This is a genomic window from Cupriavidus sp. UGS-1 (assembly GCF_021213615.1).
Classification (GTDB): Bacteria; Pseudomonadota; Gammaproteobacteria; order Burkholderiales; family Burkholderiaceae; genus Cupriavidus.
The window spans coordinates 1-55,622 of sequence record NZ_JAJQJF010000016.1 but is presented as its reverse complement, the minus strand read 5'-3'; the positions used below and the strand labels follow the sequence as shown (position 1 = coordinate 55,622).

Here is a 55,622-nt window from a genome sequence, read left to right as displayed (position 1 = left end):
TGCGCATCGTCAAGCTGATGTACTTCGACGTGCCGGCCGGCGAGGAAACGCTGGAGGCCTCGGGCGGCCTGCGTTCGCTGCTGAGCCTGAACGGCCTGGTCATCGTCGTGCTGGGCATCTTCCCGGCCGCGCTGATGAACCTGTGCTACCAGGTCGTGCGCACCACGCTGGGCGCCTGAGCGCCCGGCCGACACGCGCACCACGCACACCACAATGAGCGCATCCGCGGGCGGCTGGTTTGTCATCCTGCTGGCATTGGCCTGTGCCAATCTGCCGTTCGTCAACCAGCGCCTGTTCGCGGTCATTCCGCTCGGCAAGCCGCGCAAGCCGTTCTGGATGCGGCTCGCCGAGCTGATCGTCTACTATCTGTTGGTCGGCGCGGTCGGCTTCGCGGTCGAGGCCGGCCTGGGCAACCGCTTCGCCCAGGGCTGGCAGTTCTACGCGATCACCGCCTGCCTGATGCTGGTGTTCGCCTTCCCCGGCTACACCTGGCAGTACCTGGTCAAACATCGCGCGAGCTGACGCCGAATCCGGCATGACCTTCGGCGGCCTCGCCATCCCGGAGGGTTCATGTCGTCATCCCGATCCCAAGGCGCCAACGCCGCCTCCCTGGTTTCGCCCGAAGCGCTCGACGCGGGCGGCGACGACCATCTGAAGGAAGTCCCCCTGGCGTCCGCGACGCTGCACCGGGGCAAGTTTCTGACGCTGAAGCAGGACATCGTGCGGCTGCCCGACGGCAAGCAGGCCGGCCGCGAATATGTCGAGCATCCGGGCGCGGTGATGATGATCCCGCTGTTCGACGACGGCACCGTGCTGGTGGAGCGCCAGTTCCGCTATGCGGTGCGCGAGGTCATGCTGGAATTCCCGGCCGGCAAGCTCGATCCGCAGGAAGGGGCGCAGCGCTGCGGCGAGCGCGAGCTGCGCGAGGAGACCGGCTACAGCGCCGCGCGCTGGGACTATCTGACCCGCATCCACCCGGTGATCTCGTACTCGACCGAGTTCATCGACCTGTTCCTGGCGCGCGACCTGACCGCCGGCGAGGCGGCGCTCGACGACGGCGAATTCCTGGAAACGCTGATCGTGCCGGCGGGGCAGGTGATCGACTGGGTCCGCCAGGGCCGCATCACCGACGTCAAGACCATCATCGGGGCGTTCTGGCTGGAAAAGGTGCTGTCGGGTACATGGCAGCCGGGGGAGCAGACGGTGCCGGGTTGATCCCGGCCCGCTGCTTGTGCGAGCGCTGCTGCCCTCTCCCCCAGGCCCTCTCCCGCAAGCGGGAGCGGGGAGCGAACCGCCTGGTGGCGGTGTGCCAAGGGTGTTCTCCCTCTCCCGCTTGCGGGGGAGGGCCGGGGAAAGGGCCGGGGAAAGGGCCGGGGAGAGGGCAACCCACCTTTAAATTCGGCGAGACGCTACCATCTTCCCCAGACGCCAGCCCCAGGCTGGCCGCGGTCAGGAAAAAATTAGAACGACCGTTCACAAATTTGCGATTCACGGCTAATATTTGCTTTGACGGGCTGGAAACATCATGAAGGTGCTCGACCTGCGCTGCGCGCATGACCATCGGTTCGAAGGCTGGTTTGCTTCGGAGGACGATGCGCAGTCGCAGATTTCGCGCGATCTCGTTCAGTGTCCTGTCTGCGGCGACCACGCGGTGACGCGGCTGCCGAGCGCCCCGCGCCTGAATCTGTCCCGCGCGGCCGAGCGCCAGCCGGCTGCTCAGGCGCCGGCGCGGCAGGCACAGGCGGTCCCGCAGGCGGCGCAGGCTCTGCAATCGCTGTATCTGCAGGCGGTCAGGCAGGTGCTGGCGCAGACCGAGGACGTGGGGCCGCGCTTTGCCGAGGAGGCCAGGCGCATGCATTACGACGAGGCACCGGAACGCGGCATCCGCGGGACGGCGTCGCCGGAGGAAGTGCAGGCGCTCGCCGAAGAGGGCATCGAAACGTTTCCGCTCGTGGTGCCGGATGCGCTGAAGCAGACGGCTCACTGAATCGCGTCCCGTGCCCGCCTTCGCGCCGGTGCGAGGGTGCGTTGGCCAGAACAATTTGCCGGCCGCAGCCGGCATCACTGGAGACGGGCATGGATCTCAATTACACGGCGGCCGACAACGCCTTCCGCGAGGAAGTGCGCAGCTGGCTGGAAGCCAACCTGCCGGCGGACATTCGCGCCAAGATTCTGAATCACCGCCGGCCCAACCGCGACGATCTGGTGCGCTGGCACAAGATCCTGGCGGGCAAGGGCTGGTCGGCGCCGCACTGGCCGGTCGAGTACGGCGGCACCGGCTGGAACGCGACCCAGCGCCATATCTGGGATGAGGAAAATGCCCGCGTCGGCGCGCCCGGCGTGCTGCCCTTCGGCGTCGCGATGGTCGCGCCGGTGATCATGAAGTACGGCAACGAGCAGCAGAAGTCGTACTACCTGCCGCGCATCCTGGACTGCACCGACTGGTGGTGCCAGGGCTATTCGGAGCCGGGCTCGGGCTCGGACCTGGCCTCGCTGAAGACCCGCGCCGAACTGACTCCGGACGGCAAGCACTACATCGTCAACGGCCAGAAGACCTGGACCACGCTCGGCCAGCATGCCGACATGATCTTCTGCCTGGTCCGCACCGACCCCGAAGCCAAGAAGCAGGAGGGCATCTCGTTCCTGCTGATCGACATGAAGACGCCGGGCATCACCGTGCGTCCGATCATCATGCTCGACGAGGACCACGAGGTGAACGAGGTCTTCTTCGACAACGTCCAGGTGCCGGTCGAGAACCGCGTCGGCGAGGAGAACAAGGGCTGGACCTACGCCAAGTACCTGCTCGGCCATGAGCGCACCGGCATTGCCCGCGTCGGCAATTCCAAGCGCGAGCTCGGCTTCCTGAAGCGCGTCGCGCGCCAGCAGCAGAAGAACGGCAAGCCGCTGCTGGAGGATCCGGTGTTCGGCGCCAAGGTCGCCGCGCTGGAGATCGAGCTGATGGCGCTGGAAATCACCGTGCTGCGCGTGGTGTCGAGCGAGAGCGCCGGCAAGGGCCCCGGCCCCGAGGCCTCGCTGCTGAAGATCAAGGGCACCGAGATCCAGCAGATGCTGACCGAGCTGATGGTCGAAGCCGTCGGCCCGTACGCGCAGCCGTTCGACCGCGACTACCTGGAGTGCGAGACCGAGCATGCGGTGACCGGCTACGACGATGCCGCGCCGCTGGCCGCGTACTACTTCAACTTCCGCAAGACCTCGATCTACGGCGGATCCAACGAAATCCAGAAGAACATCATCAGCCAGATGATCCTGGGGCTGTGAGGAGACAGGAACCATGAACTTCAATCTCAGCGACGAGCAGAAGCAACTGGCTGATGCGGTACGCCGCTTCATCGACAAGAGCTACGACTTCGAGTCCCGCAAGAAGGCCTACAAGAGCGAGACCGGCTACAGCGAGGCGGCCTGGAACGCGCTGGTCGAACTCGGCCTGACCGCGCTGCCGGTGCCCGAGGCGCAGGGCGGCTTCAACGGGTCGGCCATCGACATGATGGTGGTGATGCAGGAGCTGGGCCGCGGCCTGGTGGTCGAGCCCTATCTGGCGACGGTGACCGCCGCCTACGCGCTGAAGCAGGCCGGCGGCCAGGACGCGGTGCTCGAACAGGTTGCCGGCGGCGAAATCAAGCTGGCCACCGCGTTCAACGAGCGCGAGGCACGCTACACGCTGAACGACGTGCGCGTGACCGCCAAGGGCGGCAAGCTGAACGGCACCAAGGTCGTGGCGATCCACGGCGGCCAGGCCGACAAGCTGGTGGTGTCGGCGCGCAGCGGCGGCGGCAACGCCGACCAGGACGGTATCTCGCTGTTCCTGGTCGATGCCAAGGCGCCGGGCGTCACCATCCGCGACTACCGCACGATCGACAACCTGCACGCGGCCGATATCACGTTCCAGGACGCCTCTGGCGAACTGCTGGGCACCGAGGGCCAGGCCTGGGCGCTGCTCGAGCAGGTCGCCGACTACGCCGCGGTGCTGCTGTGCGCCGAGGCCGTGGGCGTGATGGACACGCTGACAGCCGCCACCATCGAGTACGCCAAGACGCGCCAGCAGTTCGGCGTGCCGATCGCGCGCTTCCAGGCGCTGCAGCACCGCATGGTCGAGATGTTCATCCATGCGGAGCAGTCGCGCTCGATCACGCTGCTGGCCGCGGCCCGCTTCGACGAGGCCAGCCCCGAGGAGCGCCGCCGCTACGTGTCCGCCGCCAAGGCGCGGGTCGGACAGGCGGCGCGCACGGTCGGCCAGGAAGCGGTGCAGATCCACGGCGGCATGGGCGTGACCGACGAACTGCCGGCCGCGCACATGTTCAAGCGGCTGACGCTGATCAACACGACCTTTGGCGACGTCGACCACCATCTTGGCCGCTTCGCCAGCCTGCCGGAATTCCAGCAGGCGGCATGATGGCCAGCCGCTGAGGCAAGCAAGGCCGCGCTCGGGCTGAACGTCCGGCGCGGCTTTTTGCATTCCGGGTTTCTCCCCTCTCCCGCGTGCGGGAGAGGGGAGGGGGAGAGGGCAGCGGCGGTCGCTATGTACGTGGCGACTGAAACCACCCCTCTCCCCGACCCTCTCCCCTGAGGGGAGAGGGGGAACACACTCGCTACATTGTCGATACCGACAACCACGGAGACCCCATGTCCGACACCATGTACTTCGAAGACTTCGTCGTCGGCAGCCGGCGCGAGCTCGGCTCGCGGCTGATCACCGAGGACGAGATCGTCAGCTTTGCCACGCAATACGATCCGCAGCCGTTCCACGTCGACAAGGAGGCGGCGAAGAAGAGCATCTACGGCGGCCTGATCTCGAGCGGCTGGATGACCTGCGCGGTGATGATGCGCATGCTGGTCGACAACATGACATCGAAATCCGCCAGCATGGGCTCGCCTGGGGTCGACGAGATCCGCTGGCTCAAGCCGGTCTATGCCGGCGACACGCTGACCGTGTTTGTCGCGGTGCTGGACAAGCGGCCGTCGCAGTCCAAGCCCGATCGCGGCGTCGTGCACACGCAGTGGGAGGCGGTCAACCAGCGCGGCGAGCTGGTCTGCACCGTCAAGGGCATGGGCATGTATGGCCGCCGGCCGGCCTGACATTGGACAAGGAGAGAAGATGCGCACCATCGCTTCGCTGGAAGAACTCGAGGGCCTGCAGGGGCAGGAGGTCGCCGTCAGCGACTGGACCGAGATCACGCAGCACCAGGTCAATCTGTTCGCCGAGGCGACCGGCGACCATCAATGGATCCACGTCGATCCCGAACGCGCGCGGCGCGAATCGCCGTTCGGCGCGCCGGTCGCGCACGGCTTCCTGACGCTGTCGCTGCTGCCCGCGCTGATGCAGAGTGCGATGCAGATGCCGGGCGTCAAGATCGGCGTCAACTACGGCCTGAACCGCGTGCGCTTCACCGCGCCGGTGCCGGTCGGCAGCCGGCTGCGCGCGCGCATCAAGCTGCTGAAGGTCGAGCGCATCGCGCCGCCGCCCAATGCACCGGACCTGGTCGGCGCGCAGTCGACCTGGGAGGTCACGATCGAGCGCGAGGGCAGCGACCGTCCGGTCTGCGTCGCCGAATCGATCAGCCGGCGCTATTCCTGACGCCCCGGCGCGGTGCGCCGCACCGCTTTGCGTCATCGCACCATCGTGATGCAAGGCGCCGGCGCACCGCCACGGTGCCGTCATCTCGATGCAGTTCCCCACGCGGCCACAGGCCGCGTTCTTTTTTGGTGGCACGCTAGTTGCAGAAGTCCCTGCCGGGGTGCGTTCTTCCTCGAACACCAATACGAGCTAGGGAGCTGCAATGAAACGACGTGAGATATTGAAGCTGTCGGCGGTGGCCGCCGCGGCGATGATCGGTACCAGCCCGCTGGCGATCGCGCAATCGAAAGAGCCGATCAAGGTGGGCGTGCTGCATTCGCTGTCGGGCACGATGGCGATCTCGGAGACGTCGCTGAAGGACGTCGCGCTGATGGCCATCGACGAGATCAACAAGAGCGGCGGCGTGCTGGGCCGCAAGCTGGTGCCGGTAGTCGTCGATCCCGCGTCGAACTGGCCGCTGTTCGCCGAGAAGGCGCGCCAGCTGATCAGCAACGACAAGGTTGCGGTGACCTTCGGCTGCTGGACCTCGGTGTCGCGCAAGTCGGTGCTGCCGGTCTACGAGGAACTGAACGCGCTGCTGTTCTATCCGGTGCAGTACGAGGGCGAGGAGATGTCGAAGAACGTCTTCTACACCGGCGCGGCGCCGAACCAGCAGGCCATTCCCGCGGTCGAGTACCTGATGAGCAAGGAGGGCGGCGGCGCGAAGCGCTTCTTCCTGCTGGGCACCGACTACGTGTATCCGCGCACCACCAACAAGATCCTGCGCGCATTCCTGAAGAGCAAGGGCGTGGCCGACAAGGATATCGAGGAGGTCTACACGCCGTTCGGCCACAGCGATTACCAGACCATCGTCGCCAACATCAAGAAGTTCTCGCAGGGCGGCCGCACCGCGGTGATCTCGACGATCAACGGCGACTCCAATGTGCCGTTCTACAAGGAGCTGGGCAACGCGGGCCTGAAGGCCAAGGACGTGCCGGTGGTCGCGTTCTCGGTCGGCGAGGAAGAACTGCGCGGCATCGATACCAAGCCGCTGGTCGGCCATCTGGCCGCATGGAACTACTTCATGTCGGTCAAGAACCCGGAGAACGACGCGTTCAAGAAGCAATGGGCGTCCTGGGTCCAGGCCAACAAGCTGCCGGGCGGCGACAAGCGCGTGACCAACGATCCGATGGAAGCGACCTACGTCGGCATCCATATGTGGGCGCAGGCGGTCAAGAAGGCCGGCACCACCGATCCGAACAAGGTCCGCGCCGCGATGATCGGCCAGACCTTCAAGGCGCCGAGCGGCTTCACGCTGACGATGGGCGAGAACCACCATCTGTACAAGCCGGTGATGATCGGCGAGGTCAAGGGCGATGGCCAGTTCTCGGTCGTCTGGAAGACGCCGAAGCCGCTGCGCGCGCAGCCGTGGAGCCCGTTCATCGCGGGCAACGAGGGCAAGCCGGACAAGGTGATGTGAGGCTTCGTGCGGGAGAGGGTGGCAAACCACCCCCTCTCCCCGACCCTCTCCCCCTGAGGGGGAGAGGGAGAACACCGTCGGTACTCTGATTCCGCTGGACGGAGAGGGAGAAGACCGTCGGTTCTCTCGCAGGTTTTCTTCTCTCCCGCTTGCGGGAGAGGGGCGGGGGAGAGGTAGCGGCGCTCGCTATCCCACTGCCATCCGCTTCAAGCCCACTCCATCATCCAGGACACTACCCATTTCCATGTCCCGACCCATGCTGCTCCGCGCCTCCTGGTGGCGCGCCACGCTTGCCGTGCTGCTGGTGCTGCCGCTGCTGCTGGCCGCCCCTGCGCTGTGGGCCGCCACCGCGCTGACCCAGGCCGACCTGCAGCCGCTGGCCGAAGACGACTTCGACGCCAAGCGCGCCGCCATCGCCGCGCTGGCCAAGGCCGATCCGAAGCAGGCTGGCCCGATCCTGCGGGCACTGCAGGACGACACGCTGCAGTTCGCGCCGGGCATCGGCATGGTGCGCGTTCACGGCGAGCGTGCGATCGACGCGATCACCGGCAAGCCGGTCGAGGTCGATGCCGGCGCGCTGCAATCGCTGACCCTGAACAACAGCCTGCGCGCGCAGGTCGACGGCGCGGCCGGCAGCCTGCTGCTGGCGTCGCCGGACGCCACGGTGCGCGCGCAGGCGATCGCGGCGCTGCTGGAGCGCCCCGAGGACGCGCCGCGCGAGGCCGTCGCCGCCGCACGCCAGTCGGAAGCCGACACCGCGCTGCGCGGCAGGCTCGACGTGATCTGGGCCAATACCGTGCTCGCCGACGGCAGCCGCGACCAGCGGCTGGAGGCGATTCGCATCCTAGGCCGCGACAGCGACCCGGCCACGCGCCAGCGGCTGCAGCCGCTGGTTGAGCGCGACGACAGCGGCCAGTACCGCGAGCCCGACGCGCAACTGCGTGCCGCCGCGCAGCAGGCCCTCGACAATCTGCGCGCCAGTGAACGCCAGGCCGAGCTGATCGGCAACCTGTTCGCGGGCCTGAGCCTGGGCAGCGTGCTGCTGCTGGCCGCGCTGGGCCTGGCCATCACCTATGGCCTGATCGGCGTGATCAACATGGCCCATGGCGAATTCCTGATGATCGGCGCCTATGCGACCTGGCTGGTGCAGTCGCTGTTCCGCACCTATCTGCCCGATGCGTTCGACTGGTATCTGCCGGCGGCCTTGCCCGCGGCCTTCCTCGCCGCCGCCGCGGTCGGCTTCGTGCTGGAGCGGCTGGTGCTGCGCCATCTGTACGGCCGTCCGCTGGAAACGCTGCTGGCGACCTTCGGCATCAGCCTGCTGCTGATGCAGGCGGTGCGGATGCTGTTCGGCGCGCAGAACGTCGAGGTGGCGAACCCCAGCTGGATGAGCGGCGGCGTGCAGTGGATGCCGGGACTGGTGATTCCGTACAACCGCATCGTCATCGTCGTGTTCGCGCTGGCCGTGGTGGCGATCGCCTGGGCCGTGCTCAATCGCACCCGGCTCGGGCTGTTCGTGCGCGCCACCACGCAGAACCGCACGATGGCAGCCTGCGTCGGCGTACGGACCTGGAAGGTCGACAGCTATGCGTTTGCCTTCGGCGCGGGCATCGCCGGGCTCGGCGGCTGCGCGTTGTCGCAGATCGGCAATGTCGGCCCGGACCTGGGGCAGGCCTACATCATCGATTCCTTCATGGTGGTCGTCCTCGGCGGCGTCGGGCAGCTGGCCGGCACCATCGTCGGCGCCTTCGGCCTGGGGATCATCAACAAGTTCATCGAGCCGTTCTACGGCGCGGTGCTGGCCAAGATCATCGTCCTGGTGCTGATCGTGCTGTTCATCCAGAAGCGGCCGCAGGGACTGTTCGCGCTCAAGGGGCGCAGCGCGGAGGCATGATGCAAAGCTCGATCGATCCTTCAACGCGCGCCTTCACGCTGGCGGTGCCCCCGCGCCAGCCGCTGTTCTCCACGCGCGGCTGGCTGGCGCTGGCGCTGGTCGCGCTGCTCGCCGCCGTGGCGGTGCCGGTGTGCGCACTGGTGCTGCCCGACACGCATCCGCTGCATCTGTCGGCCTATGCGCTGACGCTGATCGGCAAGATCATGTGCTTCGCGCTGGCGGCGATCGCGCTCGATCTGGTGTGGGGCTACTGCGGCATCCTGAGCCTGGGCCACGGGCTGTTCTTCGCGCTCGGCGGCTATGCGATGGGCATGTACCTGATGCGCGCGATCGGCCGCGACGGTGTCTATCGCAGCGAGCTGCCCGACTTCATGGTGTTCCTCGACTGGAAGGAGCTGCCGTGGTTCTGGCACGGCACCGAGCATCTGGGCTACGCGCTGCTGCTGGTGGTGCTGGTGCCCGGCGTGCTGGCCTGGCTGTTCGGCTTCTTCGCGTTCCGCTCGCGCATCAAGGGCGTCTACCTGTCGATCATCACGCAGGCGATGACCTATGCCGCGATGCTGCTGTTCTTCCGCAACGAGACAGGCTTCGGCGGCAACAACGGCTTCACCGACTTCAAGCGCATCGCCGGCTTCGCGATCGCCGCACCCGAGACGCGCACCGTGCTGTTCGTACTGACCGCGTTCGCGCTGCTGGGCGGGCTGATCGCCTGCCGCTATATCGTGACCTCGAAGCTTGGCCGCGTGGTCACCGCGGTGCGCGATGCCGAGACGCGCGTGATGTTCTCCGGCTACAACCCGCTCGGCTACAAGCTGTTCGTCTGGACCTTCTCGGCGGTGCTGTGCGGCATCGCGGGCGCGCTGTATGTGCCGCAGGTCGGCATCATCAATCCGGGCGAGATGTCGCCGGCGAACTCGATCGAGATGGCGGTCTGGGTCGCGGTCGGCGGACGCGGCACGCTGATCGGTCCGGTGATCGGCGCGTTCCTCGTCAATGGCGCCAAGACGCTGTTCACCGCGCATTTCGCCGAGTACTGGCTGTTCCTGCTCGGCGCGATGTTCGTGCTGGTGACGCTGTATCTGCCAAACGGCGTCGTGGGGCTGCTGGTTCGCCTGCGGCGGGGTGGCGCGGCGGGTGCAACGGCGGCACCCAAGCCTGCGCCCGTGGCGGTGCCTGCCGGCAGCGGAGGAAAGGCATGAACGCCGCAATGAAAGAACGCCACGACGCGGCGCAGGCCGAAAGCGGCGACGCCACCGGCCTGGGCCGCGTGCTCGAGCGCGGCGCCATCGACGTCTCGCACGGCCCGATCCTGTATCTGGAGGACGTCACCGTGCAGTTCGACGGCTTCCGCGCTTTGAACCGGCTGACGCTGTCGATCGACCACGGCGAACTGCGCTGCGTGATCGGCCCCAATGGCGCGGGCAAGACCACGATGATGGATGTGATCACCGGCAAGACCGGGCCACGCAATGCCTCGGTCAGCGGCCGCGTGTTCCTTGGCCAGAGCATCGACCTGATGCGGCTGAACGAGCCGACCATCGCGCAGACCGGCATCGGCCGCAAGTTCCAGAAGCCGACCGTGTTCGAGCAGCACGCGGTGTGGGAGAACCTGGAGCTGGCGATGAAGGCCGACAAGCACTGGTGGTCGTCGCTGCGCGCACGGCTCGACGCCGATGGCCGCCGCCGCATCGAGCAGACGCTGGCGCTGACGGGCCTGGAGGACGAGGCCTACCGGCCGGCGGGGCTGTTGTCGCACGGCCAGAAGCAGCGTCTCGAGATCGGCATGCTGCTGATGCAGCGGCCGCAGCTGTTGTTGCTCGACGAGCCGGTGGCCGGCATGACCGACGAGGAAACGATGCAGCTGGCCAAGCTGCTCAATGGCCTGCGGGGCAGCTGCTCGATGATGGTGGTCGAGCACGACATGGAATTCGTTGCCGCGCTGGCGGGCGAGGCCGGCAAGGTCACGGTGCTGGCGGAGGGCAGCGTGCTGGCCGAGGGCACGCTGGACGCGGTCAAGCGCGACGAGCGCGTGATCGAATCGTATTTGGGGCGCTGAACGGCGGCGCTGAACGGCGGCGCGGAATGGAAGCGCAGAAAGGAAAACCGATGCTGCAAGTCAGCGGATTGAACCAGTACTACGGCGGCAGCCATATCCTGCGCGACGTCAGCTTCGACGTGCCGGAGGGCCGGCTGACCACGCTGCTCGGCCGCAACGGCGTGGGCAAGAGCACGCTGCTGAAATGCCTGATGGGCGTGGTGCCGACCCGCAGCGGCACCATCCGCTGGCACGGCCGGACGCTGGACAAGGCGCCGCCCTACGAGCGCGTCGCCGCGGGCCTGGCCTATGTGCCGCAGGGCCGCGAGATCTTTCCGCGGCTGACCGTCGAAGAGAACCTGCTGATCGGCGCCGCCAGCCGCGGCAAGCCGGCCGGCGTGCCCGACCGCATCTACCAGCTGTTTCCGGTGCTGCGCACGATGCAGCAGCGCCGCGGCGGCGACCTGTCGGGCGGACAGCAACAGCAGCTGGCGATCGGCCGCGCGCTGATGAGCGAGCCGAAGCTGCTGATCCTCGACGAGCCGACCGAAGGCATCCAGCCGTCGATCATCCAGGACATCGGCCGCGCGTTGCGGCTGCTGGTCGACGAGTTCGGCATGACGGTGCTGCTGGTCGAGCAGTACTACGAGTTCGCGCGCTATCTGGCCGATCACTACGTGGTGATGAGCCGCGGGGAGGTGGTGGCCAGCGGCGAGGGCGGGCGAATGGAAGAGCAGGGCGTGCGGGAAATGATCGCGGTCTAGGCCGTGGCTCATCTTCGCCTTCGCTCGATCGATCGATGCGCCATCCCGATTTTCCCGCCGACGATCCGGCTACGACGCTGGCCTTGCCGCCCGCGTGGCACGCCCAGCTGCGGCTGCGCTTTGCCGTCCGCGGCGAGCGCACCGCGCTGGTCGAGCGGCGGCATGCCGGGCCCCTGATGGTGCAGAAGCCGCTGTATCCGGAGGGCGGCATCTGCCATGCGGTGGTGCTGCATCCGCCGGCCGGCATTGCGGGCGGCGACGTGCTGGATATCGATATCGGCATCGAGGCCGGCGCGCACGCGGTGCTGGCTACGCCGGGCGCGACCAAGTGGTACAAGTCGCTCGGCCGCGACGCCAGCCAGCGCGTGCGCATTGCGGTCGCGGCCGGCGCGAAGCTGGACTGGCTGCCGCAGGAGAACATCGTGTTCGACGATGCGCGCGCGCGGCTCGCGACCACGGTGGAGGTCGCCCCGGGCGCCAGCGCGATCGGCTGGGACGCGCTGGTGCTCGGCCGGCAGGCGTCCGGCGAGCAATGGCGGCGCGGCACCGCGTGGATGGACACGCGCATCGGACAGGGCGTCCGCACGCTGTGGCGCGAGCATGCCCGCCTCGATGCCGATTCGCCGCTGCGCCAGGCGCGCGTGGGGCTCGACGGCCTGCCGGTGCTCGGCACGCTGTGGGCCGTCGGCGCGGGCGCGACGCAGGAACTGGCCGAGCAACTTGCCGAGCGCCTGCCGTATCGGCCCGATCTGCGTGCCGGCGTGACGTGCCTGGCCGACCCCGAGCAGCCGATGCTGCTGCTGCGCGTGCTGGGCGCGCACATCGAGCCGGTGCGCGAGCTGATGGTGGCGGCGTGGAGCGCGTTGCGGATGCCGATCCATGGGGTAGCGGCGAGGCCGTTGCGGCTGTGGGCGACGTAACGGGTCGAACTGACAAGTCGATCCAGCAGGTCGATCCAGCAGGTCGATCCACCAGGTCGATCTGACAGGTCGACGTAACGACAGAACGTTGAGGACTGGCGATGGAACTGACGCCAAGAGAGAAGGACAAGCTGCTGATCTTCACCGCCGCGCTGCTGGCCGAGCGCCGCCGCGCGCGTGGGCTGAAGCTGAACTATCCGGAGGCGGTCGCGCTGATCACCGCCGCGATCATGGAGGGCGCGCGCGACGGGCGCACCGTCGCCGAGCTGATGCATGCCGGCACCACGGTGCTGTCGCGCGAGGACGTGATGGACGGCGTCGCCGAGATGATCCCGGAGATCCAGGTCGAGGCGACCTTTCCGGACGGGACCAAGCTGGTCACCGTGCACCAGCCGATCGTCTGACCTGCGTCACCCGCATCGCCAGCATCGCCGCCGCTGACTGAATTTCCGTTTTCTACCGAGGACCAACATGGCCGGTTTCATTCGTTCCGTTTCCTTCCAACAAGCCATGCCGCGTGGCCGGGCGGGTGTCGCCGCTCATCTCGCCGCTGCGGCCGCACTGCTCGCCAGCGGGCCGGCACTGGCGCATCCGGGCCACGATGTCGCCAGCGTCGGCGCCAGTCTCGCCTCCGGCCTGCTGCATCCGCTGACCGGAGCCGACCATCTGCTGGCGATGGTGGCGGTGGGCGTCTGGAGCGCGCTGGCGGTGCGTGGCGCAGGCGCGGGTGGCGGAGCGGGTGGCGGCGTGCTGCGGTTGCCGCTGGCCTTCGTCGCGCTGATGCTGGTCGGCGCCGCGCTCGGCCTCGCCGGTGTTGCCCTGCCCGCGGTCGAGCCGATGATCGCCGCCTCGCTGCTGGTGATCGGCCTGCTGGTCGCGCTGCGCGCGCGGCTGCCCGCCGGCGTGGCGATGGCGCTGGTCGGCGGCTTCGCACTGTTCCATGGCCATGCGCACGGTGCCGAACTGCCCGCGAGTGCCGGCGCGCTGCCTGCGGTGCTGGCCTATGTCGGCGGCTTCGCGCTGGCGACGATGGCGCTGCATCTGGCCGGCATCGCCGCCGGCTCGGTACTGCGCCGGCATGCGCCGTGGCTGGCGCGCGCGCTTGGGGCCGGCGTCGCGCTGTATGGCGTCGGGCTGATGGTGGCCTGATGGTGGCCCGATGGTGGCCCGATGGTGGCTCGAATCCGCCCCGACCAACGACAGGAGACCCGATGATCCCCGGTGAACTGATGCCCGCCGACGGCGAGATCGAACTGAACGCGGGCCGCGCGACGATACGGCTGGCGGTCGCCAATACCGGCGACCGGCCGATCCAGGTCGGCTCGCATTTCCACTTCCACGAGACCAACGCCGCGCTGGAGTTCGACCGCGATGCCGCGCGCGGCTTCCGGCTCAATATCGCCGCCGGTACCGCGGTGCGCTTCGAGCCCGGGCAGTCGCGCACCGTCGAGCTGGTCGCCCTCGATGGCGACCGCATCGTCTACGGCTTCAACGGCAAGATCATGGGAGCGCTGTGATGGCGTTGACGATCGGAAGGCAGGCTTATGCCGAGATGTTCGGGCCGACCACCGGCGACCGCGTGCGGCTGGCCGATACCGCGCTGGTCATCGAGGTCGAGAAGGATTTCACGATCTACGGCGAGGAGGTCAAGTTCGGCGGCGGCAAGGTGATCCGCGACGGCATGGGGCAGAGCCAGCGGCTGGCGCGCGACTGCGTCGACACCGTGATCACCAATGCGCTGATCGTCGACCATTGGGGCATCGTCAAGGCCGATATCGGCATCAAGGACGGCCGCATCGCCGGCATCGGCAAGGCCGGCAATCCCGATATCCAGCCGGGCGTGACGATCGTCATCGGTCCGGGCACCGAGGTGATCGCGGGCGAGGGGATGATCGTCACCGCGGGCGGCATCGACACCCATATCCACTTCATCTGCCCGCAGCAGATCGAGGAGGCGCTGATGAGCGGCGTCACGACGATGATCGGCGGCGGCACCGGTCCGGCTACCGGCACCTATGCGACCACGGTGACGCCGGGCCCCTGGCACATGGAGCGGATGCTGCAGGCGGTGGACGCCTATCCGATGAATATCGGCCTGCTCGGCAAGGGCAACGCCAGCCTGCCGCAGCCGATCGTCGAGCAGGTCGAGGCCGGCGCGATCGGGCTGAAGCTGCACGAGGACTGGGGCACCACGCCGGCCGCGATCGATACCTGCCTGTCGGTGGCCGACGCCACCGACGTGCAGGTCGCGATCCATACCGACACGCTGAACGAGGGCGGCTTCGTCGAGGCGACCATCGCCGCGTTCAAGGGCCGCACCATCCATACCTATCACACCGAAGGCGCCGGCGGCGGGCACGCGCCGGACATCATCAAGGTCTGCGGCGAGGCCAACGTGCTGCCGTCGTCGACCAATCCGACGCGGCCCTACACGATCAATACGATCGACGAGCATCTGGACATGCTGATGGTCTGCCATCACCTCGATCCGTCGATCGCCGAGGACATCGCCTTTGCCGAGAGCCGGATTCGCCGCGAGACCATCGCGGCCGAGGATATCCTGCACGACCTCGGCGCGTTCTCGATGATCTCCAGCGATTCGCAGGCGATGGGGCGCGTCGGCGAGGTGATCCTGCGCACCTGGCAGACCGCGCACAAGATGGCGATGCAGCGCGGCAAGCTGCCCGGCGATCCGCACGATGCGCGCGGCGGGCACGACAACTTCCGCGTCAAGCGCTATGTCGCCAAGTACACGATCAATCCGGCACTGACGCATGGCGTCGCGCACGAGGTTGGCTCGATCGAGGTCGGCAAGTGGGCGGACCTGGTGCTGTGGAAGCCGGCGTTCTTCGGCGTCAAGCCGAGCCTGATCCTGAAGGGCGGCATGATCGCCGCCGCGGCGATGGGCGATCCCAACGCGTCGATCCCGACGCCGCAGCCGGTGCACTATCGGCCGATGTTCGCCAGCGCCGGCGGTGCGCTGCACCGGTCGTCGCTGACCTTCGTGTCGCAGGCCGCGCTGGCTGCGGATGTGGGCGGGCGTTATGGGCTGCAGAAGACGCTGTCGGCGGTGCGCGGCACACGCACGGTCAGCAAGCGCGACATGATCCACAACGACTGGCAGCCGACGGTCACCGTCGATCCCGAGACCTACCAGGTCGTCGCCGACGGCCAGCTGCTGACCTGCGAGCCGGCGACCTCGCTGCCGATGGCGCAGCGCTATTTCCTGTTCTGACCATGCACAAGATCGACAAGCATCTTCCCGCGCCGCACGGCATCGCGCCGGTGCTGGTGCGCCGCGCGCCGAAGCTGGTGCTGCCGTTCGGCGATCGCAGCAAGAGCCGGCTGCGCGCGGTGCTGGACAACGGCGAGGAAGCGGCGATCTTCCTGCCGCGCGGCACGGTGCTGCGCGGCGGCGACCTGCTGGTGACCGCCGACGGCACGTTCGTCGAGGTGCAGGCGGCAGCGGAATCGGTGCTGCAAGTACGGTCCGGCGATCCGCACGCACTGATGCGCGCGGCCTACCACCTCGGCAACCGCCACACACCGGTGGAGATCGGCCGCGACTATCTGCGGCTGGAATACGACCCGGTGCTGGCCGACATGCTGGTCCGCCTCGGCGTGAACGTCGAACGCGCCGAGCTGCCATTCGAACCCGAAGCCGGCGCCTATGGCGGCGGCCACAAGCACGGCCACGACGCGACCTTCGCCGAAGACTACGCGGCGGCGCAGGCGGTGTTTCATGAGCATCATGGGCACTCGCATTCGCACTCGCTCTCGCACCCGCACTCGCACTCGCACTCGCACTCGCACTCGCACTCGCACTCGCATCCGCATCCGCATCCGCATGATCATGATCATTCGCATGGGGATCAAGGACACCATGTCGGCTGCGATCACCCGCGCTGAGCCGCTCGCGCTGCCATGACCCAACTCCCGCAACTGCTGTCGCTGCTGCATCTGGCCTCGCCGGCGCTGCCGATTGGCGGGTTCAGCTATTCGCAAGGGCTGGAGGCGGCGATCGAATGCGGCATCGTGCTAGATGCCGACAGTGCGCGGCAGTGGATTCGCGACAATCTGCTGCACGTGCAGGCGCATGCCGAAGGTCCGTTGTGGCTGCTGCTGCATCGTGCATGGCGTGCCGATGACCGCGATGGCGCGCGGCACTGGAACGATTGGTTCCATCAAAGCCGGGAAACCGCCGAGTTGCGGCTCGAAACCGAGCAGATGGGATGGTCGCTGGCGCGGCTGGTCGGGCAGATGGAATGGGGCGAGCCGGCGTTGCGCGAAGCGCTGGCGGCGATGTCGCCGGTGTGCCTGCCAACGGCGTTCGCGGCGGCCTGCGTCGCGCTGCAGGTCGACGAGCGCGACGGGCTGGCGGCCTATTGCTTCAACTGGGCCGAGAACCAGATCGCCGCGGCGATCAAGGCGGTGCCGCTGGGGCAGGTCGCCGGCCAGCAGATCCTGCGCGCCATGCATGGCTGCGTGCTCGACGCGGTGGCCGAGGCGGCGCGCCGCGCCGATGCCGAACCGCCCGCGCTGTCGACGCTGTCGCCGATGCTCGGCCTGCTGTCGGCGCGCCACGAAACGCAGTATTCCCGGCTGTTCCGCTCCTGAGCGCAGCCGCATATCGAATCGGAACCGACATCATGACCCGTACCAAGACACTTCCTCCGCTGCGCGTCGGCGTCGGCGGCCCGGTCGGCTCCGGCAAGACCACCTTGCTGGAGATGCTGTGCAAGGCCATGCGCGAGCGCTACGACCTGGTGGCGATCACCAACGACATCTACACCAAGGAGGACCAGCGACTGCTGACGATCTCCGGAGCACTGCCGGCCGAGCGCATCATGGGCGTGGAAACCGGCGGCTGCCCGCATACCGCGATCCGCGAGGACGCATCGATCAACCTGGAGGCGGTCGACCGCATGCTGGCGCGCTTTCCCGATGCGGACGTGGTGTTCATCGAATCCGGTGGCGACAATCTGGCGGCGACATTCAGCCCCGAGCTGTCCGATCTGACGATCTACGTGATCGATGTCGCCGGCGGCGAGAAGATTCCGCGCAAGGGCGGACCGGGCATTACCAAGTCGGATCTGCTGGTGATCAACAAGACCGACCTCGCGCCGTACGTCGGCGCCAATCTTGACGTGATGGAAAGCGACGCGCGCAAGATGCGCGGGGAACGGCCTTTCGTGATGGGGAGCGTCAAGTCGGGGCAGGGTCTTGACGCGGTGATCCGCTTTATCGAGCGGCAGGGCATGCTGGCGATGTAGCGCGGCGGCGGATGCCGTCAGGCGGCATTTTGTCCGGCGGCGCGCTTGCGGGCGAGCGCACGTGCCACCGAGGCAACGAGATCCTGGTCGTCATTATCGAGCCTTGCCATATAACGCCGCGCATTGCGTTGCGCGGTAGTTTCTTCCGCACCGAACGGCGTGCGTAATTCCTCGACGGTCAATACCGAGTTGTCGCCATCAAACTTCAACATTTCGCCGGGAGGAACGCCGAGGGTATCGGCCAGCGTGCAGATGTTGATCAGCGCCACGTTGCGCAGCCCGCGCTCGATGCCGCTGAGGTAGGAGCGCGCCATTCCGCTTTCGAGCGCGAGTTTTTCCTGCGACCAGCCCCTTTGTTTGCGCAGGGCCGTCAGTCTTTGGCCAAATAGCTTGAGAGGATCGCCGATCATGGTAAGGGGGAGAGAGGAATTTGAAGGAAGTTAAGGGATTCGCCTGATCGACTCGACATCCTAGAGTCCGTCGCACAATCGGTGTCAGACAACATAACCTTCGATATAAACACTATAGATTGCGTAAAGTGTTGAAAATCTGCGCCGGCATCGGGAAATCAAAAGCGCGTAACGCTTTTTTCTCATGTTCGGAGGTGAATGTCATACAGGTATTCACCTGAATCGATCTCTCAATAATCTAAAGAACAGCGCGTTTTAGTTAAGGAATGGGGCGACGGCGATCCGCCGACGGATCCGCTGGCGCGAGCCGCGCCCCGCACACAAGCGCTCGTCCAATGAAAAAACCCCCAGCGTTCGCTGGGGGTTTTCGGTGCCGGAGGGCGGCTTTCGGCTCAGCGGCGGGCGTATTGCGTCGCGCCGAACAGGATCTCGCGTTCCTTGTCGGTATGCAGCGGCTTGCGTTCGCGTGCCAGTACTTCGACGCCGCGCTTGACCGCCGGGCGTTCGGCGATCGTATTGAACCAGCGCTTCAGGTGCGGATAGTCGTCCAGTTCGATGCCCTGGTTCTGCCAGCTGCGCAGCCACGGGAAGGTCGCGATATCGGCGATCGTATATTCGTCGCCAGCCAGCCAGGGGCGATTCGACAACTGCTTGTCGATCACGCCATAGAGGCGGCGCGCTTCATTGGTATAGCGGTTGATCGCATATTCGATTTTCTCTGGCGCATAGATGCGGAAATGATGCGCCTGGCCCAGCATCGGTCCCACGCCGCCCATCTGGAACATCAGCCATTGCAGCGTTTCGTATTTGCCGCGCACGTCCTCGGGCAGAAACTTGCCGGTCTTGCCGGCCAGATACACCAGGATCGCGCCCGACTCGAACAGGGAGATCGGTTTGCCGTCCGGCCCTTCGCTGTCGACGATCGCCGGGATCTTGTTATTCGGGCTGATCTTCAGAAATTCCTCGCCGAACTGGTCGCCGGCTCCGATATTGATGGGGTGCACCTGGTAGGGCAGGCCGCACTCTTCCAGCATGATATGAACCTTGTGGCCATTGGGCGTGGCCCAGCTGTAGACATCGATCATCGAGGAAGCTCCTGGACGGGAGAAGGGCGCCGCAGACTCGGCAGCGCAGCGCCGGTTGAATGGACCGACGCATTTAATCACAGAAGAAAAAAACGCGCAGACAGGCTGCGCGTGGATGGCTTGCTGCCGGCGCAGCCGCCCTGGAGTCGTGCGGCCGGATGGCCGCGGGGTGTTTTTTATCGTGACGACGGCATCAGCCGCCGCGCGTGACCGGCATCTGGATCTCGTCCGGATTCAGGCTCATGTGCTTGGCCAGTTCCAGCTTGGCGATCGCGTTGCGGTGCACCTCGTCCGGACCGTCGGCCAGACGCAGCGTGCGCTGGTGCGCCCACCACGAGGCCAGCGGGAAGTCTTCCGACACGCCGGCGGCGCCGTGCACCTGGATCGCCCAATCGATGACCTTCAGCGCGACATTGGGCGCGACGACCTTGATCATCGCGATCTCGGCCTTGGCGACCTTGTTGCCGACCGTGTCCATCATGTACGCGGCCTTCAGCGTCAGCAGGCGCGCCATCTCGATCTCGCAGCGGGCCTCGGCGATGCGCTCCTGCGTGACGCCATGGCGGGCGATCTGTTTGCCGAACGCGACCCGCTCCAGGCTGCGCTTGCACATCAGTTCCAGCGCGCGCTCGGCCACGCCGATGCTGCGCATGCAGTGGTGGATGCGGCCCGGGCCGAGGCGGCCCTGCGCGATCTCGAAGCCGCGGCCCTCGCCCAGCAGGATATTGTCCGCCGGCACGCGCACGTTCTTGAGCTCGATCTCCATGTGGCCGTGCGGCGCGTCGTCATAACCGAACACCGGCAGATGGCGCTTGACGGTGATGCCCGGCGTGTCGGCCGGCACCACGATCATCGACTGCTGCTCGTGGCGGCCCGCATCGGGATTGGTCTTGCCCATCACGATATAGACCTTGCAGCGCGGGTCGCCGGCGCCCGACGACCACCACTTGGTGCCGTTGATCACGTAGTGGTCGCCATCGCGCTCGATGCTGCAGCGGATATTGGTCGCGTCGGAGGACGCCACGTCCGGTTCCGTCATCAGGAAGGCGGAGCGGATCTCGCCGCGCAGCAGCGGCTCCAGCCACTTGTCCTTCAGTTCCTCGGACGCGTAGCGCTCCAGCGTCTCCATGTTGCCGGTGTCGGGCGCCGCGCAGTTGAATACCTCGGGCGACCAGGGCACGCGGCCCATGATCTCGCACAGCGTCGCGTATTCGAGGTTCGACAGTCCTTCGGGCGCGCGCTTCGAACGCGGCAGGAACAGGTTCCACAGGCCGGCCTCGCGCGCCAGCGGCTTCAGTTCCTCGATCAGCTGGCTTGGCACCCAGGCGTTGCCGGCCTTGCGGTTGGCCTGGATCTCGGCGTGGAAGCGCTTCTCGTTCGGATAGATGTGCTGGTCGAAGAAGGCCAGCAACCTGGCGCGCATTTCCTTGACCTTGGGCGAGTATTCGAAATCCATGGTGTCTCCTCACAACCCCTGCGATTTGGCCCCGCCGGGGCTGCCGGGGCCGCGTGAGGGCGGACCGGACAGACGGCGGGCGGGCGCGATATACGCCGACTGAGGCCACTCTATCCGAATCCATGGAATATGAAAAATGAATTTTCTGGATTCGATGGTATCAATCTGCTGCATTCCATGACACAATCGCCGCCATGCAGCTCTCCCGCATCGACCTGAACCTGTTCGTCGTGTTTGACGCCATCTATACCGAAGGCAGCATCACGGCGGCCGCCCGGCAGCTGAACCTGACGCAGCCGGCGGTCAGCCATGCGCTCGGCCGATTGCGCACGCTGTTCGACGACCCGCTGTTCGAGCGGCGCGGGCAGGGCATGGCGCCGACCCCGCTGGCCCGCTCGCTGGCCGGGGAGGTACGCACCGCGCTGCAGTCGTTCGCGCGGACGCTGCAGGACACGCCGCATTTCGATCCGGCCGCGACGGTGCGGCGTTTCACCATCGGCATGCGCGACGCGCTGGAATCGACGCTGCTGCCGCCGCTGATGTCGCGCGTCGCCGCGGTGGCGCCGCACGTCGACATCGCCGCGGTCCGCTTCGACCGCCGCGAGATGGAATCGGAGTTGCTGGCCGGCACGCTCGATGCCGCGATCGATATCCTGCTGCCGGTCTCGCCGGCGATCCACCACGCGCAGTTCATGGCCGACCCGATGGTGGTGCTGGCCCGGCGCGACCATCCCTTGGTGAAGAAGGAATTGACGCTGGAGCGCTATCTGGCCGCCGAGCACGTGCACGTGTCGTCGCGGCGGCGCGGGGCGGGGCTGGAGGACCAGGCGCTGCACCGGATGGGCATGACGCGGCGGGTGCGGCTGCGCTGCCAGCACTACGCGGCCGCGTGCCGCATCGTCAGTTGCACCGACCTGCTGGCGACGCTGCCGCTGCGCTATGCGCGCATCGCCAACGAGGCGTATGGCAACCGCCTGCTGACGCTGCCGTTCAAGGTGCCGTCATTGGAGCTGCACTTGTATTGGCATGCTGGCGGCGAGAATGACGGCGCGAATCGGTGGTTGCGGGAGCAGTTGGGGGCGGTGATCGGAGAGTTGGGCACGGGTATGGCGGACGTCGCGAGCTGACGAGCGTCCGCCGTTGCCGCCGGGCGGCGGCCATCTGGCGCAAGGCGGCAAGAAGCGGTTCACCCGGCCTGCTATGCGTCATCCGTGGACGTCGTCGTGCCTGTCGTGGCGGTTGTCGCCGATGTAGCGGATGTGCCGGTCGTAGCGGGTGCCTCGGTTGTGGCCGGTGCCTCGGTCGTAGCCGGTGCCTCGGTTGTAGCCGGTGCCTCGGTCGTAGCCCGAGCCTCGGTCGTAGCCCGAGCCTCGGTCGTAGTCGGAGCCACCGGTGTAGCCTGTATCGCGGCTGTGCGCGTCGTGGTTGACGTATTGGCGCCAGGCGCCGCGGGTCTCGTGCTTCTTTGGTTCGAGATTGACTGTGCCCGGTTCCTGACGATTCCGTTGGGGATGGGGCCGCCGTCCAGGCTATGCGGCATGGAGACGAGCGGGCTTCGCGTCGCCATCAGCGCGGTATGCGTCTTCATGAATTTCGCGTTCAACTCTTCGAGTTCCCCAGTCAGCTGCAATCGCTCTTCCTGCAGGGCCGCAAGTTGCACCCTCAGCTTCTCCGTTTCCGAGCGCAATCCATCGCGTTCGGTATCCGCCTGCTGCCGTGCGCTCCGTTCAGCCTCCAAGGTTTGTTGGAACTCTTGCAGCTGGGATTGAAGCGCCTCGACGGTCGGGCCGATCGGCGGCACCTCATCGGGCGGCGGCGGAACATCGAGCGGGCGCGCCGGCACTTCCTGCGGCGGCTGGCCGGCAATCTCGTTTGCTGCTGGATCGTTGAGCCCACGCTGGAACGCCCAATGGTCCAGGCGTTCCACCATGTTGGCCTTGACTCTCAATTCGGGTGCCCGGTGAGCCAACAGGACTTTCAGCGGAGCCACTTCGTTGGCGTTAACCTGCGCCGCGGCCATGGCGCGAGTCAGGTGCCGGGTCGCGTTTGGCCGGTGCGTCAGCCGTTTTGCGGTGATGTGGGTGCACGCGGCGAGATGGTGTCCCAGGCGCCTGTCATGTCCCCGGCCGATCCAGTCTCTGTCGCCCAGATCGGCCGGCATGCAGGCGAGCCCATGGCCACGGAAGTTTTCCCCGACACACACCTTGATCTGCACGCCCCGGAACAGGCGACCGAGCAGCGGAAGGCTGGCCAGCGCGTTGAGAAGGGCCTGACCCAGCGTGGTCTTCCGTTCCTTGAGCTTGCTGGCGATTTCAGGGACAGGGCTGTTGGCGTGCAGATAAACGAAGGTCGGCTGCAATTCCTGCTGACCGCCTTTTCGCTTCAGCGGGATCCGCATCCGCACGTCCGCCTTCATCACGGGTTCAAGACCGGTCATGGCGTGCCACTTCGCACCGGCGGTGAACTCTTTCCAGGTGGCGCTGATATGGCACTCAAGGCTTTTCCCATCCTTGGCCAGCGTGACATTCATTCCCAGCTGCGCAGCGTCGTGCAGGCGGATGTCGCCGCCCGTGGTGCCCAGGTTCAGCGTCGCTTTCATCGCGTCTTCGGTTGCCTCCCAGAACGCTGGGCTGGCAATCAGGCCCGCTGCTTCATAAAACGCCAGATCGCGAACCTCGACGTCTGAATGATTCTCGAAGGCGCGGGGCAGGGCTTCCGCGATGCCCGTCAGAATGACTGCGCCCTCGCGGTCATTGCTATTGCCCACCATCTCCGCCAGCGGCAGGGGGGTTCCATTGACCGACAGCTTGATTCGCTTTTCCTGGAGCAGCAACCGTTCGGCGTTCTCGATAAAGGCGGGAAGCTGTTCGGCGGTCAGCTCCGGGAAATGCAGTTGCGATTCGAACAAGGGTTTGGCGGCATAGGACTGCTGGGTCGGCATCGAAGTCAGGTAGGAGACGGGCATGGTAATTCCCTCGGGCAGGATGGATTCGACGTCCATGGCCGGCATGGCATCCAGGGCGCGCGGACGGTTCGTACGTCGAGGACGGGGCGCTGTCGCGACGAACATTCGCTGTCGACCCCGCGCCACAACCAACGACGCGTCACATGCTGCTACCGAATTGGTATCTCAACTGTCGATGGTTTACGGCCGTTTCCGATTTGCGACTTATTCGTATCGAATTGGCAGCGAAGTCAGGCGGCGATGTTGCGCAGCGTGGCGTCGAGGCGCGTCAGCGTGGCGCCGCAGGGCGCGGCGATCTTCATCGTCAGAAGGGGGTCGGCGCGGGTGCGGCCGAGATTGATGGCAACCACCGGCTTGCCGGCCTGCGCGGCGGCGACGCAGAAGCGGTATCCGGAAAAGACCATCAGCGAGGAGCCGACGACCAGCAGCGCATCGGCGCGCTGCAATGCCTCGTGGACCGCGGCCACGCGATCGCGCGGCACCGAGTCGCCGAAGAACACCACATCGGGTTTGATGACGCCGGCGCAGCGGCGGCAGTGCGGCACCGTGAAGCCGTGCAGATCGTCGGGCTCGAGATGCGCGTCGCCGTCGGCCGACGGCACGGCGGACAGGCCGGCGATGGCGGGGTTCGCCGCTTCGAGTTCGCGCTGGATTTCGGCGCGCGGATGCCGTTCGCCGCAAGCCAGGCAGACCACCGAGGCGAGGCTGCCGTGCAGCTCGATCACGCCGGTGCTGCCGGCGGCCTGATGCAGGCCGTCGACATTCTGCGTGACCAGTGCCTCGACATGCCCGGCCTGCTGCAGCCGGGCGAGCGCGCGATGCGCGTCGTTGGGCAAGGCGCGCGACATGATCGGCCAGCCCACCATGCTGCGCGCCCAATAGCGCTGCCGGCGCGCGTGCGATTCGAGGAACTCGCGGTGCTGGATCGGCGTGCTCGCACGCCAGTTGCCATCGGCGTCGCGGTAGCCGGGGATGCCCGAGTCGGTGCTGATGCCGGCGCCGGTCAGCACCAGCAGCCTCGGGTGGCGGCGCACGAAGTCGATCAGCGCCTCGGCATCGCCATGCGGCGGACCGTCGGTTGCGATCGAGGAGGCAATCGAGGAGGCAATCGAGGAGGCAATCGGGGCGGCTGCGCCCGGCATCTGGGCGGTCACGACGAGGATGCCTGCTCGGGATGCCGCACCAGCCAGTCCTTCAGCTCCTGCCGGTAGCGCTCCATTTCCTCGTAGTAGAAATCGAAGATGCACGGGCTGCAGCCGCTGCCGCAGCAGGCGTCGTCGTCGGGCCGGTTGGGCGGCAGCGGGCGGGGATCGTCGTGGGCGTCGTGGGGAGTGGGGGCGGACACAGCGAACGGGCGAAAACCTATAGCAACGGCCAGTATACGCTTGACGCCCCGACGCTGCCCGTGACGCCACGGGCCCGCAGGCCTGTGACAGCCGTCAGTCGAGCTTGATGCCGGCCTGCTTGACCACCGCGGCCCAGCGGGTCTTCTCGGTGGCGAAGAACCGATTCGTCTCGGCGGGCGTCATTGTCACCACCTCGGCGCCCTGGCCGGCCAGCTGCGCGCGCACTTCGGGCGAGCGGATGATGCGCACGAGCTCGGCGTTCAGGCGCGTCACGGCGGCGTCCGGCATCCTGGCCGGCGCCATCACGCCCTGCCACGTGCCCGATTCGAAGTTGGCCACGCCCTGTTCGGCGATCGTCGGCAGGTTGCCGACCAGCGGCATGCGCGTGCGCTTGGACACCGCGATCGCCTTCAGCTTGCCGCTCTGCACATGCGGCAGCGTGGCCAGCATGCCGTTCATCAGCACCTGCGCGGTGCCGCCGACCGTATCGGCAATCGCCTGCGCGCCGCCCTTGTACGGCACGTATTGCCATTTGGCGCCGGTGGCCTGCTGCACGGCCACGCCGGCCAGATGCGGGGCGCTGCCGATCGCCGTGACGGCGAAATTCAGCTCGCCGCGCTTGGACATCTCGACCAGATCCTTCAGCGTATTGGCCTGCACGGACGGGTTGACCACCAGCATGTGCGGCGAGTAGGCCAGCATGCTGACGCCCTTCAGGTCCTTGGCCGGGTCGAAGGTCAGCTTGGTGTAGACGGACGGGCTGATCGCCAGCGCGCCGACGTCGCACAGCAGCAGCGTGTGGTTGTCGCCGCCGGACTGCGCCACGAAGGCGGCGCCGACGTTGCCGTTGGCGCCCGGACGGTTGTCGACGACCACCGGCTGGCCCAGCGCCTCGCCCAGCTGCTTGCTGATCAGGCGGGCGATGATGTCCGACGACCCGCCGGCGGGATAGGGCACCACCAGCCGGATCGGCCGGTTCGGCCAGGTATCGGCTGCCAGGGCAGGCGCCACCAGCGTGGTAGAGGCAGCGGCGAGGGCGGCGGTGGAGGCGAGCTTGAGGAAGCGGCGGCGTGTTTGCATGATGTCTCCGGAACGAGTTATTTGTCAGTCGTCATACAACAATGGTCGCCATCATAAAAGCCGGAATGCACGCCGTCCAGCGGGAAAGCGGCGAAATTTTGCTGGGTTCAGGGAAATCCCGGGGGTCCAGTAGCCCCGTCTGTTATATGTCGTCAGACAATATGGCGCCCGCGCCAGCTTTGCTCCGCACAACAAAAAAGGCCGGCACGGCTTGTCGCCGCGCCGACCCTTGTCAGGCCAGCCTTGGTCGCCGGTGCCGGGCTCAGGCGATCCGCTGCTTCGCCTTCTGCGCGTACTGCCAGCCCATCTCGGCCATCGGCCGGGCCCGTTTGCCGGCGTCGACCGCCTGCGCGGACGAAGCGGTGCCGTCGACCACGCGCTTGGCGATCCCCTGCAGGATGCCGGCGATGCGGAACATGCTGAAGGCCAGGTAGAAGTTCCAGTCGCCGGTGATCTGGCGCCCGGTGCGCTGCTCGTACATGCGGCGGTAGGTCGCCTCGTCCGGAATGCCGAGCGCGGCGTAGTCGAGCCCGGCGATGCCGCGGAACTGGCCCGGCGCGATATGCCAGCTCATGCAGTGGTAGCCGAAGTCGGCCATCGGATGGCCCAGCGTCGACAGTTCCCAGTCCAGCACCGCGAGCACGCGAGGCTCGGTGGGGTGGAACATCAGGTTGTCGAGCCGGTAGTCGCCGTGGACGATGCTGGTCAGGTCCTGGTCTTCCTCGGGGATATGGTGCGGCAGCCAGTCCATCAGCGCGTCCATCGCGTCGATCTTCTCGGTCTCGGACAGCTTGTACTGCTTGGTCCAGCGCTCGATCTGGCGCGCGAAATAGTTGCCGGGCTTGCCGTAGTCGCCCAGGCCGATGGCCTGGTAGTCGACGGTATGCATCGCGGCGATGACGCGGTTCATCTCGTCGTAGATCGCGGCGCGTTCGCTGGTGCTCATGCCCGGCAGCGACTGGTCCCACAGCACGCGGCCGTTGACGTATTCCATGATGTAGAAGGCGCGGCCGATCACGGCCTCGTCCTCGCACAGCGCGTACATGCGCGCGACCGGCACGTCGGTATTCGCCAGCGCCGCCATCACGCGGTACTCGCGCTCGATTGCGTGCGCCGACGGCAGCAGCTTCGACTTCGGGCCCGGCTTGGCGCGCATCACGTAGGTGCGGCCCGGGGTGATCAGCTTGAAGGTCGGATTGGACTGGCCGCCCTTGAACTGCTCGACGGTCAGCGGGCCGGCGAAATCCTCGACATGGCCGCGCAGCCAGGCCTCGAGCGCGGCGGTATCGAAGCGCTGCTGGTCGGCGACCGGGCGCGTGCCCTCGAACTGGGAAAGATTGCTGCTCATGCTGTCTCCGGTATCTTTTTTATCGGGATCGGTGCGGCTTCAACGATAGGTCGGCTTGCGCTTCTCCAGGAAGGCGCTGATGCCTTCGCCGCCGTCGGGGTGATGCAGCGCGGCGACGAAGTTCTCGCGCTCCTGCGCCAGATGCGCGTTCAGCGACAGCGTGCCGGCCTGGTTGATCAGGCCCTTGATGCGGCCCATCGCGTGCGAGGACTGCGCCGCCAGCGACTGGCCCAGGCGCAGCGCTTCGCCGAGCGCCTCGCCCGGCTCGGTCACGCGATTGACCAGGCCGAACTGCGCGAGCCGCTGCGCGTCGACGGTCTTGCCCTCGATCAGCAGCTCGGAGGCCAGCTGGCGCGGCAGCGCGCGCGCCAGCTCGTAGGAGCCACCGCCGTCCGGCGTCAGGCCGACCTTGACGTAGGCCATCACGAACTTGGCATTGCTGGCCGCCACCACGAAATCGCAGGCCAGCACCAGCGAGAAGCCCGCGCCCGCGGCCGCGCCCTCGACGGCCGCGATGATCGGCTTCGGAAACGCGTGCAGGCTTTCGATCCAGGCGTGCAGCATCGTGATGCTGTCGGCCTGCACCTGCGGCGGCTGCGCGCGGTTGCCCAGCAGCCGGTTCAGGTTGCCGCCGGCGCAGAACATGCCGTCGGCGCCGGTCAGCACCACCGAACGGATGCTGCTGTCCTGCTCGGCCGCCTGCAGGGCTTCTTTCGTCGCGTGGTAAATCTCCGGGCCGAGCGCATTGCGCATTTCCGGATTCGAGATGGTCAGCACCAGCGTCGCATCGACGCGTTCGGACAGCAGTTGGGCAGGCATGGCGGCTCGGCTCGGTGGCGTGGTGGATGGAAGAAAGTCCGGGGAGGGCGGCCGGAAGCGTCAGGCTTCCTCGGTCAGCAGCGACAGGCCCAGACTGGCACGGCGCCACAGCCACGGGCTCGGACGGTAGCGCATGTCGCCGGTCAGCCGCTCCATATTGCGCAGCACCTCGAGCACCAGCTGCGGGCCGATCGCATCGCCCAGCGCCAGCGGGCCCTTCGGATAGCCGAGGCCCAGGTTGACGGCGAGGTCGATGTCCGACGGCGTCGCGATGCGCTGCTGCGCGATATCGGAGGCGATATTGACGATGCACGAGACGATGCGCTGGGCGATGAAGCCGGCCGAGTCGCGGATCACCGTGACCGGCACGCCGTCGCTGGCGAACAGGCCGTGCGCGGCGTCGCGCATCGCCGTGCTGGTGGCGGGCGTCGTCATCAGCGTGCGGCGCTTGGTGGCCTCGAACGGCAGCAGCGTGTCGATGGCGACCACGCGGCTCGCGTCCAGCCCCTGCTGCAACGCGCAGGTGGTGGCGTCCAGACCCAGCGGCGTGACCACGATCAGCGCATCGGCCGACGGGGCGTTGCCGCCCTCGGGCGTGACGCCCATCGCGGTCAGCAGCTTGACCACCATCGCATGGCCGCGCTCGCTGTCGCGGCTGACCCAGACGCTGACCGGCCGGGCGCTCGGCACCGGTGCGGTGGCGGGGACCTGCTTCTGGCCATCGGCGTAGCGGTAGAAGCCCGCGCCGGTCTTGCGGCCCAGCAGCCCGCCGACCTGGCGGATCGCCGTGATCGGCGACGGGCGGTAGCGCGGCTCCTGGTAGAACTGGTTGTAGATCGACTCCATCACCGGGTGCGACACGTCGAGACCGGTCAGGTCCATCAGTTCGAACGGGCCCATGCGGAAGCCCGCCTGCTCGCGCATGATCGCGTCGATGTCGGCGAACTCGGCCACGCCTTCCTGCGCGGCCTTCAGCCCCTCGATGTTCATGCCGCGGCCGGCATGGTTGACGATGAAGCCCGGCATGTCCTTGCAGCGCACCGGCGTATGGCCCATGCGGCGCGACAGCGCCATCAGCGCATCGCCGACCGCCGGATCGCCCGACAGGCCGTCGATCACCTCGACCACCTTCATCAGCGGCACCGGGTTGAAGAAGTGATAGCCGACGACGCGGCCCGGATGCCTGGCGCCGACCGCGATCGCGGTGATCGACAGCGACGACGTGTTCGACGCGATCACCGCGTTCTCACGGACGATCGCTTCGAGCTTGGCAACCAGATCGCGCTTCACGTCGAGCCGCTCGACGATGGCCTCGAGCACCATGTCGCAATCGGCCATCTCCTCGAGCGCACCACACGGCTGCACGCGCGCCAGCGTGGCGGCGGCATCGTCGCTGCTGATCTTGCCCTTGTCGGCCAGCTTGGCCAGCGTGTCCTGCAGATACTGCCGGGCGGCCGCCACGGCCTGGGGATTGGTGTCGAACAGGCGGACGGTCAGGCCGGCCTGCGCCGCGATCTGGGCAATACCCCGGCCCATTGCGCCGGTGCCTACGATGCCGAGGGTGTCGATAGTCAAAGTGCTCATCGTGCTTCCAAAAAGTTGTGGTTAAATTAGCACGCTCGTGCGGTTTTTGCACTCGTTGCGTGAGCACTGCCGCGCAGGCGCGTGCGCTGATCGGCCAGACAAGCCGGGGCACGGCCACCGATCCCGTCCGGGAGAACGCAGCACAACAAAGGAGACATACCGATGCTGAAGCTCTGCGGCTTTGCCGCCAGCAACTACTACAACAAGGTCAAGCTGGCGCTGCTGGAAAAGAATGTGCCGTTCGAGGAGGTGCTGGCCTGGATCGGCGAGACGGACCTGAACGCCTCGCCGCTGGGCAAGGTGCCGTACATCGTCGCCGATGGCGGCACGCTGTGCGAATCGGAGGTGATCGCCGAATACCTGGAGGCCGCGTATCCGCAGACCCCGCTGCTGCCGGCCGATCCGCTGGCCGCCGGCAAGGTGCGCGAGCTGGTCACCTACATGGAACTGTATCTGGAACTGACCGTGCGGGAACTCTATCCCGAGGCGTTTTTCGGCGGCAAGGTCAGCGACGGGGTCAAGGAGCGCCAGCAGAAGCTGCTGACCCGCTACATTCCCGCCTTCGCCAAACTGGCGAAGTTCTCACCGTATGTGGCCGGCGACAGCTTCACGCTGGCGGACTGCGCCGCGGTGGTCCATCTGCCGCTGGTGTCGGCGTGCACCAAGATCATTTACGGCACGGACATGCTGGCCGACCTGCCGGTCAAGGACTATCTGAAGCGGATGAGCGAGCGGCCGACGGTGCAGAAGGTCAATGCGGACCGCAAGGCCAATACCGAGTTGATGCTGAGCCGGAACAAGTAAGGCGGCAGGGCGCTTCGAAACCACCCCCTCTGCCCAACCCTCTCCCCCTGACGGGGAGAAGGGGAACACCTCCGGCCGGCGAGTGCTTGCGCTGCTCGTCGTCACCGTACCGGTTTTCTCCGCTCTCCCGCTTGCGGGAGAGGGGCGGGGGAGAGGGTAACGGGCGGCCGCCTCGCGCCGCCCGCGCGCGCTATCTCACAGCTTGCGCAACCTCTCCAGCGCAAGCGCCAGCGTCTCTTCCCGCTTGGCGAAACAGAATCGCACCACGCCCGATTCGCGTGGCTGCGAATAGAACGCCGACACCGGAATCGCCGCGACGCCGATCTCGCGTGTCAGCCACATCGCGAAGTCCGCCTCGCTCATCTCCGAGATCGCCGAATAGTCGACGCACTGGAAATACGTGCCGTCCGACGGCAGCAGCTTGAAGCGCGTATCGGCCAGCCCCGCGCGGAAGTAATCGCGCTTGGCCTGGTAGAAGGCGGGCAATTCGAGATAGGGCGCGGGGTCCGCCATGTAGTCGGCCAGGCCGTGCTGCACCGGCGTATTGACGGTGAACACATTGAACTGGTGGACCTTGCGGAATTCGGCCATCAACGCGGCTGGCGCGGCGACATAGCCGACCTTCCAGCCGGTCACATGGTAGGTCTTGCCGAAGCTCGACACGACGAAGCTGCGCCGCGCCAGTTCCGGATGCCGCGCCACCGATTGATGCGACTGGCCGTCGTAGACCATGTGCTCGTAGACCTCGTCCGACAGCAGCAGGATATCGGTGCCTGCCAGCAGCTCCGCCAGCTGGCGCATGTCTTCCTCGCGCCAGATCGTGCCGGTCGGGTTGTGCGGCGTGTTGATCAGGATCATGCGCGTGCGCGGCGTGATCGCGGCCGCGAGGCGGTCGAACGGAATGCGGAAGTGCGGCGCGTCGAGCGTGACCGGCACCGGCTTGCCGCCGGCCAGTTCGATCGCCGGCAGATAGCTGTCGTAGCACGGCTCCAGCACGATCACTTCGTCGCCCGGATGGACCGCGCACAGGATCGCGGTCAGCAGCGCCTGTGTCGCGCCGGCGGTCACCGTGATTTCGCTGTCGGCGTCGTAGGCGCGGCCATAGAGCTTGCCGATCTTGTCCGCGATGGCCTGGCGCAGCTTCGGCACGCCCGCCATCGGCGGGTACTGGTTCAGGCCCGCCTGCATCGCGCGCGTGACCGCGTCGACGATCTTCGGGTCGCAGTCGAAGTCCGGAAAGCCCTGGCCCAGATTGACCGCATTCTTCTCGGCGGCGAGCGCCGACATCACGGTGAAGATGGTGGTGCCCACGTTGGGCAGGCGGGACGGGGGAGGGCTGAGCGGGGCGTCGGCGGACATGGCGTCAAGGATCAATCGTCAATCGGTTGCAGGTGTAAAGCCGGGGGCGATTCTAGCGCGGCCGCGCGGCCAGCCACGGCGCGAAGGCCTGCGGCGTCAGCACCGCGACGCCGCTGCTGCGGCGCAGCCGGCCCGCGAGCTTGAGCACCGCCTTGTCCTTCGACACCAGGCAATCGGCGCCGGCGAAGTGCGCCAGCTCGATGAATTTCTGATCGTCGCCGTCGCGGCAGCGCGGCAGCCGGATCGCCTCGGCCTGCGCCGGGCAGGGCGGTGCGACCGCGGTGGTCAGCCGGTCCACGGTGGCCAGCGCCTCGTCGATATCGACCTCGAAGCGGGCGAACTGCGGGTAGGCCAGCACGCGGCGCAATTCCTCGCGGCAATCGGCGCGGATCAGCGGCGCGATCGCGCCATCCTGCAGCGCGCTGCGGATCGGCTCGGCATGCCGATCGCGGAAGACCAGCAGGTCGATCCAGACGTTGGAGTCCAGTACCACGCGGGGGGCGGAAACGGCGGGCGGCGGCGATGCGCCATCGGCAAAGGATTCGGTGCCGGAAGCGGTGTCCGGCCCGGTAGAAGGGTTGAGCATTCGTTACAATCTGGACTTTGTTTCTGCCGCATTCTGCCATGTTGATCGTTCTGTCGCCCGCCAAGTCGCTGGACTACGAGACGCCGCCGCGCGTCCGGCCCCCGCTCAATGCCAGCCACCTGCCGCGGCTGATCCCGCGTTCGGCGCAGCTGATCGAACGTCTGCGCGCGCTGGCGCCGCAGGAAATCGGCACGCTGATGGACATCTCGGACAAGCTGGCGGTGCTGAACGCGACCCGCTATGCCGACTGGTCGCCCAAATTCACCGCGCGCAACAGCAAGCCCGCGGCGCTGGCCTTCAATGGCGATGTGTACGAGGGACTCGACGCGCCGAGCCTGTCGGACGACGACCTCGCCTTCGCGCAACGCCATCTGCGCATCCTGTCGGGCCTGTACGGCGTGCTGCGGCCGCTGGACTGGATGCAGCCGTATCGCCTCGAGATGGGCACGCGGCTGGCCAACGACGCGGGCAAGGATCTGTATGCGTTCTGGGGCGACGACGTAACGCAGCTGCTGAACAAGGATCTTGCCGCGCTGAAGGGCGAGGGCGCGCCGACGCTGGTCAATCTCGCTTCCGAGGAATACTTCAAGGTCGTCCGGCCCAAGGTGCTGGACGCGCGCGTGATCACGCCGGTGTTCGAGGACTGGAAGGGCGGCCGCTACAAGATCATCTCGTTCCACGCCAAGCGCGCGCGCGGCACGATGGCGCGCTTCGCGGTGACCCGGCGCATCACCGATGCGGCCGGCCTGAAGAAATTCGCGGAGGACGGCTACGCCTACGACGCGAAGGCGTCCGACGCGACGCGCTGGGTGTTCCGCCGCCGGCTGGAAGACTGACGACGCGTGCGCCCGGTGCGTCGGGGCGATGGTCCGATGGTCCGATGGGCTACGCACGGTGCCGGCCAAAAAACGAATTCGTCTTGCGAGGCTCAGACATGAAGACCGCAGCGCTGCATATCTCCAGCCGGTTCGATTCCGGCGCGATCGAAGTCGAGGCGCTGGATCGCGCCGACGATATCCGGCTGCGCATCCGCGCCGATTCGCATGCCGACTTCCGCCAGTGGTTCCATTTCGGGCTGCATGGCGCGGCCGGCCAGGCCTGCCGGCTGCAGTTCCTGAATGCCGGCGATTGCACCTATCCGGACGGCTGGCGCGACTACCGCGCGGTGGCCTCGTATGACCGCGTGCACTGGTTCCGCGTGCCGACGCGCTTCGACGGCCAGGTGATGACGGTGGAATTCACGCCGGCCCACGACAGCGTCTGGCTGGCCTATTTCGAGCCGTATGCCGAGGAGCGCCATCTGGCGCTGCTGGGCACCTGCCAGCGTTCGCCGCGCGCGCGGCTGACGCATCTGGGCAGCACGGTGCAGGGCCGCGACATGACCGTGGTGACGATCGGCGCGCCGCCCGAGGGTGCCAGTGACGGTGGCAATGACGGCCGCAAGACGATCTGGATGATCGCGCGCCAGCATCCGGGCGAAACCATGGCCGAATGGTTCGTCGAGGGCGTGCTGCAGCGGCTGACCGGCACCGGCATCTGGGCGGGCGACGGCGTCGCCGAGCGGCTGCTGCAGAAGGCCGTGTTCCATATCGTGCCGAACATGAACCCGGATGGCTCGGCGCTCGGCAATCTGCGCACCAACGCGGCCGGCGCCAACCTGAATCGCGAATGGATGGCGCCGAGCCTCGAATCCAGCCCCGAGGTCTATCACGTGCGCCGCGCGATCGAATCGACCGGCTGCGACCTGTTCTTCGACATCCACGGCGACGAGGGGCTGCCCTACAACTTCATCGCCGGCAGCGAGATGCTGCCGAGCTTCACCGAGTCACAGCGCGTCGCGCAGGCGCGTTTCGTCGAGGCGTTCAAGCGCGCCACGCCGGACTTCCAGGACGTGCATGGCTATGCCGCGAGCAAGTACAACGCCGATGCGCTGAAGCTGGCCTCGAAGTACATCGGCCACGCGTTCGGCTGCCTGTCGCTGACGCTGGAGATGCCGTTCAAGGACAATGCCGACCTGCCGCAGCCCGAGGTCGGCTGGAACGGCGCCCGCAGCGCGCTGCTGGGCGCGGCGATGCTGCAGGCGATCCTGGCGCAGCTGGACTGAGCGACGCCGCCGCGCAAGGCGGCGGTGATGCCGCCGCGATGCGGCGCGGCAGGGTCAGCGCGACGGCTTGCTGGTCTTTTTCGTCGACTTGCTGGAAGAGGTCGACTTCGCCGCGGCCTTCTTGGTGCTGGCCGACGACCTGACCGACGTGGCCTTGCCCGAACGGCTGGACCTGGTTGCCTTGGCCTTGCGGCCCTTGTTGGCCGTGGCATTGCGCGGTGCCACGCTGACGGCCGGCCTGGCGGCCGGTTCGACGATGATGTCGCCGTCGTCGTCCAGCAGTTCGTAGGCCAGCATCATGCCGTCGTCATAGCCGCAGCGGACCTTGACCGGGTCCCAGCGCGATTGGCCCGATTGCCCGTGGCGGCGATGCGCGGCGGCGGAGAAGGTCACCACCGAGGTGACCGGCACGGCCTGCTTGCCGCGCGAGAAGCGGCCTTCCCAGCTTTCGACCGAGGCCTGGCCCGAGGCCAGCGCGCCGGTCGGAATGCGCAGCGCGTCGTAGGTCGCCGAGCGCGGCACCACCCAGCTCGCGTGCGCGGCGCAGTCGGCCACGTCGGCGCTGGCGTTCTCGCTGCGCATCAGCTGCTGGCGCATCTGCGCACGGTATTCGGCCAGGCTGACGCGGCCGGTGGGCGGCAGCGTCACGGTCTTGGTCGGGGAGTTGTCGTTGTCCGGCGGTGGTACCGCCTGCTTGTCGGAGTACGAGGTCGCGCCGCGCGGTGCGGGCGCGGCGGCCTGCGGTGCGGGGCCCGCGGCAGGGGCCTGGGCCTGCTGGCCCGCGGTGGTGCCCGGCTCGTCGGGGGCGGTGGCGCAGGCGGCCAGCATCAGGGCGGCGGTTGCGGCGGCAAGCGCGCGCAGCCGCATGGAAATTCGTCGGATCACGGGATCTGCTTGCTTCGGGGGCGAAGTGGTTGGCAAAAGACTGCCATGATAGAGGAAACCCTTTGCACAAAGTTCCTCGGCGCCGCCAACCTAGGGTCAGTCCCGACCTGCGGCAGGGCCCGATCCGGGGCCCTGGGGAGCCACCGGATCGGGCCGGACCGATACCGGCCCGGTGCCTGACGTTCAGCGCATCGTGCCGGCCGAGCGCGCGAAGCGGTCGAGCTCGGCGAGCAGCGCGTTCAGATCGCGCTTGAGCTTGTCGAAGCCCGCATTGCGGGTCAGCGCCACCTCGTCCATATACAGCTTGCGATTGATCTCGAGCTGCAGGCTGTGACGGCCTGCCTGCGGCTGGCCGACCACGCGGACGATCTCCACGCCCTTGTACGGGTGGTTGCGCCAGACGTCGTAGCCCATGTCCTTCAGCACGCCTTCGACCAGGTCGGTGAAACGCTTGTCGCAGGTGGTGCCGTCGCGGTCGCCGACGACGAAGTCCGGATGCTGCAGGCCAGGATGCTCGGTCGCGTACTGCGCCGCTTCGCTGGGCATCGAATGGCAGTTGATGTGCCACGCGCTGCCGTGCTCGGCGATCGCCCGGTCGGCCAGCTTCTGCAGCTGCGCGTAGTAGGGCAGGTAGTAGCGCTCGATGCGCGCCTGCACCTCGGCCACGCTCAGCGGGCGATCGTAGATCGCCTCGCCGGTGTCGAGCACGCGCCAGACCAGGCCCTTGCCGAGCCGGGTCTTGGGCGTTTCCTGCATCGGGCCGGGCCACGGGGCGTCGAGCAGGGCCTGGTCGATCTCCTCGATGCCGCGGTTGGCATCGAGGTAGCTGCGCGGAAAGCCCGCGCACAGCAGCGCAATGCCCTGCTTCGGCGCGTCGGCGTACAGCTCGTCGACGAAGGTGTCCTCGGCCTGGCGCAGCAGGTTCAGCGGCAGCCCGGCGGCGTAGCGGAAGTCCGCCGGGTAATTGGTGGCGCTATGCGGTGAATCGAGAAAGAGCGGGCTGCTCTCGCCTTCCGGCAACTGCAGGAAGTAAGGGCGCTCCGCGCTCTTTCGGTCTGCTTCGGTCATGATGCTTGCGGCTTGGTCTTGCGGCTTAGTCCATCGAGATCTTGGCGGCGGCGGCGATGCGCTTGTTCTTGGCCACTTCGTTCTTGATCTGCGTGGCGAACTGCGCCGGCGTGTCGCCGACCGGGGTCGCGCCCAGCTTCTCGAACTTCTCCTTGACCTCGGGCATCGCCAGCACCTTGACGGTGGCGTCGTGCAGTCTGGTCTGGATGTCGGCCGGCAGCTTGGCCGGCGCGATCAGGCCGAACCACGACGAATCGTTGACTTCGGCCAGGCCCAGCTCGGCGAAGGTCGGCACGTTCGGCAGCGCGGCGACGCGCTTGGGCGCGGCCACGGCCAGCGCGCGCAGCTTGCCGCCCTGGATGAACGGCAGCGACGACGGCAGGTTGTCGAACAGGATCTGCACCTGGTTGGCCAGCGTGTCGTTCAGCGCAGGGCCCACGCCCTTGTACGGCACATGCAGCAGCTCGGTCTTGCTGCTCAGCTTGAACAGCTCGCCCATCATGTGCGACACGCTGCCGTTGCCGGCCGAGCCGTAGGCCAGCTTGTTCGGCTGCGACTGCGCCAGCGCGATGAAGGCCTTCATGTCGTTGGCCTTGACCGACGGGTGGACGCTCATCACGTTCGGCACCGAGGCCAGGTTGGTGATGGTGGTGAAGTCCTTGGTCGCGTCGTACTGCAGGCGCGGGTAGATCGCCGGGTTGATGCCGTGGGTCGAGGCGGTGGCGATGCCGATCGTGTAGCCGTCCGGCGTCGCCTTGGCCAGGTAGCTGGTGCCGATGCTGCCGCCGGCGCCGCCGCGGTTGTCGACCACCACGGCTTGGCCCAGTTGCTGGCCCAGCTTGTCGGCGACGATGCGGGCGACGATGTCGGTGGTGCCGCCGGCCGGGAAGGGCACGACCAGCGTGATCGGCTTGGTCGGGTACGAACCCTGCGCGGCAGCCTGGAACGACAGGCCGGCGGCCAGGGCGGCCGAGCCGGCAGCGATGAGGCGGAGCATGTTACGGCGTTGCATGAATGATCCTGAAATGGGAGTCCAACACGGGATGGGGGAGAAAGGGCGCCGGCAGCGCGGGCCCGTCTTTGCTGTGCTAGAAAGCCTCGTTGAGCTTTGCTTGCGATTCTGCGCAAATCTGCAAGAACCGTGCAAACGAATTAAAATCGCACGGTCATTCCATTTGGTCGTGAAGTCTGGGAGATCGAGGAAGTCGCATGCGGCGCCTATGCCCGTCGTTGACCGGGCTGCAGGCCTTCGAGGCCGCCGCCCGTCATCTCAGTTTTACGCTGGCCGCCCGCGAGCTCCATGTCACGCAGGGCGCGGTCAGCAAGCAGGTCCGCCAGCTCGAGTCGTCGCTCGGCGTGGACCTGTTCGAACGCGTCCGTCAGCGGCTGCTGCTGACCGATGCCGGCCGGCGCTATCTGGAGCGGATCCGGCCCAGCCTGCAGGAGATCGAGGCCGCCACCGTCGAGCTGGTGGCCAGTCAGGGCCGCGGCGGCACGCTGCACATCGCCAGCATGCCGACGCTCGGCGCCAAGTGGCTGATTCCGCGGCTGCCGCAGTTTTTCGAGCGGCATCCCGAGGTCACGCTCGAATTCGTGCCGCACGCGCAGGGCTATGACTTCTCGCAGCCGGACCTCGACGCGGCGATCCGCTTCGGCGACGGCGTCTGGCCGGGCAGCCTGGCGGACTACATGACCGGCCGCGAGGTGCTGCCGGTATGCCGGCCGGGTTTGCTTGCCAACGAGCCCAACGGCGTGGCCGCGTCGCCGCAGGCGCTGCTGAACTATCCGCTGCTGCACCATACGACGGTGCCCGAGGCATGGTCCGACTGGCTGGGCGAGCTCGGCGTGACGACGCGCGAGGCCTGGAGCGGTCCGCGCTTCGACCAGTTCTCGCTGCTGACGCAGGCCGCGCTGTCGGGCCTGGGCATCGCGCTGATCCCGCGCTGCCTGATCGAGCAGGAACTGGCCAGCGGCGCGCTGGTGGTCGCGCATCCGGCGCGGGTGCTCAGCAAGAAGGGCTATTACCTGTGCTATCCGGAGCAGAAGCAGCATCTGCCGGCGCTGCAGACATTCCGGCAGTGGCTGATGGAAGGGGTCGACGTGGTGGTGTGAGGTGTCGCCTGTCGTCGTCCCCGCGCAGGGGGGGGACCCAGTGCCTTTGCCATGCCGATGTCGCCGATTTCAAGTCGCTGGGTCCCCGCCTTCGCGGGGACGACAGCAGGTACGGCGGAACGGTCTATTTCGACAGCACCTTCATCGCCTGCTCGAGCCCGGCGATGGTGACCGGATACATCCGCGCCTTCATGATCTGGTTGATCACCGAGATCGACTGGCGGTATTGCCACAGCCCCTCCGGCTCGGGATTGAGCCAGACGAAGCGCGGGAACTGGTCGATCAGCCGGTTCAGCCAGACCGCGCCCGCCTCGGGATTGTTGTATTCGACCGACCCGCCCGGCTGCAGGATCTCGTACGGGCTCATGGTCGCATCGCCGACGAAGATCACCTTGTAGTCCGGCGTGTACTTGTGGATCAGGTCCCAGGTGGCGATCTTTTCCGCGTGGCGGCGGCGGTTGTTCTTCCACACGTAGTCGTAGACGCAGTTGTGGAAGTAGTAGTACTCCAGATGCTTGAACTCGGTCTTGGCCGCCGAGAACAGCTCCTCGACGCGCTTGATGTGGTCGTCCATCGAGCCGCCGACATCCATCAGCATCAGCACCTTGACCTTGTTATGCCGCTCCGGGCGCAGCTTGATGTCGAGCAGGCCCGCGTTGGCCGCGGTCGAATGGATGGTGTCGTCCAGATCGAGTTCGGTGTCGGCGCCTTCGCGCGCGAACCGGCGCAGCCGCCGCAGCGCGACCTTGATGTTGCGCGTGCCCAGTTCGACCTGATCGTCGTAGTCCCGATAGGCGCGCGTCTCCCAGACCTTGATCGCGGTGCGGTTACCCTTGGACGGGCCGCCGATACGGATGCCCTCGGGGTTGTAGCCGCCGTGGCCGAACGGCGAGGTGCCGCCGGTGCCAATCCACTTGTTGCCGCCCTCGTGCTTTTCCTTCTGCTCTTCCAGCAGCTGCTTGAGCCGCTCCATCAGCTTGTCGAGCCCGCCCATCGCCTCGATCTTCGCCTTCTCCTCGGCCGACAGCTCGCGCTCCAGCGTCTTCTGCAGCCAGTCGAGCGGAATGTCGGACTTCCAGTCGACCAGGTTCTCGACGCCCTTGAAGTAGGCCGCGAAGGTCTGGTCGAACTTGTCGAAGTGCTTCTCGTCCTTGACCAGCGTCATGCGCGACAGGTAGTAGAACTCGTCGATCGACGGCGCGATCACCTGGGCCTTCAGCGCCTCCAGCATGGTCAGGTATTCCTTGACGGATACCGGCAGCTTGGCGTGCCGCAGCGAGAAGAAGAAGTCGATCAGCATGGCGGGTCTCGGTGTCGCGGGTGGCTGGCTGGGCGAGGGGAGAAAGCCCCGGCGCTCAGCGCGGCATCTCCAGGCGGTAGTGCAGATGGCGCTTCACCGTCGGCCATTCGCTGGCGATGATCGAGAAGACCACGGTGTCGCGCAGCGAGCCGTCGGCCATCACCTGGTGGTTGCGCAGCACGCCGTCCTGCTTGGCGCCGAGCCGCGCGATCGCGGCGCGGCTCTGGTGGTTCATCCAGTGCGTGCGGAATTCGACCGCGATGCAGCGCAGCTGCTCGAAGGCGTGCGCCAGCAACAGCAGCTTGCACTCGGTGTTGACCGCGGTGCGCTGCACGCTTTGCGCATACCAGGTGTGGCCGATCTCGAGCCGCCGGTGGGTCTCGTCGACATTGAACATCCGCGTCGAGCCGACCACCGGGCCCACGACGCCGTCCTGCACGCGCCGCACCACGAACGGCATCGCGCCGAGGCGGTCGCGCTGGTCCAGTGCGGTGTCGATCCACGCGCGCAGGCCGTCTGGCGTCGGCACCGACGTGTACCACAGCTTCCACAGCTCGCCGTCGCTGGCGGCCGCGCGCAGCTCGGTTTCATGCGCGGCGTCGAGCGGTTCGAGCATGACGTGCCGGCCTTCCAGCACGATCGGCGCGATCAGACGGGTCATCGAGATTCCTGGCGAAGGTTGGACGTTCCGGGTTCGACGAGGGCAGAGCGGGCGGTCAACGATTGGCGCGGTTCATGAAGACCAGCCGCTCGAACAGATGCACGTCCTGCTCGTTCTTCAGCAGCGCGCCGTGCAGCGGCGGGATCGCGGCCTTCTTGTCCGGGCTGCGCAGCGCCTCGGGCGGAATGTCCTCGGCCATCAGCAGCTTGAGCCAGTCGATCAGCTCCGAGGTCGACGGCTTCTTCTTCAGGCCCGGCAGGTTGCGCATCTCGTAGAAGGCCTCGAGCGCGGCGGCGACCAGCTCGCGCTTGATGCCGGGATAGTGGACGTCGACGATGCGCTGCATCGTGTCGGCGTCGGGGAACTTGATGTAGTGGAAGAAGCAGCGGCGCAGGAAGGCGTCCGGCAGCTCCTTCTCGTTGTTCGACGTGATGATGACCAGCGGGCGATGCTTGGCGCGGATCAGTTCGCGCGTCTCGTAGACGTAGAACTCCATCCGGTCGATTTCGCGCAGCAGGTCGTTGGGGAATTCGATGTCCGCCTTGTCGATCTCGTCGATCAGCAGCACCACCGGCTCGTCGGACTCGAACGCCTGCCACAGCACGCCCTTGACGATGTAGTTGCGGATGTCGTGAACGCGATCGTCGCCGAGCTGGGAGTCGCGCAGGCGGGACACCGCGTCGTATTCGTACAGGCCCTGCTGTGCCTTGGTGGTCGACTTGATATGCCATTGCAGCAGCGGCATGCCCAGCGCGGCGGCCACTTCCTCGGCCAGCATGGTCTTGCCGGTGCCGGGCTCGCCCTTGATCAGCAGCGGACGCTGCAGTGTGCGCGCGGCATTGACGGCAAGCTTCAGGTCGTCGGTGGCCACGTAGTGGGCGCTGCCCTCGAAGCGGGCGGAGGGGGCGGCAGAGGCGCCGGCGGCGGCTTGGGCGGTATCGGTCATGTCGCGTTCTGAGGCTCGTTCGGAGGCTTCGTTCGGGTCGGAATGGACCAGTATAAAAGAGCTTTCCCGTTCGCGTGCGCCCACGGCGCCGCTCTATGGACTGCCGCGTGCCGCGTGCGGTACAATGCGCCGGTTTGACGCGCCCCCACGTACGTCCATCCTCCTTCCCCTGCCGCCACGTCGCACCCCGGCGGCTCCGGTCGGGAAGCGGCGATCACGAAAGAATGGCCGGCATGACGGTCGATGCGCGCGGCCTCGGCCGTGCATTCGGCGGGAGTTCCATGTCTGGCCGCTCGGGCAGGTCACGCAAGGTTCAATCCTTCCAATCCGACTACGACAATGAAAAAGCTCCTCACGATGGTGGTGCTGGGCGCCGCCGCGACGGCAGCGCAGGCCCAGGAAGTCAAGGGCAATGTGGAGGCAGCCCGGGATAAGGTGGCGATGTGTATCGGCTGCCACGGTATTCCGGGATATCGGGCTTCGTTTCCCGAGGTGTACGAAGTGCCGATGATCGGGGGCCAGAGCGCGAAGTACATCGCGAACGCGCTGCAGGAATACAAGAAGGGTGGCCGCAAGCATCCGACGATGCGCGGCATCGCGGCGACGCTGAGCGACCAGGATATCGCCGATGTGGCTGCGTACTACGCGCAGCAGAAGCGCGATACCCGCGACAATCCGCAGAAGTGAGAGGACCCGACATGAAGACGCTCAAGACGCTCTCGTTCGCGCTCGGCGCACTGGTGCTGGGTGCCTCGGCGATGTCGGCCTCCGCCGCCGATGTCGAAGCCGGCAAGGCCCTGGTGCAGAAGGGCAATTGCGCCGCCTGCCACGGCGCCGACATGAATTCCCCGATCGCGCCGGACTATCCGAAGCTGGCTGGCCAGCACGCCAGCTATCTGTACCACGCGCTCGTCGCCTACCAGATCCACGGCAACCCGCAGGTCGGCCGCTCCAACGCGATCATGCAGGGCCAGGTCAACGCCAACCCCGGCGTGGTCGGCAAGGACGGCAAGCCGCGTCCGTTCACCCGGCAGGAACTGAAGGACATGGCCGCCTATCTCGAATCGCTGCCGGGCGATCTGGTGTTGAAGAGGTAAGCTCGGTCGATTGAAAAAAAAGCCGCTTCATGATGAAGCGGCTTTTTTATTTTTCAGGAGAATGCCAAGCAATTCAATCCTGGAACAACTGAAATGGCCGCATGGCACGTCACCCGTCTGGCTGTCCTGCCAAATTACCGACTGGACGTTGAATTCGCCGATGGCACGCGCGGCATCGTGGACATGTCCCGCGATGATTTCCATGGCGTGTTTGCGCCGTTGGCGGATGAAGCCTATTTCGCCAAGGCGTCCATTGCCGACGGCGCAGTGGTGTGGCCAAACGGGGTCGATATTGCGCCGGACGCGATGTATGAGGACGTGACCGGGCGCCCGTTGATGGGATCGTAGGCGCCCGCACGACGATGGCGGCGTATCGGCCGCCAGATCAATGTTTCAGTTTCCGCTGCCCTTCGCCAGCCGCCGTGCCTTCACTGCATTCGCCAGAATCTCCAGCACGCGCACCGAGTCGTCCCAGCCGATGCAGGCGTCGGTGACCGACTGGCCGTAGGTCAGCGAGTCGATCGGCGCGCCCTGGACATGGTCCTGGCGGCCCGCGATCAGGTGCGATTCGACCATCACGCCGATGATGCGATCGTCGCCGGCGGCGAGTTGGCGGCCGATGTCCTCGCAGACCGGGATCTGGTTCTCATGCTTCTTGCTGCTGTTGGCGTGCGAGGCGTCGATCATCAGCCGCGCGGCGAGCCCGGCCTTGGAAATCGCATCGCAGGCCTGCTGCACGCTGTCGGCGTCGTAGTTCGGGTTCTTGCCGCCGCGCAGGATGATGTGGCAGTCCTCGTTGCCCGAGGTCGATACGATCGCCGAATGGCCGCCCTTGGTCACCGACAGGAAATGGTGCGGCTGCGACGCGGCCTTGATCGCATCGACGGCGATCTTGACGTTGCCGTCCGTGCCGTTCTTGAAGCCGACCGGGCACGACAGTCCCGAAGCCAGCTCGCGATGCACCTGCGATTCGGTGGTGCGCGCGCCGATCGCGCCCCAGCTGACCAGGTCGGCGATGTACTGCGGCGAAATCATGTCGAGATATTCGGTGCCGGCGGGCAGGCCCATCTCGCTGATGTTGAGCAGCAGCTCGCGCGCGGTGCGCAGGCCATCGTTGATCTTGAAGCTGCCGTCCATGTGCGGATCGTTGATCAGCCCCTTCCAGCCGACCGTGGTGCGCGGCTTCTCGAAGTAGACCCGCATCACGACCTCGAGCTCGTTGCTGAAGCGATCGCGCTGCTCCTTCAGCAGCTTGGCGTATTCGAGCGCGGCGCGGGTGTCGTGGATGGAGCAGGGGCCGATGATGACGATCAGCCGGTCGTCCATGCCGTGCAGGATCCGGTGCATCGCCTGGCGCGCGCCGTAGATGACGTCCGACGCCTTCTCCGACAGGGAGAACTCGCGGATCAGGTGCGCCGGCGGCAGCAGCTCCTTCAGTTCGCGAATACGAAGGTCGTCGGTGTTCTTCAACATGATGGCTCCAGGTCTTGTCAGGTCGTGAGGGGTGGGGGGATTCGGTATTCGGGTGCCGCGGCAGCGGCGGGAAAATCGGGCCAAAAAAAAGCCGCCAGTTCTGCTGGCGGCTTTTTTGCAATCTTGGGAGGCGCTTACGACTGATCCTCTCCTTCCGCCAGCGGTGCGAGATCGCTAAAAAAGTAAAAGTAAAGCTTGGCGGACATCAGGGAGGACAGGGCGGTATTCAGTCTTGAATCAGTCGGTACTGCGCTGGTTTTCGTCGGTTTTTCGTGCCGGCCAGACGGCGGGCGTCGACGACGAAGCCACTTTATAGCCCGTTTCTGCAAGCTTGGCAAGCGCGCCGAAAGGGCCGGGCGGTGCCGGCTGTGGCGTCGGCGCAGCAGCGGCGCCGACGCCGGACGGCGCGTCAGGCGGTGCCGCCTACCGTCATGTTCTCGATGCGCAGCGTCGGCTGGCCCACGCCGACCGGCACGCTCTGACCCTCCTTGCCGCAGACGCCGACGCCCGAATCCAGCCGCATGTCGTTGCCGATCATCGTGACGTCCTTCAGCGATTCCGGGCCGTTGCCGACCAGCGTCGCGCCCTTGACCGGCGCGGTGATCTTGCCGTCCTCGATCAGATAGGCCTCGCTGGCCGAGAACACGAACTTGCCGTTGGTGATGTCGACTTGGCCGCCGCCGAAGTTGACCGCGTACAGGCCGCGCTTGACGCTGGCGATGATTTCCTGCGGGTCGCGGTCGCCGTTCAGCATGTAGGTGTTGGTCATGCGCGGCATCGGCAGCGCGGCGAAGCTCTCGCGGCGCGCGTTGCCAGTCACCGGCATCTTCATCAGCCGCGCGTTCAGCGTGTCCTGGATATAGCCGCGCAGGATGCCGTCCTCGATCAGCGTGGTGCACTGGGTCGGGTTGCCCTCGTCGTCGAGGTTCAGCGAACCGCGGCGGCCCTCCAGCGTGCCGTCGTCGACCACGGTGACGCCCTTGGCCGCCACGCGCTCGCCCATGCGGCCGGCGAAGGCCGACGAGCCCTTGCGGTTGAAGTCACCTTCGAGCCCATGGCCCACCGCCTCGTGCAGCAGCACGCCGGGCCAGCCCGGGCCGAGCACGACCGTCATCGCGCCGGCCGGCGCGGGGCGCGCCTCCAGGTTGACCAGCGCCGATGACACGGCCTCGTCGACGTAGGTGCGCAGCAGCTCGTCGCTGAAGTAGCCGTAGTGGTAGCGGCCGCCGCCGCCCGAGGTGCCCATCTCGCGGCGGCCGTTCTGCTCGGCGATCACGGTGACCGACACGCGCACCAGCGGGCGCACGTCGGCGGCGATCACGCCATCGCTGCGCGCGATCAGCACCACGTCGTATTCGCCGGCCAGGCCCGCCATCACCTGCACGATGCGCGGATCCTTGGCGCGCGCCATCTTCTCGACGCGCTCGAGCAGCGCGACCTTCTCGGCGGCCGGCATCGAATCGAGCGGATCGTTCGGCGCATAGAGGTCGCGGCCGCCATGCGAGGCCAGCGAGCCGGCCACCTTGGTGCGGCCGCTGCCGACCTTGCCGATGGTGCGCGTCGCGGCGCTGGCCTGCAGCAGCGCCTCCAGGCTGATCTCGTCGGAGTAGGCGAAGGCGGTGCGGTCGCCGGACACGGCGCGCACGCCGACGCCCTGGTCGATATTGAAGCTGCCCGACTTGACGATGCCTTCCTCAAGGCTCCAGGCTTCGCTGCGGGTGTACTGGAAATACAGGTCGGCGTAGTCGACCTTGTGCGTGAAGATGTCGGCCAGCACGCGCTGCAGCTGGGCTTCGTCGAGCCCGTACGGGGTCAGCAGCAGCTGCTGCGCGGTGGCGAGATTGCGGATTCCGAGATCGCCGGCGTTCATGAATGTCCTCTGTTGGATTCGGTGTCGCGCTGCCCGGCGTCGGGCCGGCAGCCGCAAGGGTGGGGCGCCGGCCGATGCGGCGCCCGGGTGTTCGGATCGGTGCTACGGGTGTCCATGCTACAGCACCCGGTGGCGCAGCGCAGGCAGGTTCTGCCGCACTTCGGCGATGCGCGCCGGGTCCAGCGTGCCGCTGACCACGCCCTCGCCCTCTGGCAGCATGGCCAGCACCTCGCCCCAGGGATCGACCAGCATCGAGTGGCCCCAGGTACGGCGGCCGTTCTCGTGCTTGCCGCCCTGGGCCGCGGCCAGCACATAGCACTGGTTCTCGATCGCGCGGGCGCGCAGCAGGATTTCCCAATGCGCCTGCCCGGTCGTGTAGGTGAAGGCGGCCGGCATCAGGATCAAGGCCAGGCCGTTGTCGCTGTCGGTGCTCGCCATCTGCCGATATAGCTCGGGGAAGCGCAGGTCGTAGCAGACCGACATCGCGACCCGGCCGCACGGCGCATCGAAGGTCACCGGCTCGCGGCCGGCCAGGATCGTGCGCGACTCGTCGTAGCGCTCCTCGCCGCGGGTAAAGCCGAACAGGTGGATCTTGTCGTAGCGCGCCACCCGTTCGCCCTGCGGATCGAAGGCGAGCGAGCTGTTGCGGACCCGCTCGGCGTCCTCGCACCACAGCGGCAGCGTGCCGCCCACCAGCCAGATGCCGTGGCGCCGTGCGGCATCGGCGAGGAAGCGCTGGATCGGCCCGTCGCCGTCCTGCTCGCGCACCGCGACCTTGTCGCTGTCCTGGCGGCCCATCAGGCAGAAATACTCGGGCAGCAGCACCAGTTCGGCGCCGCCGCGCGCGGCCTCGGCGATCAGCGCGTCGGCGCGCGCCAGATTGGCGTCGAGGCCGGTGCCGGTCACGGTCTGGATCGCCGCAACACGCATCGCGCGCGGCGCGGCGGAGCGTGTAGCGATCGGGTTGGCTGGCGTGGTGGCGGGGTCGGCGGCTGGCATGACGTTTCCTCGGCGCGATGGCGAACATTGCGGCAATTGCGGTAATTGCGGCAATTGCGGCGGTTACGGCAATTACGGCAATTACGGCAATTACGGCATGTAGGACTGCTCGGGCTGGCGGCGGTCGGGTGCGCGCCGTTGCCCGTCGGCGTTATTGTCGCCCACCTTGGCAATACGCGGCTCGGCCCAGCTGCCGGTGACCTTGTAGTGCTGGGTGAAGGCCTTGGAGAACTCGTCGGCGAACAGCAATTGCGCCGCCAGCGTGCCGATCCCCAGCGCCGGATTGATGAAGGCGGCCGCGACGGACGCCGAGGTCGCGTTGATGCGCGGCACCAGTGCGACCTCGAGATCCTGCGTTTCCTGCGGGATATTGGCGCTGCCCGTCATCGCCGCGCTGACCTGCGGGCTCTTCAGCCGGAAATCGCTGGTGCTGGCGATGCCGTTCTCGATGGTGCCGGTCGCGCTGATCTCGTCGAATACCAGGCCCTGGCCCGCGATGCCGCGAAAGTCCAGCGTCACCAGACGCAACACGCTCTGCAGGCTCAGCACGCCCAGCAGCTTGGCGGCGCCGGGCTCGACGCTGACGATGTGGCCATTGTCGAGCTTCAGTGCGATGCGGCCGTTCAGCGAGGCGTAGTCGATCGCCAGCGGCGAGCCGATCCAGCGGATGCGGCCCTCGAGCTTGCCCTTGCCGTCGCGCAGCGTGTGCGGCATGCCGAGCCGGTCGAGCACGTCGCCGGCATTGCGCACGTCGACGTTGAAGCTGAGCAGCGTGCGGCGCTGGCCGCCGGCCTTGCCGCTGTCGCGCACGCGGCGCGGCACGCGCCAGCTGCCCTGGCCGGTGAAGGTTGCGCCGGGCTGCTCCAGCGTCAGCGCTTCCAGCGTCCAGACCGGTTCGCCATTGTCGAGCGCGCTGTGCGCCTTGACCTGCAGCTTGCCGAAGTCGTGGCCGCGCAGTTCGAAGTGCTCGGCCTGCAGGTCGATCGACGGCAACTCCTCGATCTGGCCGGCCAGCGCGTCGGCAACCTGGCTGGTGTCCTGGCTGTCGGGAATGTTCAGCCGCGACAGCCGCAGTGTCAGCGCGCCGCCCGGGCTCGACGGCACCGCGCGCCACTGCATCTGGCCGGCGATCTGGCGCGAGTCCAGGCGGAACTGCCAGCCCGGATCGCCGGACTGGGGCGCGCGCACGGCGTCCAGCGTCACGTCGTCGAGCTCGCGGCCGAAGGCAAGCAGCGTGCGCGAACGCGCGGTGATGCGCTCCGGCATGTACGAGGCCGTGATCGGCCCCCGCGCGGCGCCGTCCTTGTCGCCGGCGGGGCCGCCCGCCAGCGCCGCCCGCCAGCCGTCCAGGTCGAAACGCTCGACCGCCAGCGCGGCGCTGACACCGGTCGCGGGCGTGGGCGCCGGCTGGCCGATGCCGATGCCGCCGTTGACCACCTCGAGGCCGCCGGCGCCACGGCGCAGCAGGTAGCGCGCGCTGAGCATCGCGCCGTATTGCAGTTCGAGTTCTTCATGGCCCGCGCGTCCGGCCAGCGGGCGCAGTTCGAAGCGCAGCGGCGCGCTCTGGCCGGCCGGCTTGGCCAGCGGGGCGGGCAGGTCGACCGCCATGCCGGCCAGGTCGGCGGTGAACGAGATCACCGGCTGGCGTTCGCGCACGCCGATGACGGCCTGGTAGCTGGCATTGCCGTCGAAGCGGCGCGCCAGCGGGCTCAAGCCGGCGCTGGCCAACGCCTCGGCGATGCCGCGCGAATTGGCGCTGCCGGCCGCGGTCACGCGCACCGTGCCGTCGGACTGGCTGCCGCCGCTGGCGCGCACCTCGCCGCCGAGCAGTCGCGCGCGCACCGCGTCGAGCTGAAAGCCGTGCTCGTTGAAGACCACCGTGCCGGTGGCGCCGCCCAGTACCGGCAGGCCCGGCGCCAGTACCACGTCGTTGCCGGTCAGCCGGTACTGCCCGTCCACCTTGCTGCGCGCGGCATCGGCCAGCGGCAGATCGAGCTTCAGCCGCAGTTCGCCATTGCCCTGGCCGCGCGCCTCGCCGGTGAAGTTGCCGGTCCACTCGCGCACCGGGCTGCTGGCGATATAGCGCAGGAAGCCCTGCATCGGGCCGCTGGCGCTGCCGTCCAGCGTCAGCCGTCCGCGGTGGTCCAGCTCGTCGATGCGGCCCTTGATGTCGCGCAGCGCCACGCCGGGCAGGCCCTGCACCGCAGCGCGCTCGACGTTCAGCGCCATCGCGCCGCGCTCGAATTGCAGGCTGCCGTCGATCTCGGTGAACAGCGGCCAGAGCGGTTTGCCGTCGGGACCGTGCGGATCGATCTGATACGACGCCTGCCGCAGCGGCACGTCGACGCGGAAGTCGCCATGCCGCGCGGCGTCGCCTTGGAAGGGGAAGTGGGCGAGATCGCCCTTGACCTGGAAGCGCACCGCCTCGGACTCGCCGCCGGCCAGCGCTCCCGCCAGATAGTGGCGCGTGCTGGCCGGGACGTGCAGCGGCAGGTAGCGCGGCACGCGCGCGACCTGCGCGCGGGCCAGCTCGCCGTCGAGCTCGGCAATGCCGGCATGGCCGTCGCCGCCTTCGCGCCAGCTGCCGCGCACGGTGCCGGCCGTATCGGCGTTGGCGAAGCGGATGCCGTCGCTGCGCACCGCCAGCTTGCCGCCCTCTCGCCGCCACTGGAACGCGCCGGCCAGTTCGTCGAAGGGCAGGCGCGGGTCTTCGAATACGCCGGGGAAGGTCAGCGTGGCCTGGGTGCCCTCGAAGCGCGCGTTGCCGCCCTGCTGGTCGAAGGAGAAGCTGCCGGACAGGCCGCTGAAGCCGGGCACGCCCAGATTCGCGTGGCCGTCCTTGTCGTAGGCCGGTTCGGCCGGCTGTTCGCGCACCGACACGTTGCGCAGCGTGCCTTGCACCTGGTAGCGGGTGGGGCCGCCTTGCCGCTGCAGCAGGCCGCCGCGCTCGCGCGCCCAGGTGATGTCGAGATTGTCGAGGCGGCCCGATGGCCGCAGCGCGCGCACCTTGCGCGCCAGCGCGGTATCGAGCGGCATCGCGGTCGACAGCGCGCGCAGCGCGTCGAGATCGAGCGTCGGCGCCTTCAGTGCCAGCCGCCGCAGCGCGCCGTCGTCGTCGCGCGCCCAGCGCAGCGTGACGCGGCGCATGCCCTCGCGCCAGGCGCCGCCGCTGGCCTGCGCCTGCGCGCCGGCGGGCTCCCACAGCAGCGTGTCGACGGTCAGCTGGTTGTCGGCGCCCTCGCGCCGATGCAGCAGCAGTGCCTGCGACTGGTTCAGCCGCAACGGCTCCGCAGCGCCGGCCAGGCGCAGGTCGACCGCATTGGCGCGCAGCCGGGCCTGGCTGCGCAGCACCTCGCCATTGGCGAACTCGATGGTGCCGTCGCTGCTGAGCACGCCGCTGTCGACCTGCTCGAACAGGCTCGAATAGCGCTGCACGGCCGGCAGTTGCAGCTGGCCGATATCCCAGCTGGCCTGGCCGCGCCAGTTGCGCCAGTCTCCCTGCGCATGCAGATAGGTATGGCGGAAGGTGCCGGTGACCACCAGCGGGCGGGCGGCCAGCGCGGCCGAGCGCGCTTCCAGCCGCAGGTCGTGGCGGGCGCCGCTGCGGGTGGAGCGCAGCAGGATGTCGCCGACTTCCAGCACCGGCAGGCTCCGCTGTTCGTCGAGCCAGCGCACCTTGCCGCCGGTCAGCGTGACCGAGCCCTGTGCCAGCAGCCAGTCGAGGAAGCGATGGTCGTCGCCGCTGCTGTCCTGCATGCGGACCGGCATGCCGGCCACCTCGAGCTTGCCTTCGGCGGAGCGGTGCACCAGCACGTCGGCGCGGTTGGCATCGAAGCGGGCGAAGCGCAGCTCGAGCGCGCTCAACGACTGCCAGGACAGCGCGCCCTGCAGCGTGTCCGCCGACAGCAGCACGCGCTGCTGCTCGTCGACCAGCCGCACGCCGCGCGCATGGAAGGCCGGATGCCAGCCATCCCAGGAGGTCTCCAGCGTGGCGATGGTCAGCTGGGCCGACAGCGCCTCGGAGCCGCGTTGCTCCAGCCACGCGCGTGCGCCGGCGGCCTGCGGCCACAGCACGAAACGCATCAGCAGGAACAGCACCGCGGCGACGGCCGCCAGCGCGACGCCGATGCGCAGCAGCCAGCGCGCGATCCAGCCCCAGCAGCGGTGCCGTAGCGCGGCGGCGACGGCGCGCCCGGTGGCGCGGGGCGAAGCCTTCAGACGGCCGATCAGTTGGCCGGCCCGGCGGCGCCAGGCCGAGGTCGAAAACGACTTGCCGGAGGCATGGGAACTGGAGGAGGTGGGATCGGAGCCTGGGATGGGCGCGGGACCGGCGGCGGCAGCGGCACCAGCGCTCGAACCCTCCGGCCCTTGAGCTGCTGCCGCGCCGCTGGACGGGGTGGGGCGTTCGGCGGGTGGGGTGGCGCGGCTGGACATGCGCAGATTATCCGACAATACTAGCCGCTCTCCAATTCGAAGCCAGCCCGGGCGGCGTTACCGGTGGCGCATGGTTCCTCGCGCGGCGATCCTCGGCCGCGATCCATCCAAGTGACAGGAATGACTTCCCCAGATATCCCGAGTTCCCAGGCGGGCGCCGGCGGGCACGCTGCCGCCGCTGACGCAGTTGCACCGGATGCCGCCACCGCGGCCGGCGGCCTGGGCGGCATGGCCAGCGGCGCCTTCGCGCTGACCGCCGCGACCGGTCTCGATCCCGCCGATTGCGAGGGACACGCATTGTACTCGGCGGCCGCCTCGCACTACGTGCGGCGCATGATGCAGGCCCGGCCCGAACTGCCGGCGCTGGTCGCGCAAGCCAGCGCCGAGCCGCTGACGCGGGTCTGGATGGAAGCGCGGCTGACGGCGCTGCGGCAGCCCGCCGCCGATGCCGAGCAGGCGATCGGCCAGGCGCTGCGCCGGCTGCGCGCCGAGGTGATGTGCACCGTCATCGAGCGCGATCTGCGTGGCCTGGCCACGCTGGCCGAGGTGACCGGCGCGATGACGGACCTGGCCGAACTGTCGATCCAGCATGCGCTGGCCACGCTGACCGACGACATGGCACCGACCTTCGGCCGTCCCGTCGGCGAGCACAGCGGCGAAGTGCAGGAACTGATCGTGGTCGGCATGGGCAAGCTCGGAGGCCGCGAGCTGAATGTGTCGTCCGACATCGACCTGATCTTTCTGTACGACGAGGACGGCGATACGCAGGGCGGGCAGCGCAGCCTGTCGAACCACGAATATTTCACGCGTCTGGGCCGCCGCCTGATCAGCGTGCTGGCGGAGACCACGGCCGACGGCTATGTGTTCCGCGTCGACATGCGCCTGCGTCCCAATGGCGATGCCGGCCCGCTGGCCTGCAGCCTCGGCATGCTGGAGGAGTACCTGGTGGTGCAGGGACGCGAATGGGAACGCTATGCCTGGATCAAGGGCCGCGTGGTGTCGTCGATCGCCACGCCGCACGCGCAGCGCGCGGCCGACCAGCTGGCGCGGCTGACCACGCCGTTCGTGTTCCGCCGCTATCTCGATTACGGCGTGATCGCCGCGATCCGCTCGCTGCATGCGCAGATCCGCGCCGAGGCCGCCAAGCGCAGCGGCGGCCTGGCCGGGCACGGCGTCAACCAGCGCTCGGCCGACATCAAGCTCGGGCGCGGCGGCATTCGCGAGATCGAATTCATGGCGCAGGTGTTCCAGCTGATCCGCGGCGGCCAGGACCTGGCGTTGCGCGCGCGGCCGACGCTGGAGGTGCTCGCGATCGCGGTCGAGCGCGGGCTGCTGCCGGCCGGGCAGGCGCTGCAGCTGTCCGATGCCTATCGCTTCCTGCGCCAGCTGGAACACCGGCTGCAGTATCGCGACGATGCGCAGACCCACCATCTGCCGACCAGCGACGAGGAACAGGCCGCGGTCGCGCGGATGATGGGCTGTCCGGACTGGCCCGCGCTGCTGGCTCGCCTGGCCGAGCTGCAGGAGCCGGTGGCGCAGCAGTTCGAGGTCACCTTCTCGGACCCGGAGCAGGGCCAGACGCCCGCCGAGACGCTGTGGCCGGCGCTGGCGCATGGCGACGACGAGGAGGCGCCGTGCGCGCGGCTCGCGCAGGCCGGCTATTCCGACTGTGGCGGGCTGCTCGAGCGGCTGCGCGCCACCGCGAGCTCGCCACGCTATCGCGCGCTGTCCGAGCAGAGCCGGGCGCGCTTCGACCTGCTGGTCAATCGTGCGCTGGACCTGGCGGGGCGGCAGGACGACGCCGATGCCACCATCGCGCGCTTTCTCGACTTCTTCGATGCGATCAGCCGGCGCGCCTCCTATCTGTCGCTGCTGTCCGAATATCCGCAGGCGATGGAGCGCGTCGCCCATACCCTGCACGCGTCGCGCTGGGCCGCCAGCTATCTGACGCGTCATCCGCAGCTGCTCGACGAATTGCTCGACGCCGAGGCGCTGGCCAGCGTGCCCGACTGGGAGGGCTTCCGCGCCCGGCTCGGCGAGCGCCTGCTCGCCGCCCACGGCCAGGTCGAGGCCCAGATGGATATCCTGCGCCGCGAGCACCATGCGGAGACCTTCCGCGTGCTGCTGCAGGACCTGCACGGCAGGCTGACGGTCGAGCAGATCGCCGATCGCCTGTCCGACCTGGCCGACGCGATGCTCGACGTCACGCTGACCGCAGTGTGGCAGCAGCTGCCGATGCGCCATCGCGACACGCCGCGCTTCGCGGTGATCGCCTACGGCCGGCTGGGCGGCAAGGAGCTCGGCTATGCGTCCGACCTCGACATCATCTTCCTGCACGACGACGAGGACGACGGCGCGGCCGAGATCTACGCAGCCTATGCGCGCCGCCTGATCACCTGGCTGACCAGCCATACCGCGGCGGGCATGCTGTTCGACGTCGACACGCGGTTGCGCCCGAACGGCGCCGCCGGGCTGCTGGTCACCAGCTTCGAGTCGTTCCGCCGCTATCAGCTGCGCCAGGGCGACAACACCGCCTGGGTTTGGGAGCATCAGGCGCTGACGCGCGCGCGCTTCTGCGCCGGCGATCGCGAACTCGGCGCGCGCTTCGAGCGGCTGCGCGAGGAGGTCCTGCGCCAGCCGCGCGATGCCGACACGCTGCGCCAGGAAATCGTTGCGATGCGGCACAAGGTGGCCGAAGGCCATCCGAACCGCGGCGACCGCTTCGACCTGAAGCACGATCGCGGCGGCATGGTCGACATCGAATTCACCGTGCAGTATCTGGTGCTGCTGCACAGCCGTGCCCATCCGGAGCTGACGCGCAACGCCGGCAATATCGCGCTGCTGCGGATGGCCGGGCAGCTCGGCCTGATCGACGCCACGCTGGCCGAATCGGTCGGCGACGCCTACCGGACCTTCCGCGCGCGCCAGCACAAGCTGCGGCTCGACGGCCAGGATCAGGCGCGCGTGCCGCCACAGACGATCGAGGCGCAGGCACGCGATGTGCGGGCGCTATGGCAGGCCGTGTTCGGCGAGGACTGAGCGCCGGTGGGCGTTGAGCACGACGGCGGCGCCCCGCCGGCCACGGCGCCGTCCTCGACATGGCGGCGCGCACTGCCGGCCCTGGGCGCGATGGCAGCGATCGGCGCGCTGTCGGCCGCATTCACCTTCGTGCCGTGGCTGCATGCGCACGGCCTCTATCTGCGCGATGCGCTGATGCTGCCCGGCGGCGACCGCCAATGGTGGCGGCTGCTGACCGCGATGTGGGTCCATCTGGATGGACGCCACTGGCTCGGCAATCTGCTGGCGGCGCTGGGCTTGCTGCTGCTGACGGGCCGTGCCGCCGGCGCACGGCAAATGCTGCTGGCCCTGGTGGTCTGTGGGGTCGCGGTGCAGGCCGCGCTGCTGTGGCAGCCCGCGGTGCGCTGGTATGGCGGCCTGTCGGGCGCGCTGCATGGACTGGCGGTCTGGGGCGCCTTGCGTCTGCTGGCGGCCGACCGCCGGTCGCGCGCGATCGGCGTTGCGCTCGCCGCCGGCGTGCTGCTCAAGCTGTGGGTCGAACAGTCGTGGCTCGCACCGGTGCGCTTCGACGCGGCATGGGGGTTTGGCGTGGTGCGGGCGGCCCATTCGGCCGGCGCGGTCGCCGGCTTCGGCTGGTGGCTCGCCCAACAGTGGTGGGCGCAGCGGCGCGCCGCCGGAGGCTAGCGCGCCGGCCTTCGATTCAACGTGGCTCCCGACGGCGACGGCCCGCGGGCAGCCACAGGCCGAACAGACCGGCCAGCGCCAGTGCCGCGCCGCCCCACAGCGGCACGGCACCGCCGCCGCCGCCATCGTCTCCACCACCGCCATTGCCGCCGCCGGTGCCGCCGCCGGTGCCGCCGCCGGTGCCGCCGCCG

The 55,622-nt window shown here is 67.8% G+C and carries 53 protein-coding genes (1 of these 53 running past the window's edge); 31 read left to right on the top strand and 22 right to left on the bottom strand.

All coding sequences use genetic code 11. The features are described from left to right. The 21 genes from nuoN to ureG form a co-directional block, all read left to right on the top strand. Window positions 1–179: the final stretch of an NADH-quinone oxidoreductase subunit NuoN gene (gene nuoN / locus LRR16_RS18970; RefSeq protein ID WP_064573112.1), read on the top strand. 1,297 nt of this gene lie to the left of the window's left edge; the window shows 179 of its 1,476 coding nt (coding positions 1,298–1,476); its start codon lies beyond the left edge, outside the window; its stop codon occupies window positions 177–179. A 34-nt stretch (window positions 180–213) separates the two neighbouring features. Beyond that, the gene (locus LRR16_RS18965; RefSeq protein WP_006576683.1) at window positions 214–522 is read left to right on the top strand and encodes a DUF2818 family protein; all 309 of its coding nucleotides are present in this window, start codon (window positions 214–216) and stop codon (window positions 520–522) included. Between the two features lie 48 nt (window positions 523–570). Further along, window positions 571–1,215 carry an NUDIX domain-containing protein gene (locus LRR16_RS18960; protein ID WP_006576682.1) on the top strand — a complete coding sequence of 215 codons (645 nt, stop codon included), beginning with the start codon at window positions 571–573 and terminating at the stop codon, window positions 1,213–1,215. 310 nt (window positions 1,216–1,525) lie between these two features. Continuing rightward, the gene (locus LRR16_RS18955; RefSeq protein WP_232206809.1) at window positions 1,526–1,987 is read left to right on the top strand and encodes a DUF1178 family protein; all 462 of its coding nucleotides are present in this window, start codon (window positions 1,526–1,528) and stop codon (window positions 1,985–1,987) included. Between the two features lie 89 nt (window positions 1,988–2,076). Beyond that, entirely contained in the window at window positions 2,077–3,279 is a 1,203-nt protein-coding gene (locus tag LRR16_RS18950; protein WP_232206808.1) for an acyl-CoA dehydrogenase family protein, read from the top strand. A gap of 13 nt (window positions 3,280–3,292) precedes the next feature. Then, complete coding sequence (locus LRR16_RS18945; protein ID WP_232206807.1) at window positions 3,293–4,411, top strand: acyl-CoA dehydrogenase family protein; 1,119 nt, start codon at window positions 3,293–3,295, stop codon at window positions 4,409–4,411. Window positions 4,412–4,641: 230 nt separating this feature from the next. Next, on the top strand, window positions 4,642–5,094 hold the full coding sequence (locus LRR16_RS18940; protein ID WP_064573115.1) for a MaoC family dehydratase: 453 nt from the start codon (window positions 4,642–4,644) through the stop codon (window positions 5,092–5,094). Between the two features lie 19 nt (window positions 5,095–5,113). Further along, the gene (locus LRR16_RS18935; RefSeq protein ID WP_006576677.1) at window positions 5,114–5,593 is read left to right on the top strand and encodes a MaoC family dehydratase; all 480 of its coding nucleotides are present in this window, start codon (window positions 5,114–5,116) and stop codon (window positions 5,591–5,593) included. A gap of 202 nt (window positions 5,594–5,795) precedes the next feature. Continuing rightward, entirely contained in the window at window positions 5,796–7,052 is a 1,257-nt protein-coding gene (gene urtA / locus LRR16_RS18930) for an urea ABC transporter substrate-binding protein (RefSeq protein ID WP_023263595.1), read from the top strand. A 244-nt stretch (window positions 7,053–7,296) separates the two neighbouring features. After that, complete coding sequence (gene urtB, locus LRR16_RS18925) at window positions 7,297–8,946, top strand: urea ABC transporter permease subunit UrtB (RefSeq protein ID WP_370646854.1); 1,650 nt, start codon at window positions 7,297–7,299, stop codon at window positions 8,944–8,946. Then, complete coding sequence (gene urtC / locus LRR16_RS18920; RefSeq protein ID WP_232206806.1) at window positions 8,943–10,145, top strand: urea ABC transporter permease subunit UrtC; 1,203 nt, start codon at window positions 8,943–8,945, stop codon at window positions 10,143–10,145. Before urtB ends, urtC begins: the two co-directional genes overlap by 4 nt. A gap of 8 nt (window positions 10,146–10,153) precedes the next feature. Next, entirely contained in the window at window positions 10,154–11,002 is an 849-nt protein-coding gene (gene urtD / locus LRR16_RS18915; RefSeq protein WP_232206805.1) for an urea ABC transporter ATP-binding protein UrtD, read from the top strand. A 50-nt stretch (window positions 11,003–11,052) separates the two neighbouring features. Further along, window positions 11,053–11,745, top strand: coding sequence for an urea ABC transporter ATP-binding subunit UrtE (gene urtE / locus LRR16_RS18910; protein ID WP_232206804.1), 693 nt, complete (start codon window positions 11,053–11,055; stop codon window positions 11,743–11,745). Window positions 11,746–11,780: 35 nt separating this feature from the next. Next, entirely contained in the window at window positions 11,781–12,665 is an 885-nt protein-coding gene (locus LRR16_RS18905) for an urease accessory protein UreD (protein ID WP_232206803.1), read from the top strand. 101 nt (window positions 12,666–12,766) lie between these two features. Beyond that, window positions 12,767–13,069 (top strand): urease subunit gamma, encoded by a 303-nt coding sequence (locus LRR16_RS18900; protein ID WP_006579911.1) that lies wholly within the window; start codon window positions 12,767–12,769, stop codon window positions 13,067–13,069. 106 nt (window positions 13,070–13,175) lie between these two features. Then, window positions 13,176–13,814, top strand: coding sequence for a HupE/UreJ family protein (locus LRR16_RS18895; protein ID WP_064573761.1), 639 nt, complete (start codon window positions 13,176–13,178; stop codon window positions 13,812–13,814). 62 nt (window positions 13,815–13,876) lie between these two features. Then, window positions 13,877–14,182, top strand: coding sequence for an urease subunit beta (locus LRR16_RS18890; protein WP_006578015.1), 306 nt, complete (start codon window positions 13,877–13,879; stop codon window positions 14,180–14,182). Beyond that, window positions 14,182–15,900 (top strand): urease subunit alpha, encoded by a 1,719-nt coding sequence (gene ureC, locus LRR16_RS18885; RefSeq protein ID WP_232206802.1) that lies wholly within the window; start codon window positions 14,182–14,184, stop codon window positions 15,898–15,900. Before LRR16_RS18890 ends, ureC begins: the two co-directional genes overlap by 1 nt. A 2-nt stretch (window positions 15,901–15,902) precedes the next feature. Continuing rightward, on the top strand, window positions 15,903–16,574 hold the full coding sequence (gene ureE, locus LRR16_RS18880) for an urease accessory protein UreE (RefSeq protein WP_232206801.1): 672 nt from the start codon (window positions 15,903–15,905) through the stop codon (window positions 16,572–16,574). Window positions 16,575–16,589: 15 nt separating this feature from the next. Next, window positions 16,590–17,282, top strand: a complete 693-nt coding sequence (locus tag LRR16_RS18875; RefSeq protein ID WP_064573134.1) for an urease accessory protein UreF — start codon at window positions 16,590–16,592, stop codon at window positions 17,280–17,282. A gap of 32 nt (window positions 17,283–17,314) precedes the next feature. Continuing rightward, window positions 17,315–17,938 carry an urease accessory protein UreG gene (ureG, locus tag LRR16_RS18870; RefSeq protein WP_006578011.1) on the top strand — a complete coding sequence of 208 codons (624 nt, stop codon included), beginning with the start codon at window positions 17,315–17,317 and terminating at the stop codon, window positions 17,936–17,938. A gap of 17 nt (window positions 17,939–17,955) precedes the next feature. On the opposite strand, the gene LRR16_RS18865 is transcribed toward ureG, so the two are convergent. The 3 genes from LRR16_RS18865 to LRR16_RS18855 form a co-directional block, all read right to left on the bottom strand. Next, entirely contained in the window at window positions 17,956–18,348 is a 393-nt protein-coding gene (locus LRR16_RS18865; RefSeq protein ID WP_023263593.1) for a helix-turn-helix domain-containing protein, read from the bottom strand. 392 nt (window positions 18,349–18,740) lie between these two features. Further along, a complete protein-coding gene (locus tag LRR16_RS18860) occupies window positions 18,741–19,433 on the bottom strand; it encodes a glutathione binding-like protein (protein ID WP_006578009.1) in 693 nt (230 codons plus the stop codon). 193 nt (window positions 19,434–19,626) lie between these two features. Further along, entirely contained in the window at window positions 19,627–20,889 is a 1,263-nt protein-coding gene (locus LRR16_RS18855; protein WP_064573137.1) for an acyl-CoA dehydrogenase family protein, read from the bottom strand. A 194-nt stretch (window positions 20,890–21,083) separates the two neighbouring features. Between LRR16_RS18855 and LRR16_RS18850 the strand changes: the two genes are divergently transcribed. Continuing rightward, complete coding sequence (locus LRR16_RS18850; protein ID WP_023263592.1) at window positions 21,084–22,016, top strand: LysR family transcriptional regulator; 933 nt, start codon at window positions 21,084–21,086, stop codon at window positions 22,014–22,016. Between the two features lie 71 nt (window positions 22,017–22,087). Here the strand turns inward: LRR16_RS18850 and LRR16_RS18845 are convergent, their stop codons facing one another. From LRR16_RS18845 to LRR16_RS18815, 7 genes are all read right to left on the bottom strand, one after another. Next, the gene (locus LRR16_RS18845) at window positions 22,088–23,890 is read right to left on the bottom strand and encodes a hypothetical protein (RefSeq protein ID WP_232206800.1); all 1,803 of its coding nucleotides are present in this window, start codon (window positions 23,888–23,890) and stop codon (window positions 22,088–22,090) included. A 194-nt stretch (window positions 23,891–24,084) separates the two neighbouring features. Then, the gene (locus LRR16_RS18840) at window positions 24,085–25,008 is read right to left on the bottom strand and encodes an NAD-dependent protein deacetylase (protein ID WP_006578006.1); all 924 of its coding nucleotides are present in this window, start codon (window positions 25,006–25,008) and stop codon (window positions 24,085–24,087) included. Then, complete coding sequence (locus tag LRR16_RS18835) at window positions 25,005–25,199, bottom strand: oxidoreductase-like domain-containing protein (protein ID WP_006578005.1); 195 nt, start codon at window positions 25,197–25,199, stop codon at window positions 25,005–25,007. Before LRR16_RS18835 ends, LRR16_RS18840 begins: the two co-directional genes overlap by 4 nt. A 94-nt stretch (window positions 25,200–25,293) precedes the next feature. After that, window positions 25,294–26,280 (bottom strand): tripartite tricarboxylate transporter substrate binding protein, encoded by a 987-nt coding sequence (locus tag LRR16_RS18830; RefSeq protein ID WP_232206799.1) that lies wholly within the window; start codon window positions 26,278–26,280, stop codon window positions 25,294–25,296. Between the two features lie 262 nt (window positions 26,281–26,542). Next, window positions 26,543–27,628, bottom strand: coding sequence for a phosphotransferase (locus LRR16_RS18825; RefSeq protein ID WP_064573144.1), 1,086 nt, complete (start codon window positions 27,626–27,628; stop codon window positions 26,543–26,545). A gap of 39 nt (window positions 27,629–27,667) precedes the next feature. Further along, window positions 27,668–28,447 (bottom strand): oxepin-CoA hydrolase, alternative type, encoded by a 780-nt coding sequence (locus tag LRR16_RS18820; protein WP_232206798.1) that lies wholly within the window; start codon window positions 28,445–28,447, stop codon window positions 27,668–27,670. A 60-nt stretch (window positions 28,448–28,507) separates the two neighbouring features. After that, the gene (locus tag LRR16_RS18815) at window positions 28,508–30,031 is read right to left on the bottom strand and encodes a 3-hydroxyacyl-CoA dehydrogenase (RefSeq protein WP_232206797.1); all 1,524 of its coding nucleotides are present in this window, start codon (window positions 30,029–30,031) and stop codon (window positions 28,508–28,510) included. A 162-nt stretch (window positions 30,032–30,193) separates the two neighbouring features. Here LRR16_RS18815 and LRR16_RS18810 point away from each other — a divergent pair, with 162 nt between their 5' ends. Then, the gene (locus tag LRR16_RS18810) at window positions 30,194–30,835 is read left to right on the top strand and encodes a glutathione S-transferase (protein ID WP_006578001.1); all 642 of its coding nucleotides are present in this window, start codon (window positions 30,194–30,196) and stop codon (window positions 30,833–30,835) included. Between the two features lie 195 nt (window positions 30,836–31,030). On the opposite strand, the gene LRR16_RS18805 is transcribed toward LRR16_RS18810, so the two are convergent. Next, a complete protein-coding gene (locus LRR16_RS18805) occupies window positions 31,031–32,194 on the bottom strand; it encodes a pyridoxal phosphate-dependent aminotransferase (protein ID WP_064573147.1) in 1,164 nt (387 codons plus the stop codon). Between the two features lie 52 nt (window positions 32,195–32,246). After that, window positions 32,247–32,780: a putative toxin-antitoxin system toxin component, PIN family gene (locus tag LRR16_RS18800; RefSeq protein WP_232206796.1), complete on the bottom strand. Its 534-nt coding sequence runs from the start codon at window positions 32,778–32,780 to the stop codon at window positions 32,247–32,249. 38 nt (window positions 32,781–32,818) lie between these two features. On the opposite strand from LRR16_RS18800, the gene yaaA reads away from it, so the two are divergent. Together yaaA and LRR16_RS18790 are read left to right on the top strand one after the other, a co-directional pair. Then, the gene (yaaA, locus tag LRR16_RS18795) at window positions 32,819–33,616 is read left to right on the top strand and encodes a peroxide stress protein YaaA (RefSeq protein ID WP_006577998.1); all 798 of its coding nucleotides are present in this window, start codon (window positions 32,819–32,821) and stop codon (window positions 33,614–33,616) included. A 98-nt stretch (window positions 33,617–33,714) separates the two neighbouring features. Continuing rightward, window positions 33,715–34,884 carry a M14-type cytosolic carboxypeptidase gene (locus LRR16_RS18790; RefSeq protein ID WP_006577997.1) on the top strand — a complete coding sequence of 390 codons (1,170 nt, stop codon included), beginning with the start codon at window positions 33,715–33,717 and terminating at the stop codon, window positions 34,882–34,884. Window positions 34,885–34,938: 54 nt separating this feature from the next. Here LRR16_RS18790 and LRR16_RS18785 read toward each other — a convergent pair whose 3' ends face one another. The 3 genes from LRR16_RS18785 to LRR16_RS18775 all read right to left on the bottom strand — a co-directional run bounded on the left by LRR16_RS18785 (window position 34,939) and on the right by LRR16_RS18775 (window position 37,849). Then, window positions 34,939–35,769, bottom strand: coding sequence for a BspC domain-containing protein (locus tag LRR16_RS18785; protein WP_370646853.1), 831 nt, complete (start codon window positions 35,767–35,769; stop codon window positions 34,939–34,941). 183 nt (window positions 35,770–35,952) lie between these two features. After that, window positions 35,953–36,837: an N-formylglutamate amidohydrolase gene (locus LRR16_RS18780; RefSeq protein WP_006578942.1), complete on the bottom strand. Its 885-nt coding sequence runs from the start codon at window positions 36,835–36,837 to the stop codon at window positions 35,953–35,955. Window positions 36,838–36,862: 25 nt separating this feature from the next. Beyond that, on the bottom strand, window positions 36,863–37,849 hold the full coding sequence (locus tag LRR16_RS18775; RefSeq protein WP_064573151.1) for a tripartite tricarboxylate transporter substrate binding protein: 987 nt from the start codon (window positions 37,847–37,849) through the stop codon (window positions 36,863–36,865). Window positions 37,850–38,046: 197 nt separating this feature from the next. Here LRR16_RS18775 and gcvA point away from each other — a divergent pair, with 197 nt between their 5' ends. Continuing rightward, window positions 38,047–38,949, top strand: a complete 903-nt coding sequence (gene gcvA, locus LRR16_RS18770; RefSeq protein ID WP_006578944.1) for a transcriptional regulator GcvA — start codon at window positions 38,047–38,049, stop codon at window positions 38,947–38,949. Between the two features lie 124 nt (window positions 38,950–39,073). Here gcvA and LRR16_RS18765 read toward each other — a convergent pair whose 3' ends face one another. Genes LRR16_RS18765 through LRR16_RS18755 form a run of 3 tightly spaced genes read right to left on the bottom strand, consistent with a single transcriptional unit; the run spans window position 39,074 to window position 41,856 of the window. After that, entirely contained in the window at window positions 39,074–40,249 is a 1,176-nt protein-coding gene (locus LRR16_RS18765) for a VWA domain-containing protein (protein WP_006578945.1), read from the bottom strand. Between the two features lie 55 nt (window positions 40,250–40,304). Then, on the bottom strand, window positions 40,305–40,910 hold the full coding sequence (locus LRR16_RS18760) for a GNAT family N-acetyltransferase (RefSeq protein ID WP_006578946.1): 606 nt from the start codon (window positions 40,908–40,910) through the stop codon (window positions 40,305–40,307). Window positions 40,911–40,965: 55 nt separating this feature from the next. After that, entirely contained in the window at window positions 40,966–41,856 is an 891-nt protein-coding gene (locus tag LRR16_RS18755; protein ID WP_064573157.1) for a MoxR family ATPase, read from the bottom strand. Window positions 41,857–42,195: 339 nt separating this feature from the next. On the opposite strand from LRR16_RS18755, the gene LRR16_RS18750 reads away from it, so the two are divergent. The 3 genes from LRR16_RS18750 (at window position 42,196) to LRR16_RS18740 (ending at window position 43,301) form a co-directional block, all read left to right on the top strand. Further along, on the top strand, window positions 42,196–42,543 hold the full coding sequence (locus LRR16_RS18750; RefSeq protein WP_006578948.1) for a cytochrome c: 348 nt from the start codon (window positions 42,196–42,198) through the stop codon (window positions 42,541–42,543). 11 nt (window positions 42,544–42,554) lie between these two features. Next, on the top strand, window positions 42,555–42,953 hold the full coding sequence (locus LRR16_RS18745) for a c-type cytochrome (protein WP_064573158.1): 399 nt from the start codon (window positions 42,555–42,557) through the stop codon (window positions 42,951–42,953). Between the two features lie 93 nt (window positions 42,954–43,046). After that, window positions 43,047–43,301: a DUF2442 domain-containing protein gene (locus LRR16_RS18740; protein ID WP_006578950.1), complete on the top strand. Its 255-nt coding sequence runs from the start codon at window positions 43,047–43,049 to the stop codon at window positions 43,299–43,301. 45 nt (window positions 43,302–43,346) lie between these two features. Here the strand turns inward: LRR16_RS18740 and aroG are convergent, their stop codons facing one another. The 4 genes from aroG to LRR16_RS18720 form a co-directional block, all read right to left on the bottom strand. After that, complete coding sequence (gene aroG, locus LRR16_RS18735; protein WP_006578951.1) at window positions 43,347–44,426, bottom strand: 3-deoxy-7-phosphoheptulonate synthase AroG; 1,080 nt, start codon at window positions 44,424–44,426, stop codon at window positions 43,347–43,349. Between the two features lie 409 nt (window positions 44,427–44,835). Beyond that, window positions 44,836–46,296, bottom strand: a complete 1,461-nt coding sequence (tldD, locus tag LRR16_RS18730; protein ID WP_232206795.1) for a metalloprotease TldD — start codon at window positions 46,294–46,296, stop codon at window positions 44,836–44,838. A 117-nt stretch (window positions 46,297–46,413) separates the two neighbouring features. Further along, the gene (locus tag LRR16_RS18725; RefSeq protein WP_006578953.1) at window positions 46,414–47,295 is read right to left on the bottom strand and encodes a carbon-nitrogen hydrolase family protein; all 882 of its coding nucleotides are present in this window, start codon (window positions 47,293–47,295) and stop codon (window positions 46,414–46,416) included. Window positions 47,296–47,385: 90 nt separating this feature from the next. After that, window positions 47,386–51,729: a YhdP family protein gene (locus tag LRR16_RS18720; RefSeq protein ID WP_232206794.1), complete on the bottom strand. Its 4,344-nt coding sequence runs from the start codon at window positions 51,727–51,729 to the stop codon at window positions 47,386–47,388. 228 nt (window positions 51,730–51,957) lie between these two features. On the opposite strand from LRR16_RS18720, the gene glnE reads away from it, so the two are divergent. Together glnE and rrtA are read left to right on the top strand one after the other, a co-directional pair. Continuing rightward, on the top strand, window positions 51,958–54,768 hold the full coding sequence (glnE, locus tag LRR16_RS18715; protein WP_064573159.1) for a bifunctional [glutamate--ammonia ligase]-adenylyl-L-tyrosine phosphorylase/[glutamate--ammonia-ligase] adenylyltransferase: 2,811 nt from the start codon (window positions 51,958–51,960) through the stop codon (window positions 54,766–54,768). A 90-nt stretch (window positions 54,769–54,858) separates the two neighbouring features. Continuing rightward, entirely contained in the window at window positions 54,859–55,431 is a 573-nt protein-coding gene (gene rrtA / locus LRR16_RS18710; protein ID WP_232206829.1) for a rhombosortase, read from the top strand. Window positions 55,432–55,622: the final 191 nt, after the last annotated feature.

Coding starts and splice junctions, on each gene's coding strand:
- LRR16_RS18790 (WP_006577997.1), top strand. CDS start 33,715: ATGAAGACCGCAGCGCTGCATATCTCCAGCCGGTTCGATTCCGGCGCG.
- LRR16_RS18720 (WP_232206794.1), bottom strand. CDS start 51,729: ATGTCCAGCCGCGCCACCCCACCCGCCGAACGCCCCACCCCGTCCAGC.
- LRR16_RS18725 (WP_006578953.1), bottom strand. CDS start 47,295: ATGCCAGCCGCCGACCCCGCCACCACGCCAGCCAACCCGATCGCTACA.
- ureG (WP_006578011.1), top strand. CDS start 17,315: ATGACCCGTACCAAGACACTTCCTCCGCTGCGCGTCGGCGTCGGCGGC.
- urtD (WP_232206805.1), top strand. CDS start 10,154: ATGAAAGAACGCCACGACGCGGCGCAGGCCGAAAGCGGCGACGCCACC.
- LRR16_RS18860 (WP_006578009.1), bottom strand. CDS start 19,433: ATGATCGATGTCTACAGCTGGGCCACGCCCAATGGCCACAAGGTTCAT.
- LRR16_RS18805 (WP_064573147.1), bottom strand. CDS start 32,194: ATGTCCGCCGACGCCCCGCTCAGCCCTCCCCCGTCCCGCCTGCCCAAC.
- ureE (WP_232206801.1), top strand. CDS start 15,903: ATGCACAAGATCGACAAGCATCTTCCCGCGCCGCACGGCATCGCGCCG.
- LRR16_RS18845 (WP_232206800.1), bottom strand. CDS start 23,890: ATGGACGTCGAATCCATCCTGCCCGAGGGAATTACCATGCCCGTCTCC.
- LRR16_RS18755 (WP_064573157.1), bottom strand. CDS start 41,856: ATGACCGATACCGCCCAAGCCGCCGCCGGCGCCTCTGCCGCCCCCTCC.
- LRR16_RS18890 (WP_006578015.1), top strand. CDS start 13,877: ATGATCCCCGGTGAACTGATGCCCGCCGACGGCGAGATCGAACTGAAC.
- LRR16_RS18815 (WP_232206797.1), bottom strand. CDS start 30,031: ATGAGCACTTTGACTATCGACACCCTCGGCATCGTAGGCACCGGCGCA.
- glnE (WP_064573159.1), top strand. CDS start 51,958: ATGGCCAGCGGCGCCTTCGCGCTGACCGCCGCGACCGGTCTCGATCCC.
- LRR16_RS18945 (WP_232206807.1), top strand. CDS start 3,293: ATGAACTTCAATCTCAGCGACGAGCAGAAGCAACTGGCTGATGCGGTA.
- urtE (WP_232206804.1), top strand. CDS start 11,053: ATGCTGCAAGTCAGCGGATTGAACCAGTACTACGGCGGCAGCCATATC.
- LRR16_RS18935 (WP_006576677.1), top strand. CDS start 5,114: ATGCGCACCATCGCTTCGCTGGAAGAACTCGAGGGCCTGCAGGGGCAG.
- LRR16_RS18765 (WP_006578945.1), bottom strand. CDS start 40,249: ATGCTGATCGACTTCTTCTTCTCGCTGCGGCACGCCAAGCTGCCGGTA.
- ureC (WP_232206802.1), top strand. CDS start 14,182: ATGGCGTTGACGATCGGAAGGCAGGCTTATGCCGAGATGTTCGGGCCG.
- rrtA (WP_232206829.1), top strand. CDS start 54,859: ATGGCAGCGATCGGCGCGCTGTCGGCCGCATTCACCTTCGTGCCGTGG.
- LRR16_RS18895 (WP_064573761.1), top strand. CDS start 13,176: ATGCCGCGTGGCCGGGCGGGTGTCGCCGCTCATCTCGCCGCTGCGGCC.
- LRR16_RS18940 (WP_064573115.1), top strand. CDS start 4,642: ATGTCCGACACCATGTACTTCGAAGACTTCGTCGTCGGCAGCCGGCGC.
- LRR16_RS18875 (WP_064573134.1), top strand. CDS start 16,590: ATGACCCAACTCCCGCAACTGCTGTCGCTGCTGCATCTGGCCTCGCCG.
- urtB (WP_370646854.1), top strand. CDS start 7,297: ATGTCCCGACCCATGCTGCTCCGCGCCTCCTGGTGGCGCGCCACGCTT.
- LRR16_RS18965 (WP_006576683.1), top strand. CDS start 214: ATGAGCGCATCCGCGGGCGGCTGGTTTGTCATCCTGCTGGCATTGGCC.
- urtC (WP_232206806.1), top strand. CDS start 8,943: ATGATGCAAAGCTCGATCGATCCTTCAACGCGCGCCTTCACGCTGGCG.
- LRR16_RS18800 (WP_232206796.1), bottom strand. CDS start 32,780: ATGCTCAACCCTTCTACCGGGCCGGACACCGCTTCCGGCACCGAATCC.
- LRR16_RS18960 (WP_006576682.1), top strand. CDS start 571: ATGTCGTCATCCCGATCCCAAGGCGCCAACGCCGCCTCCCTGGTTTCG.
- LRR16_RS18740 (WP_006578950.1), top strand. CDS start 43,047: ATGGCCGCATGGCACGTCACCCGTCTGGCTGTCCTGCCAAATTACCGA.
- LRR16_RS18810 (WP_006578001.1), top strand. CDS start 30,194: ATGCTGAAGCTCTGCGGCTTTGCCGCCAGCAACTACTACAACAAGGTC.
- aroG (WP_006578951.1), bottom strand. CDS start 44,426: ATGTTGAAGAACACCGACGACCTTCGTATTCGCGAACTGAAGGAGCTG.
- LRR16_RS18830 (WP_232206799.1), bottom strand. CDS start 26,280: ATGCAAACACGCCGCCGCTTCCTCAAGCTCGCCTCCACCGCCGCCCTC.
- LRR16_RS18760 (WP_006578946.1), bottom strand. CDS start 40,910: ATGACCCGTCTGATCGCGCCGATCGTGCTGGAAGGCCGGCACGTCATG.
- LRR16_RS18775 (WP_064573151.1), bottom strand. CDS start 37,849: ATGCAACGCCGTAACATGCTCCGCCTCATCGCTGCCGGCTCGGCCGCC.
- urtA (WP_023263595.1), top strand. CDS start 5,796: ATGAAACGACGTGAGATATTGAAGCTGTCGGCGGTGGCCGCCGCGGCG.
- LRR16_RS18855 (WP_064573137.1), bottom strand. CDS start 20,889: ATGGATTTCGAATACTCGCCCAAGGTCAAGGAAATGCGCGCCAGGTTG.
- LRR16_RS18955 (WP_232206809.1), top strand. CDS start 1,526: ATGAAGGTGCTCGACCTGCGCTGCGCGCATGACCATCGGTTCGAAGGC.
- LRR16_RS18950 (WP_232206808.1), top strand. CDS start 2,077: ATGGATCTCAATTACACGGCGGCCGACAACGCCTTCCGCGAGGAAGTG.
- LRR16_RS18745 (WP_064573158.1), top strand. CDS start 42,555: ATGAAGACGCTCAAGACGCTCTCGTTCGCGCTCGGCGCACTGGTGCTG.
- tldD (WP_232206795.1), bottom strand. CDS start 46,296: ATGAACGCCGGCGATCTCGGAATCCGCAATCTCGCCACCGCGCAGCAG.
- LRR16_RS18780 (WP_006578942.1), bottom strand. CDS start 36,837: ATGACCGAAGCAGACCGAAAGAGCGCGGAGCGCCCTTACTTCCTGCAG.
- LRR16_RS18905 (WP_232206803.1), top strand. CDS start 11,781: ATGCGCCATCCCGATTTTCCCGCCGACGATCCGGCTACGACGCTGGCC.
- gcvA (WP_006578944.1), top strand. CDS start 38,047: ATGCGGCGCCTATGCCCGTCGTTGACCGGGCTGCAGGCCTTCGAGGCC.
- yaaA (WP_006577998.1), top strand. CDS start 32,819: ATGTTGATCGTTCTGTCGCCCGCCAAGTCGCTGGACTACGAGACGCCG.
- LRR16_RS18900 (WP_006579911.1), top strand. CDS start 12,767: ATGGAACTGACGCCAAGAGAGAAGGACAAGCTGCTGATCTTCACCGCC.
- LRR16_RS18825 (WP_064573144.1), bottom strand. CDS start 27,628: ATGAGCAGCAATCTTTCCCAGTTCGAGGGCACGCGCCCGGTCGCCGAC.
- LRR16_RS18865 (WP_023263593.1), bottom strand. CDS start 18,348: ATGATCGGCGATCCTCTCAAGCTATTTGGCCAAAGACTGACGGCCCTG.
- LRR16_RS18850 (WP_023263592.1), top strand. CDS start 21,084: ATGCAGCTCTCCCGCATCGACCTGAACCTGTTCGTCGTGTTTGACGCC.
- LRR16_RS18820 (WP_232206798.1), bottom strand. CDS start 28,447: ATGCCTGCCCAACTGCTGTCCGAACGCGTCGATGCGACGCTGGTGCTG.
- LRR16_RS18750 (WP_006578948.1), top strand. CDS start 42,196: ATGAAAAAGCTCCTCACGATGGTGGTGCTGGGCGCCGCCGCGACGGCA.